The organism is Rhizobium beringeri (assembly GCF_004306515.1).
GTDB classification, from domain to species: domain Bacteria; phylum Pseudomonadota; class Alphaproteobacteria; order Rhizobiales; family Rhizobiaceae; genus Rhizobium; species Rhizobium beringeri.
In genome coordinates this window covers 402,435-460,105 of sequence record NZ_SILG01000004.1, presented here as the reverse complement: position 1 = coordinate 460,105, position 57,671 = coordinate 402,435, and the positions used below count along the sequence as shown (strand labels likewise).

The window sequence follows — 57,671 nt, the reverse complement described above, 5'->3', positions numbered from 1 at the left end:
GGAGCGATGAGACCAAAGGCGAGGTCATCTGCATCGATCCGACAGTCTGGGTCACATCGATGGTTCATCGGTTGCACGACATCGATCCCCTGCCGATTGCGACCTATCGCAACTCCACCTGGTCACGCGATTACGCGCTCCGGTCGCTGGAGCAGATCGGCCGCAACTACCGGATCGCATTCATCGCCGATACGGGCTCGGGGCTGAAGAACGCCGTGATCGCAGGCCTTGCCGTCACCACGCTGTGCCGAAGCAACATCCCGTCCGGCTGCCGGGAACTCACTGCCGAAGACGGTTTCCCGCCGGTCGATTCCTCCAAGGTGGTGCTCCGTCGGAGCACGTACCGTTCCAGCGAGGCTGTGCGCGAACTTGCCGAAATGATACGGGATGCGTTTCAGCCTATGCCCGCATCTCCGATGGTGTGATGCGGCGGCGCAAGCGGCGCCGGGTCTCGGACGGGCTTTCGGAAAAACTCGCGCGGTAGCTTCTCGCAAAGGCAGAGGCCGAGTTGAAGCCGGTCGCCGCCGCAATGTCGGCGAAGGAGGCAGTTGTCTCGATCACCTTGCGGCGGGCAGCATTTAAGCGCAGCGCGAGATAATGCACATGCGGCGGCGCGCCGATACTCTGCTGGAAGAGATCCTGCAGATGCCGGGCGCTGATGCCCACCCTGCGGGCGAGCCGCGTGAGAATCAGAGGCTGCTCGATATGCTCCTCCATCAGTCGCACCGCTTGCGCGACACGGGGATCGTGCATGCGCAATCCAGCCGAGGCTGCGGAAAGCGACTGATCCGCATGGAAGGACGGCTGCTCGTAACGGAACAGCCGGCTGACCTCGAGCGCCAGCGAATAACCCTGCCGCTGCCGGATCACCTCTAGCATCAGGTCGACGGTCGGAAGCGAACCGGAGGTCGTCAGCCGCTTGCCGTCGATGACGAAGCGATCCTTGACGGCCCGCACCTCGGGATAGGCCAGCGCGAAATCCTCGTAATCCTCCCAGTGGACGGTCGCCGGCAGTCCGTCGAGCAGGCTTGCCTCCGCCAGCAGCCATGTGCCGGACTCGATGCCGGCAATCACCGTGCGATAGCGGGCGGCCTGGGAGAGCTGCATCTTGAGCGCCGGCGTCGCACTGCGGCGCCAGTTGTAGCTGGCAAGCACGAACAGCGGCGTATCCTCGGTCGTCGCCTTGAAAGCGCCTTGCGCGGGCACGGCAATATTACTGGTGGTCGGGACCGGTGCTCCGTCCGGCGTGAGCAGCCGCCAGCGATAGAGTTCGCTGCCGGAAATGCGGTTGGCGCCGCGCAGCGGCTCGATCACTGAGGCGATCAGGATCAGGTTCGCGTCCGGCAGGACGAGAAGGTCGATATCGAGCCGTTCCGTCGATCGCTGCAGCAAGGCCACCTCCAAGTTCCGATAATGTATCGATTGCTTCCGAAATTGCAACGCATCACCATCCATCCTGTCGCGTAATGCTGACAAGACGAGGGAGAACAAAAGCATGCCTCTTGCGATGAACCGCGATGTCTTCATCACCTGTGCCGTCACCGGCGCCGGCGATACGGTTTCCAAATCCAGCCACGTGCCGATCACTCCCAAGCAGATCGCCGATTCCGCCATCGACGCGGCAAAGGCCGGTGCGGCGGTCGTTCACTGCCATGTCCGCGATCCGGAAACGGGTGCTGCCAGCCGCCGCAACGACCTCTACAGGGAAGTCACCGACCGCATCCGCTCGGCCGATGTCGACGTCGTCCTCAATCTCACCGCCGGCATGGGCGGGGACCTGATCTTCGGGGACGTCGAAAGCCCCCTTCCCCTCAATCCCAAGGGCACGGATATGGCCGGCGCCACCGAGCGCGTCAGCCACGTCGCCGAATGCCTGCCTGAGATCTGCACGCTCGACTGCGGCACGATGAACTTCAACCTCGGCGACTATGTCATGACCAACACGCCGGCCATGCTGCGGGCCATGGCAAAGAAGATGACCGATCTCGGCGTCCGCCCCGAGATCGAGGCCTTCGACACCGGCCACCTCTGGTTTGCCAGGCAGCTTGCCGAGGAAGGCCTGATCGAAGACCCGGTGCTGATCCAGCTCTGCATGGGCATTCCATGGGGCGCGCCCGACGATCTCAACACCTTCATGGCGATGGTCAACAACGTGCCTGAGAGCTGGACCTTCTCGGCCTTTTCGATCGGCCGTAACGCCATGGCCTATCCGGCGGCAGCCGTTCTGGGTGGTGGCAACGTGCGCGTCGGCCTGGAGGACAATCTCTTTGTCGGCAAGGGCCAGCTCGCCACCAATGCGCAGCTCGTCGAAAAGGCCGTGCAGGTGGTCGAGGGCATGGGTGCCCGGATCATCGGCCCGGAAGACGTTCGCAAGAAACTCAAACTGACGAAGCGCTGAGGACGGCATGACAGGGATCAACAAGGCGGCTTGTATCGGCGGCGGCGTCATTGGCGGGGGATGGATCGCGCGTTTTCTGCTGGCCGGCATCGACGTCGATGTGTTCGATCCGCATCCGGAGGCGGGCCGCATCGTCGGCGAAGTGCTCGCCAATGCCGAAAAAGCCTATGCCATGCTGACAGGTGCGCCCCTGCCGCCGCGCGGCAGGCTGACTTTCTGCAAGACGCTCGAGGAAGCTGTCGCCGGCGCCGACTGGATTCAGGAAAGCGTGCCGGAAAGGCTCGACCTCAAGCGCCGCGTCCTGACTGAGATCGATGCCGTGGCGCGCCCGGACGCTCTGATCGGCTCTTCCACCTCAGGCCTGCTGCCGACCGATCTGCAGCGCGACATGACGCATCCCGAACGCCTCTTCGTCGCCCACCCCTATAATCCCGTCTATCTCTTGCCGCTCGTCGAAATCGTCGGTGGCGAAAAAACCTCGGCGGCGACCATCCGGGCTGCGATGGAAAGACTGGCGCCGATCGGCATGAAGGGCGTCCACATCGCCAAGGAGATCGAGGCCTTTGTCGGCGACCGGCTGCTCGAAGCGCTCTGGCGCGAGGCCTTGTGGCTCATCCACGACGATATTTGCACCGTCGAGACGCTTGATGACGTCATCCGCTACTCCTTCGGCCTGCGCTGGGCGCAGATGGGCCTGTTCCAGACCTACCGCATTGCCGGCGGCGAGGCCGGCATGCGTCACTTCCTTGCCCAGTTCGGTCCATGCCTCGCCTGGCCCTGGACCAAGCTCACCGATGTCGTCGATCTCGACGATGCGCTGATCGAAAAAATCGGCCAGCAATCTGACGAACAGGCGGCCGGCCGGTCGATCCGCGAGCTTGAACGCATCCGCGACGAAAACCTCGTTGGCATCCTGCAGGCCCTCAAGGGCGGCGATGGCGGCAAGGGCTGGGGCGCCGGCAAGCTGCTGAAGGACTTCGAACAATCGCTCTGGGCGCAAGGCGGCAGGGCGGCCACGTCTTTCCATCCGTCGAAGCCGCTGAAGCTCGTCGAGACGAAGGTCGGCCCCGCCTGGGTCGACTATAACGGCCATATGACCGAGCACCGCTACCTGCAGGTTTTCGGCGACACATCAGACGCATTGCTGCGCCTCATCGGCGTCGATCTCGCCTATGTCGAGGCGGGGCAGAGCTATTACACGGTGGAAACTCACATCCGCCATCTCGGCGAGGCGAAGCTCGGCCAGGCAATCCATTCGACCTGCCAGATCCTTGGTGTCGACGAGAAGCGGCTGCATGTCTTCCACACCCTGTACGACACGGCGACGGGCGAAGCTCTCGCAACCGCCGAGCACATGTTGCTGCATGTCGACAGCAAGGCCGGCAAGGCCACACCGGCGCCGGCCGTTATTCTCGACAAGGTCAAGGCGATTGCCGAAGCGCATGCGAATTTGTTCGCGCCTGAAGGCGTCGGCCGTCACGTCGGCCAGAAACGGTAGGAGGATCGGCATGAATTTCGGACTGAGCGAAGAACAGGAAATGATCGTCGAGACGGTCCGCGCCTTCGTCGAAACCGAAATCTATCCGCATGAAAACGAGGTCGAGCGCAGCGGCATCATCCCGCCGGAGCTCGGAGACGAGATTCGGCGCAAATGCATCGACCTCGGCTTCTACGCCTGCAATTTCCCGGAAGAGGTCGGCGGCGCCGGCCTCGACCATGTCACTTTCACGCTGGTCGAGCGGGAGCTCGGGCGTGGCTCCCTGGGGCTGACGGTTTTCTTCGGCCGGCCTTCAGGCATCCTGATGGCCTGCGAGGGCGAGCAGCGTGAGCGCTACCTCCTGCCTGCGGTGCGCGGCGAGAAGATCGATGCGCTCGCCATCACCGAGCCGGATGCCGGTTCTGATATGCGCGGCATGAAATGCGCCGCCCGCCGCGACGGCGGCGATTTCGTCCTCAACGGCACGAAACATTTCATCTCGCATGCCGATGTCGCCGATTTCGTCATCGTCTTTGCAGCAACGGGCGAGGAGGAAACGCCGAAAGGTATCAAGAAGAAGATCACCGCCTTCCTGGTGGATCGTGGCACGCCGGGCTTCGAAATCCTCAAGGGCTATGATTCCGTTTCGCATCGCGGCTACCACAACTGCACGCTCAACTTCACCGATTGCCGGATTCCCGAAGCCCAAGTGCTGGGCGAGGTGCATCGCGGCTTCGATATCGCCAATCAATGGCTCTACGGCACGCGGCTGACGGTGGCCGCCACCTGCGTCGGCCGGGCGCGGCGCGTCTTCGACCTGGCTTTGCCCTACGCCGCCGAGCGCAAACAGTTCGGAAAGCCGATCGGTGCCAATCAGGGCGTGTCGTTCAAGCTCGCCGACATGATCACCGAGATCGACGCGGCCGACTGGCTGACGCTCGCCGCCGCCTGGCGGCTCGACGCCGAGCTCTCCGCAGACCGGCAGATCGCCTCGGCCAAGCTCTATGCCTCCGAAATGCTGGCCCGCGTGACGGACGAGGCGATCCAGATCTTCGGCGGCATGGGACTGATGGACGACCTGCCGCTCGCCCGCTTCTGGCGTGATGCGCGCGTCGAACGCATCTGGGACGGCACTTCCGAAATCCAGCGGCATATCATCAGCCGCGATCTGCTTCGACCTTTGGGAGCGTGAGCCGATGATGCCTCGCCCGCTCGACCGCCTGCTCAGACCGCAAACGATCGCCGTCTTCGGCGGCCGTGAGGCGCGTAGGGTGATCGAGCAGTGCGACCGCATGGGCTTTGCCGGCGAGATCTGGCCCGTCCATCCCAAACTCGACGAGGTGCTCGGGCGGTCCTGCTATCGCTCAGTATCCGACCTGCCATCGGCGCCGGATGCCGCCTTCGTCGGCGTCAACAGGACGCTGACCGTCGAGATCGTCCGCAGCCTTTCTGAGGCCGGTGCCGGCGGGGCGGTCTGTTATGCGTCGGGTTTCAGCGAGGCGACGGCGGAACTCAGCGACGGCGCCGAGCTGCAGCAGGCCTTGCTGGACGCAGCTGGCGAAATGCCGATCCTCGGGCCGAACTGCTACGGGCTGATCAACGGTCTCGATGGCGCGCTGCTCTGGCCCGATCAGCATGGCATGCAGCGTATCGAACGTGGCGTTGCGATCCTTACGCAGTCCTCCAATATCGCTATCAACCTGACCATGCAGACCCGCGGCGTGCCGATCGCCTATGTCGTCACGGCCGGCAACCAGGCGCAGACATCGCTTGCCGATGTCGCCTGCGCACTGATCGATGACCCGCGCGTCACGGCGGTCGGCCTTCATGTCGAAGGCTTCGGCGATCTCTCTGCACTCGAACGCCTGGCCACCATGGCCCGGCGGTCGAGGAAACCGATCGTCGTGCTGAAGGTCGGCAGATCCGAGCAGGCAAAACGCGCTGCGGTTTCGCATACCGCCTCGCTTGCCGGCAGCGATGCCGTCGCGGATGCCGTGCTCGCCCGCCTCGGTCTTGGCCGTGTCCAGACCTTGCCGGCGCTGCTCGAAACCCTGAAGCTGCTACATGTCGCCGGCCCGCTCGCAAGCCATTCGATCTCATCGATGAGCTGTTCCGGGGGCGAAGCTTCGCTGATGGCGGATGCCGCTGTCGGTCGCAACGTAGAATTCGCAGCCCTGCAGCCGCAACAAATGCCCCGTCTGCGGCAGGTCCTGGGCGAGATGGTGACGCTTTCCAATCCGCTCGATTACCACACCTTCGTGTGGGGGGATCTCGCACGCCAGACCGAAGCCTTCAGCGCCATGTTCGAGGGCGGCTATGCCCTCAATCTCGTCGTCCTCGACTTCCCCCGCGGTGACCGCTGCGATGCGTCCGAATGGGCTATGACGGCAGACGCGGTCATGACGGCCGCTGCAGCAACCGGTGCGCTGGCCGGCCTTCTGGCAACCCTTCCGGAAAACATGCCGGAGCCCATCGCCGATCGGCTGATGGCAAATGGCATCATTGCCTTCTGCGGTATCGACGAGACCATCACGGCAGCGGAAGTTGCCGCCGGCATCGGCCAGGCCTGGGATCGTCCGCCTCCCCTGCCGCTGCTCGATGTGTCCTTTATGGATGGCGAGGTCGAGACGTTGACGGAAGCCGATGCGAAGGCAGAGCTTGCCGCCTTCGGCCTTCCGATTCCGCAAGGGCTGTTGGCCTCCTCTCCCGGTCAAGCGGCCGAGCAGGCTGAGCGGCTCGGCTTTCCCGTCGTGCTGAAAGCGCTCGGCATTGCCCACAAGACCGAGGCCGGGGCCGTCGCACTCAACCTAAAGGATACTCAGGCGGTGTCGAATGCGGCGGCGGCAATGCCGCCGAATGCCGGTTATCTCGTCGAGAAAATGGTTGATCCGCCGGTTGCCGAGCTCATTGTCGGCGCCATCCGCGACCCTGTCTTCGGATTGTCGCTCACGCTTGGAGCCGGCGGAATCTTCGTTGAATTGCTTGAAGATTCCATCATCCTGCCCCTTCCGGCGACGAAAACTGACATTCACGCAGCGATTTCGCGTCTCAAACTTGCAAAACTGATCTATGGCTATCGCGGGCGGCCAAAAGGCGACCTCGAAGCCGCTGTCGGCGCTGTCTCAGCAGCGGCAGATTATGTCGTAAGGAACGCGGCATGCCTGGAGGAACTGGACATTAATCCGTTGATGGTTCTTCCCGAAGGGTTTGGCGTTGCCGCAGTCGATGCTCTGATACGGCGGAGGAGGTAGCATAGGTTGAGCGACCACATTCGCACACGACATGACGGCGGAGTACTCGAAGTCGTCATCGACCGGCCGAAGGCGAATGCCATCGACCTTGCGACCAGCCGCGCCCTGGGGTTGATATTCCGAGATTTCCGCGACGATCCGGCATTGCGTGTCGCCATCGTCTCGGGTGCCGGCGAGAAATTTTTCTGTGCCGGCTGGGATCTCAAGGCGGCCGCATCAGGCGATGCGGTCGACGGAGATTACGGTGTGGGCGGCTTCGGCGGGCTGCAGGAACTGCGCGACCTCAACAAACCGGTCATCTCAGCGGTCAACGGCATCTGTTGCGGCGGCGGTCTGGAGATCGCGCTGTCGACCGACCTGATCCTCGCCGCCGAGCACGCGACCTTTGCCCTGCCGGAAATCCGTTCGGGCACGGTTGCCGATGCAGCTTCGATCAAGCTGCCGAAACGCATCCCCTACCACATCGCCATGGACATGCTTTTGACCGGGCGCTGGCTCGACGTTCACGAGGCGCATCGCTGGGGTTTCGTCAACGAGGTCCTGCCGGCCGAGCGGCTGATGGAGAGAGCATGGGAGCTTGCCCGGCTGCTCGAGAGCGGGCCGCCGCTGGTCTATGCGGCCATCAAGGAAATCGTGCGCGAAGCGGAGGGTTCGACGTTCCAGACTGCCATGAACAAGGTCACCAAGCGGCAGTTTGCGACGGTCGACAGGCTCTATTCGAGCGAGGACCAATTGGAAGGCGCACGGGCCTTCGCCGAGAAGCGAAGCCCCATTTGGAAAGGAAAATAACCAGGCGGCAGCAACCGCACTGTTTTCCCGCATGATGCGGGCACCGGAGGTGGAGAGGAAACCGCCTGCGGACCTGCCCGGAAGTTCTGTCAACGCACCATAAAGAAGGAACTGGGGAATGAACGACTATACGAAATATCTCACAAGCCGCGTCACCGCCGGCGGGCTCAGCCGCCGCGAATTCATGGGACGCGCCATGGCGGCGGGCATCACACTTGCCGTCGCCGACAAGCTCTTTACCGAAAGTGCGCAAGCCGCCGAACCGAAGCGCGGCGGCCACCTGAAGCTCGGCCTCGAAGGTGGTGCAGCCACCGATTCCAACGATCCGGCAAAATTCCTGTCGCAGGTGATGTTCTGCATCGGCCGCTGCTGGGGGGACATGCTGGTCGAGTCCGATCCGCTGACGGGTGCTGCCGTGCCGGCGCTCGCCGAATCCTGGGAGCCCTCGAAGGACGCGGCGACCTGGACATTCAAGATCCGCAAGGGCGTCAAGTTCCACAATGGCAAGGAACTGACGATCGACGACGTTGTTGCGACGCTGAAGCGTCATACCGATGCGAAGTCGGAATCCGGCGCGCTCGGTGTTCTCGGCTCGATCAAGGAGATCAAGGCCGACGGCGGCAATCTCGTCTTGACGCTCAGCGAAGGCAATGCCGACATGCCGCTGCTGCTGTCGGACTACCATCTGGTCATCCAGCCGAACGGCGGCGTCGATGATCCGCTGGCGTCGATCGGCACCGGCCCCTACAAGATGACGAGCTTCGAGCCCGGCGTCCGCGCCACCTTTGAAAGGAACAAGGACGACTGGCGCACCGACCGAGGTTATGTCGATTCGATCGAAATCATCGGCATGAATGATGCGACCGCCCGCATCGCCGCACTTTCGTCCGGCCAGGTGCACTACATCAACCGCGTTGACCCGAAGACCGTCAGCCTCTTGAAGCGTGCCCCGAACGTCGAGATTCTCTCGACTGCCGGTCGCGGCCACTATGTCTTCATCATGCACTGCGACAAGGCGCCGTTCGACAATAACGACCTGCGCCTGGCCCTCAAATACGCCATGGACCGCGAGACCATGGTGCAGAAGATCCTGGGCGGTTACGGCAAGGTCGGCAACGATTTCCCGATCAACAACACCTATGCACTGTTCCCCGAAGGCATCGAGCAGCGCACCTACGATCCCGACAAGGCTGCCTTCCACTTCAAGAAATCGGGCCATAGCGGCTCGGTCCTCCTGCGCACTTCCGAAGTCGCCTTCCCCGGCGCCGTCGATGCGGCCGTCCTCTATCAGGAAAGCTGCAAGAAGGCCGGGATCGAGATCGAGGTCAAGCGCGAACCGGGCGACGGCTACTGGACCAACGTCTGGAACGTCCAGCCCTTCTCGACCTCCTACTGGGGTGGTCGCCCGACGCAGGACCAGATGTATTCCACCGCCTATCTCTCGACGGCGGACTGGAACGACACCAAGTTCAAGCGCCCTGACTTCGACAAGCTGCTGCTGCAGGCCCGCTCCGAGCTTGATGAAGCCAAGCGCAAGGACATGTATCGCACCATGGCGATGACGGTGCGCGACGAGGGTGGGGTGATCCTGCCGATGTTCAACGACTTCGTGAACGCCTCCACCAAGCAGGTGAAGGGTTATGTCCACGACATCGGCAACGACATGTCGAACGGCTACGTCGCGACCCGCGTCTGGCTGGACGCCTGATGGCAAGGGGCGTATGCCCCTCCGATCTCTAACGAAGCCGGGACCGTGGGATGAAAACCCGCGGTCCTCCCGACGTTTTAGCGCGAGGTCCTCGCCATGACCAATCCTGCCCCAAGCATCTTGCCCGGCCTCAGGTTCCGGCAGCGTTTTCCGCTGCTTGCCCTCATCCTCGAGCGCTTCGTGCTCAGCCTCGTCCTGCTTTTTGCCGTCTCCATCCTGATCTTCGGCGGTCTGGAAGCTTTGCCCGGCGATTTTGCCACCACCTATCTCGGCCAGTCGGCGACGCCGCAGGCCGTCGCCAATATTCGCCAGGACCTCGGACTGAACCGCCCGATAACCACGCGCTACGTCGAGTGGCTCGGCAACGCCGTCCAGGGTGACTTCGGCACGTCCTGGGCCAGCAAGAATTCGGTGAGCGAACAGATCGGCAAGCGCCTCGGCAATTCGCTGTTCCTGGCGGGTTTCGCAGCGGTGATATCCGTGCCGCTCGCGGTCGGCCTCGGCATGCTGTCGGTGCATTTCCGTAACCGCCTGCCGGATAAGATCATTAACGTGATTTCGCTTGCGGCGATCTCGCTGCCGGAATTCTTCATCGGCTACCTGCTGATCCTCTTCTTCGCCGTGAACCTTGGCATGGCCACCTTTCCGGCGACCGTCTATGACAGTATGAGTTTCGTCGAGCGGTTGAAGGCGATCGCGCTGCCGACGGCGACCCTCGTGCTCGTCGTCCTCGCGCATATGATGCGCATGACGCGGGCCGCAATCCTATCCGTCATGTCGTCGGCCTATATGGAGACCGCAGAGCTGAAGGGCCTCAGCGCCTTCCGCGCGATCGTCAAGCATGCCGCACCCAATGCGCTGGCGCCGATCATCAATGTCATCGCGCTGAACCTTGCCTATCTCGTGGTCGGCGTCGTCGTTGTCGAAGTGGTCTTTGTCTATCCCGGCATGGGGCAATATATGGTCGATGCGGTCACCGTGCGCGACATGCCGGTCGTGCAGGCCTGCGGCCTGATCTTCGCCGCCGTCTACATCTTCCTCAATATGACGGCCGATATCCTCGCGATTATCGCCAATCCCCGGCTGAGGCATCCGCGATGAGATTGAGAGACATCCCCATCACCGCCTGGATCGGCATGGCCGGTATCGCCATCGCCTTCATCTTCGCAATCTTCGCACCCTGGCTCGCCCCCTATGGTGAGACGCAGGTCGTCGGCGACGTCTGGCAGCTGCCGGATAATCAATATATCTTCGGTCTCGACAATCTCGGTCGCGATATCTTCTCGCGCCTGATCTACGGCGCGCGCACGACGCTGACGGTCGCATCCGCGGCCACCATCATCTCCTTCTCGCTCGGCATCATCCTCAGCTTCACCGCCGCTGTCTCGCGCGGCGTTATCGACACGGTCCTCTCACGCTTCAATGATCTGATGATGTCGATCCCGACGCTGATCTTCGCGCTCGTCGTTCTTGCGGTGCTGCCGCAAAACATCGTCGTGCTGATCCTTGTCATGGCGATCCTCGACTCCACTCGCGTCTATCGTCTCGGCCGTGCGGTGGCGCTTGATGTCGCCGTGATGGAATTCGTCGAGGCGGCGACGCTGCGCGGCGAAGGCAAGCTCTGGATCATCTTCCGCGAGATCCTGCCGAACACGCTGTCGCCGCTGCTGGCAGAGTTCGGGCTGCGCTTCGCCTTCTCGATCCTGTTCCTGTCGACGCTCTCCTTCCTCGGCCTCGGCATTCAGCCGCCGGCGGCCGATTGGGGCGGCATGGTCAAGGACAACAAGGACGGCATCATCTTCGGCATCTCGGCAGCGCTGGTGCCGGGCACGGCGATTGCCGTGCTGGCCGTCTGCGTCAACCTCGTCGTCGACTGGCTTTTGAAACGCACATCCAGCCTCAAGGGAGGGCGCGGCGATGCCTGAGCTTCTTTCCGTTCGCAATCTGAAGATCGAAGCAACCAGCTATCCGCCGGGCGAACCGCCCAAGCGGGTCACGATCGTCGACGGCGTTTCCTTCGACCTCAAGAAGGGCAAGGTTCTCGGCCTGATCGGGGAATCGGGCGCCGGCAAATCGACGATCGGTCTCTCCGCACTCGCCTATGGCCGGGGCGGCGCCGAGATCACCGGCGGCGAGGTCTTGCTCGACGGCGACAATATCCTGGCGCTCGGCAAGAACGGCATCCGCCAGATCCGCGGCGCGCGGGTCTGCTATGTCGCGCAATCGGCAGCCGCTGCCTTCAATCCGGCGCATCGGCTCGGCGATCAGGTGATCGAAGCTTCGGTCAAACATGGATTGATGACCAAGGACAAGGCGCGTGAGCGAGCGCTTTATCTGTTCGGGGTTCTCGGCCTGCCCAATCCCGAAACCTTCGGCGAGCGTTTTCCCCACCAGGTCTCCGGTGGCCAGCTGCAGCGGGCGATGACGGCGATGGCGCTCTGCTCCAATCCCGAACTGATCGTCTTCGACGAGCCGACCACAGCACTCGACGTCACCACGCAGATCGACGTGCTGGCGGCGATCAAGCATGCCATCGAGGAAACGCACACCGCCGCCCTTTATATCACCCACGACCTCGCCGTCGTCGCTCAGATCTCGGACGACATCATGGTCCTGCGTTATGGCAAGCAAGTCGAATATGGCAGCGTCCAGCAGATCATCGAGGCGCCGCGGGAGGACTATACGCGCGCCCTCGTCAATGTCAGGCAGGCCTATCGTGAGGAAGCGGCCGACCAGTCCACGGCACTTCTCAAAGTGGAAAATGTCAGTGCCGAATATTCCAACGGCTTCAAGGTGCTGCACGATGTCACGCTGCACGTGCCGAAGGGGCAGACGCTTGCGGTCGTCGGTGAATCCGGTTCGGGCAAATCGACGCTAGCGCGCGTCATTACCGGCCTCTTGCCGCCGAGCAGCGGGCGCGTCGTCTTTGACGGCAAACCGCTGATGCCGGGTCTGAAGAGCCGGCCGAACGACGATCTGAGGCGCATCCAGCTGATCTACCAGATGGCCGATACGGCGATGAACCCGCGGCAGACGGTCCGCGACATCATCGGTCGCCCGCTGACCTTCTATTATGGTCTGAGAGGTGCCGAGAAGACCGCCCGAGTAAAGGAACTGCTCGACCAGATCGAAATGGGCAAGGGCTTTGTCGATCGCTACCCGGCCGAACTCTCCGGTGGCCAGAAGCAGCGGGTGGCGATCGCAAGAGCGCTTGCCGCCAAGCCCGAACTCATCCTCTGCGACGAGCCGACCTCGGCGCTCGATCCGCTGGTGGCGGAGGGTATCCTCAAACTGCTTCTGCGCCTGCAGGAAGAAGAGCAGCTTTCCTATGTCTTCATCACCCACGACATCGCGATCGTCCGGGCGATCGCCGACAGCGTGGCGGTGATGCATCGCGGCAAGCTGGTACGGTTCGGTCCGAAATCGACGGCGCTGTCGCCGCCCTTTGACGACTACACCGATCTGCTGTTGAAATCCGTACCGGAAATGGAAATCGGCTGGCTGGAACGGGTGCTTGCCACGCGTCGCATGGAGAGTGCCGGTAACTGATTTGACGAGGGCAAACCCTCGTCTCACGGAATATGCAATCAAGGAATGAGCATGACCTCGCGCGGCTTCGCCACCATCGAGAATGAATGGATTATGCTGAAGGATGGGACGCGGCTTGCCGCGCGCATCTGGATGCCGGATGGCGCCAGGGAAGATCCCGTTCCCGCCGTCTTCGAATTCCTGCCTTATCGCAAGCGGGATGGGACCAGCCTCAGGGATGAGTCGACCTATCCGGTATTCGCGGCCGCAGGCATTGCCGGCGTGCGCGTTGATATTCGCGGATCCGGAGAATCCGACGGGGTCATCGACGGCGAATATACCGAATGCGAGCTTGCCAATGCCTGCGAGCTGATCGCCTGGATTGCCGCGCAGCCATGGTCGAACGGCTCGGTCGGCATGATGGGCATCTCCTGGGGCGGCTTCAACAGCCTGCAGGTCGCAGCATTGCGCCCGCCGGCACTGAAGGCCGTCATCTCGATCGCCTCGACCGTCGACCGCTACAATGACGACATTCACTACAAGAACGGCTGCCATCTCTCCGCTCAGCTCTCATGGGCTGCAACGATGCTCGGCTACCAGTCGCGGCCGCCCGATCCCGCGCTTGTCGGCGAGCGCTGGAAGGAGATGTGGCTGGAACGTCTGGCGGGCGAACCCTTCTTCATGGAGGAGTGGCTGGTCCATCAGCGGCGCGACGATTTCTGGCGTCACGGCTCGATCTCAGAGGATTTTTCGAGCGTGGAGATCCCCGCGCTGGTGATCGCCGGGTGGGCCGACGGCTACCGCAATACGCCGCTGATGGCGGTCGAAGGCTTGGGCGGCAAAGCGAAGGCGCTGATCGGTCCTTGGGTTCACAAATATCCGCACTTTGCCTGGCCGAAGCCGCGCGCGGATTTCCATGGCGAAGCGATCGCCTGGTGGAACAAATGGCTGCGGGGCGAGGACAATGGAATCGACGGTTTGCCGCAGGCGCGCGCCTATATTCTCGATGCCGTCCGCCCTGCCCCGCGACGTGACAGCGATCCGGGTTTCTGGGTCGCCAAGGAGGTCTGGTCGCCGCCACAGATGCAGTGCTTCTATGTCGAGCAGTTCGGCAAACTGACGGAAGGCATGCCGATTCCGCATGCGCCCGAACATCCCGTCTATCTCCGCTCTCCGCTCGACACAGGGACGACATCGGGTGAATATTTCACGCTGAAACCCGACGCCGAAATGGCGATCGATCAACGCTCGGACGATGCCGGCTCGTTGATCTTCGATACGATGCCGCTTGCTGGCGATTACGACTATCTCGGCCGGCCCGTGCTCACGCTTGCGCTGCGCTCGCGGGCGGCGGGCGGAAATCTCTGCGCCCGGCTCGTCGATGTCCATCCGGATGGCACGGCAACGCGTGTCGCCTTCGGCGTCGTCAATCTCACCCACCGGGACGGCAATGCAGATCCCAAGCCGCTGATGCCAGGCGAGAGGGTGTCGATCCGGCTCGTGCTCGATGCCTGCGGTTATCGCTTCCGTAAGGGGCATCGCATCCGCCTTTCGCTTTCTACCGCCTATTGGCCGATGATCCTGCCGCCGCCTGATGACGAGGGCATCGAGGTCGATATCGCTGCACTCGGCCTGGGGCTGCCGATGCTCGGCGAGCACCAGCGGATCGACATCAAGGAACCGGCCAATCCCGATCCCCTGCCGAAATACATCGAGCATGCGGGCGCCGCGACGAAGCGGCAGGTCGTCCGCGACCTCTCGGCCAACCGAACAGAGTATCACATCCACGAGGATACCGGGCTCACCGAACACCCTGAGACAGGTCTCTCGACCCGGCAATTGCGGGAGGAAGTCTGGTCGATTTCACCCGACAATCCGCTGTCGATGACCGGGACGTCGACCTGGACCTGCGACATGCGCCGCCCCGGCTGGTTCGTGCGAACGGTGGCGACCGCGCGGATTGCCTGCACCAGGAGCGACTGGATCATCAGCGCTGTCGCCACCGCTTTCGAGGACGACGTGCAGATCTTCGAAAAGGTCTTTGCGGAAAAGCGGATCGCGCGCGACCTGATGTGATCGTTAGAGCCTTTCCGGGTTAGATTGAAGCATTCTGCCGGAGCAGGTTTTCGTCAGGGCGAAGGCAAGTGGCGATGGGCATACCTCTTGGTACGTCCGAGCCGATCGCCTCTGATCCTGGCGGAAAGATGCCCGGCCCACTGGCCGCACTGCTTCGCCATGCGAAGCAATAGGTGCGTCTGGCGCTTCTAAGTCTTGCAGATTTGCCAGGCAAATCTGCGGGAAGGTTGGCTGAAACGGGCCGGCTGATCGACCGGCCGGCTTGGCCGTAGAACTGGGCTACGACGCGCGCCGGCCGGTCGACCATCCGACTCCGTTTGAGCCAACAGAATGCTGCAATCTAACCCGGAAAGGCTCTAAGCCACTGCCAAACGCCGAATGGCCTCGCAGACGGCTTGGAAGCCGTCGCGTGCGCCATCGCTCATGTGGCGGGCGCGGAGCCACGCATGCACCATCTGCGGCTCCTCCCGGAACCAGACTTCGACGCCCTCCGCGGTGAGCCGGGCGGCATAGTGCCGGCCGTCGTCCCGGAGCGGATCGAAATGCGCGACCGTGATGAAGGCCGGCGGCAGCCCGGCAAGTGAAGCTGCATGCAGCGGCTCGGCGATCTCATTGCCTGCCGGTGCCTGCAGGATTTCGCGGTAATAGGCGACATCCGCCGTCGTCAGGCCCGGCGCCGCGGCCATTTCGACGTAAGAGCCTGCAGCAAGGTCACCGCCCAGCGCCGGATAGATCAGGACTTGGCCGACGACGCCGGACAGGCCCTCGTCGCGCGCGCGCAACGCAAGGCCCGCCGCAAGATTGCCGCCGGCGCTGTCGCCGATCAGCACGACCTTGCTGTTGGCGGAAAGCAGATGCTTCAACACGGTAAAGCCGTCATCCGTCTGTGCCGGCCAGCGATATTCAGGGGCCAGCCGGTAATCGACCGAAACAAGTTCCGCGCCGGCAAAATCGGCAATCTCGGCGCAGATGGCATGATGGCTCTCGAGCGAACCGACAACGAAGCCGCCGCCATGAAGATAGAGAAGAATGGTGCGCGTGATGATTTTCCGCGGACGGTAGCGCCGGATCGGTATGCGCTGAAGCATGCCGTCCGCAAAGATCATCTCCGGAGGCAGCGGGCGGTCGAAGCGCGCGCAGAGAGCGTCGTACCAATGTCGCTGCTGTTCGATCGATGCTTGAACGGCGTCTTGCGGATAGAAGGCATCGCAAATCGTCAGAAACTGCAGGATGCCCTTTTCGGTGGGGGCAGGTGGTTGAGCGGACATGGAGGTCCTTTCGCGATTTGGGACATGACAGATCATGTCCCTGGCCGACTCTGTCCTCATCATGCGCCTTTGTGACGGAGCCGATCTGTCTGGCCGCGACCCATGAATGTCGCGGCTTTCAAAATTCCCGATAATTTTTTCGCGATCGACCCAAGGAAAGCCATCCGAGAAACGTCTCAATCTCGAAATAGCATCTTGCTTGGTAGCATGGGGTAGGTGCGGAATTGGACGCGGAGCTCATAGAACGAGCGCAGGGCGGCGACCGGGAGGCCTTCGGGCAACTGGTCTCGCGCCATTATGATTTCGTCCATGCGACGGCGTGGCGGTGGTCTGGCAGTTCCACGGATGCCGACGACATCGCCCAGGAGGTCTGCGTCAAGCTCGGCGCGGCCATCCGCAACTTTCGCGGCGCCAGCCGCTTCAGGACATGGCTCTATACGCTGACGCTCAACGCCGCCCGCGACCATAGACGCAAGCTTGCACGAGAGGAGCAGACATTCCGCGCTTACGCCGCCGAACCGCAGCCCGATGCGCCGGCCGGAAGTGACGACGAGCTATCGAGCGAATTATGGGCAGCCGTGCGCGCCTTGCCGGAGAGGCAATGCGACGCCGTGCTGCTCGTTTACGGCGAAGGTCTCAGCCATTCGGCTGCCGCGGATATCATGGGCTGCTCGGAGGCGACCGTGTCCTGGCAGGTCCATGAGGCGCGCAAGAGGCTGAAGGCCGTGCTCGGCAAGGAAGAGGTATGACCGTGGACAAGGAACTCGAAAAGCTCTCCCGCCTGACACCGCCGGCAGCGACGCCGGAGGCGCGTGCGCGTGCGCTTGCTGCGGCGATGCAGGCCTTCGATACCGCAGGAAATAATACGCTGGCGCCCCAAGGAAGTGCAAAAGGCTGGCGTCAAAGCTCCATCATCAACTGGATATGGAGCCCTGCCATGAACAAGAAATTCCTCGCCGGTTCAGCGCTTGCGACGCTGCTGGTCATTCCGGCCGCCGGTTATCTCGCGATCGAGCTGACACGCAACGGATTGCCGATCGTCGACCAGACTGAGATCGCCGGCAATCTTTCGAAAAGTGAGGCGTCGAAACAACCGGCTGCAACCGCCGGTCAGCCGGTTGCGGTCGCGCCGCAAATACCGGCCGGGAACGACAGCCTGGCTGAGCAATCTGTTGCTGTCGCGCAAGCGCTGCAGGACAAGGAGGCACCGGCCCTCGCGAAATCCGATGCGTCGCAGACATCCGAATTCGATGCCGACGCCGCCCTCACGAACAAGCCGGAGGGTTCTGCCGCGGCACTCGGGGCGGCCAAACGCGCTGCGCCGGCCGCCCCCGGCATCGCCCCCCAGCAGCAGTTGGCCGAACCGATGGCCGCCATCGCCCCCTCGCCTGCTCCGCCTGCGGAGGGGCGCGTGCAGATGCAGCTCGATCCCAATCGCGAGCGGTTTGCCAATGCCGCGGCCAATCCGATCAAGAGCGTCGCGACGGATCCGGTTTCGACCTTCTCTGCTGATGTCGACAGCGCGTCCTATTCCTTTGTCCGCCGGTCGTTGACGGGCGGGGCAATGCCCGATCCGCAATCGGTTCGCGTCGAGGAGATGATCAATTATTTCCCCTATGAGTGGCCGGGTCCGGACAATGCCGACCAGCCTTTTAAGGCGACGGTGACTGTCATGCCGACCCCGTGGAACCACGACACGGAATTGATGCATGTGGCGATTAAGGGTTATGACATCGCGCCGGCGACCACGCCGCATGCCAATCTGGTCTTCCTGATCGACGTCTCGGGCTCGATGGACGAGCCGGACAAGCTGCCGCTCCTCAAGAGCGCCTTCCGGCTTCTGGTCAACAGGCTGAAGGCCGACGATACCGTCTCGATCGTCACCTATGCCGGCAATGTCGGCACCGTGTTGTCCCCGACGCGCGTGGCGGAGAAATCGAAGATCCTGTCGGCAATCGACAGGCTGGAGCCCGGCGGCTCGACCGGCGGCGCAGAAGGCATCGAGGCTGCCTACGATCTTGCCAAACAGGGCTTCGTCAAGGACGGCGTCAACCGGGTGATGCTGGCGACGGACGGCGACTTCAATGTCGGCCCGTCGAGCGATGAGGACCTGAAGCGCATCATCGAGGAAAGACGCAAGGACGGCATCTTCCTCACTGTTCTCGGTTTCGGGCGGGGCAATCTCAACGATTCCCTGATGCAGACGCTGGCGCAGAACGGCAACGGCAGCGCCGCCTATATCGACACCTTGGCGGAGGCGCAGAAGACGCTGGTCGAAGAGGCCGGATCGACGCTGTTTCCGATCGCGAGCGACGTCAAGTTCCAGGTCGAGTTCAACCCGGAACGGATCGCCGAGTACCGCTTGATCGGCTACGAGACGCGGGCGCTGAAGCGCGAGGATTTCAACAATGACCGTGTCGATGCCGGCGATATCGGCTCCGGCCACAGCGTCACGGCGATTTACGAGATTACGCCCAAGGGGAGTCCGGCAGTGATGAATGACGACCTGCGCTATGGTGCAGCCGATAAGGCGCCGGCCAAAGCCGCCGACATCGCCCATCACGGCGAACTTGCCTTCGTCAAGGTGCGTTACAAGCGGCCGGGCGAGGACAAGAGCGCCCTCATCACCACGCCTGTCGACGACAACAACGCGGTCGCCACCATCGATGCCGCGCCGCAGGATGTCCGTTTCTCGGTGGCCGTCGCCGCCTTCGGTCAGAAACTGAGCCGCATCTCCGCTCTCGACTCCTATTCCTACCAGGTGATTGCCGATCTCGCCGCGGCATCGCGGGGGACTGACACCTTCGGCTACAGGTCGGATTTCCTCGGCCTCGTTCGTTTGGCCGACGGCCTCAGCCAACGGTGAGGCAAGACGTAAAAACCGCGGCAAACGAGAGGCCGTCCCGGAAGGCGGCCTCTTTCGGCGTTATCCCAGTCTCGATCCGTTGGCCGTGAGATAAACAGCGTAGAGAGACGTGCTCGCGGTGATAAAGAGACGGTTCAATTTGTCTCCACCGAACGTGACGTTGGAGACGCCCTCGGGAATACGGATCTTGCCGAGCAACGTTCCATCCGGATCATAGGCGTGCACACCATCGCCGGCGCTTGTCCATATCCTGCCCTTGCGATCCACCCGAAAACCATCGAACAGACCTGAGGTGCATTCTGCGAAAACGCCGAGATCGGTCAGCCTCCCGTCATTCGAGACTGCGAGCTTTCTGATATGACGCGGACCACTGGGCAGGTGCGTTGCGCCGGTATCGGCGATGTAGAGCACTGTCTCATCCGGGGAAAAAGCCAGCCCGTTCGGCTTGACGAAATCGGACGTCACCTGATCGGTCGTGCCTCTCGCCGGATCGTGCCGGTAGACGTGGCATCCGCCGATTTCCGCTTCGCCGTAGTCGCCCTCATAGTCGTGGAGGATGCCGTAGCTTGGGTCGGTGAACCAGACGGTTCCATCGGACTTGACGGTGACGTCATTTGGAGAATTGAGCCGCTTGCCTGCAATTCGATCGGTCAGAACGGTGATCGTGCCGTCGAATTCCGTCCGTGTGACACGGCGCGTCAGATGCTCGCAGGTGATGAGCCGTCCCTGATTATCGACAGTGTTGCCGTTCGAGTTGTTGCTGGGTGCGCGGAATACCGATGTGTGCCCGCTGGTATCGTCGTAACGCATCATCCGGTTGTTGGGGATATCCGAGAAAACCAGATACCGCCCGGCGGCAAACCAGGCCGGCCCCTCCAGCCAGCGGCCACCCGTCCAAAGCCGCTCGGCGCGAGCGTGACCCACGAAGCAGCTTTCAAAGCGCGGGTCGAGAACCTCAAACCCTGTACCGTCAATTTGCCCGAACATGATGCTCCTCCGTATCATCAATTGTTATCGATATCATATAGTCGTGTTTTGAGGCCGTCGTACAGGCCTTCATACGCCGAGAATCTTGGTTTTTCGACTTCGGAACGGTACATCCCTGCAATAAAATCGATTGTGCGATGATAGCGATAACTTTATCGTGTGTTGAATTGCCCAACTCGGAAGCTTTGTGAAAGCGGAGACCAGTGAAAAACGAGGATGAGCCGAAAGACAAGCGTCTCAAGCCGGGAGACGCTCAAAAGCTGACGATGGCGGAGGTCGCCAAATATGTCGGCGTATCTGCCATGACCGTTTCGCGTGCCTTTCGCCAGGATGCGAGCGTTTCCGAGGAGACCCGGAAGCGTATCATGGAAGCCGTCGATGCGCTCGGCTATGTGCTCGATCTGTCGGCCGGCAGTCTTTCGTCGCGGCGGAGCGGCTTCATCGCCGCCCTGGTGCCCTCGATCAACAATTCGAATTTTTCCGACACCGCGCGGGGCATTACCGATGCGCTGCAGAATACCGGCCTTCAACTCCTTCTCGGCTATACCGACTATTCGGCGGAGAAAGAGGAAGAACTGATCGAGGCGATGCTGCGCCGCCGCCCTGAAGGCATTATCCTGACCGGTGGTTCGCACACGGCGCGCGCGCGGCGCATGCTCGCAAAAGCCGGCATTCCCGTTGTCGAGACCTGGGAACTTCCGGAAGATCCGATCAATCAGGTCGTCGGCTTTTCCAACAGCGAGGCGATGGCCTTGCTGGTGCGGACACTTGCCGGCCAGGGATATCGGAAGTTCGGCTATATCGGCGGAACGACGGCGCGCGATACGCGCGGCAGCCAGCGGCGCAGCGGTTTCCAGAAAACTGTCGAAGAACTCGGCCTCGGACCGGGACGGATGATTTCCTTCGGCGTCCCGCCTATCACGATGGAACAGGGTGGCCAGGCAATCGTCAGTCTGCTGGAGCGCTGGCCGGACACGGAAGTGGTTCTCTGCGTCTCCGACCTTTCCGCCTTTGGCGCCATCATGGAATGCACGCGCCGGGGAATGAAGGTTCCGCGGGACATCGCCATTGCCGGTTTCGGCGATTACGAGATCTCGTCCATCTGTCATCCGCGCATCACCACCATCAATGTCGATTGTTATGGCATCGGTCGCCAGGCGGCCGCCCGTCTGCTGCATGCCCTGCAAAGTGGCGAGGCGACTGGCGATGAGATCACATTGACCGGCTACAAGGTTGTCTTGCGCGAAAGCACGGATCGCAACGGCGCGCCGACCGCCTGAACACCACAGCGCCGCGCGTCTTTTCAGATGCGCGCGCTGTAACGGTTTGAATTAATAGACAATTTTATCCTTACATCGATTCCGATCTAAGGAACTACGCAGTCGGTCAAAAGGCGATCTGGACTTTCATCGACTTGCTGCGGTCGCCTGCCAATTCGAAGGCGGCGACGGCCTCTTCGATCCCGAAAACACCTGTGAGCAGCGGCTTCAGATCGACGCGACGCGCGTTGATCAGTTCGACGGCGAGCGCAAATTCCTCGTGAAAACGGAATGTCCCGCGCATCTCGATTTCCTTCGCCACAATCATGTTCTGCGGAATAGAGACATCGCCGCCAAGGCCGAGTTGTACGAGAACGGCTCGGGGCTTAAGCGTCTCCAGGCCCGCACGCACGGCCCGCTCATTGCCTGACGCCTCGAACATGACATCGAAGTATCCCTTGTCAGCGCTGTAAGCCGCAAGGTCGGAAGCATGCGTGGCAACATTGATCGTTCGATCCGCGCCGCTGGTGCGGGCGATTGCCAGAACGCTGTCGGTCACGTCGGTCGCGACGATCTCACGGGCGCCGAGGACGCGGGCCGCAACGATCGCCAACATCCCAATGGGGCCGCAACCGGTGACCAGCACCCGTTTGCCCAATAGCGACCCGGCGCGGTTTGCCGCATGCAGCGTCACCGCAAAGGGTTCGGCAAAGGCGGCCTCGTGAATGGAAATGCCGTCCGCGACCTTGTGGCACTGCCAACGCTCTGCCACCAGCCGCTGGCGAAAACCGCCCTGAATATGCGGCATCGGCATGGCGCTGCCGTAAAACCGCATGTTGAGGCAGTGGTTTTGCTGTCCTTTCAGGCAATATTGGCAATGGTTGCACGGCCGGCTTGGGGAAACGGCAACACGGTCTCCGACGGCAAGGTCGGTGACGCCGGAGCCCAGCGCCTTGACCGTTCCGGCAATCTCATGGCCGAGGATCATCGGCTCGCGCAGGCGAACGGTGCCGAAACCGCCATGATTGTAATAATGCAGGTCGGAACCGCAGATACCGCCGGCTTCGATGGCAATCTCTACCTGCCCGGCGCCCGCAACCTCCGGCTCGCGCTCTTCGATCCTCAGATCCTTGGCGGCATGAATGACGATGGCTTTCATATCGGGACCCTCACACGACGGGAGTTGGAAGCGGGCTACCTGCAAAATGCGCAGCGAGATTGTCTCTGACCAGTTGGCCCATGGCCTTGCGGGTTTCGAAAGTGCCAGAGCCGTGATGCGGCTGCAACACGACGTTTTGCAACGTCAGGAAACGCGCATCGATCCTCGGTTCGTTCAGGAAGACATCAAGACCAGCAGCCTGAATGGTGCGGTCTTGAAGGGCTGCGATCAGCGCCTCTTCATCGACGGTCGTCCCGCGCGAAACATTGATCAAGATGCCGTTCGGACCGAGCGCTCTAAGCACCTCAGCATTGATGATCTTCATGGTCGCCTCCCCGCCGGGGACGATGACGATCAGAAAGTCGGCCCAACCCGCAAGCGCGATCAGGTCGGGCTCGTAGGCGTAAGCAACATCCTTGTGATCATGGCGGGCGAAATAGGAGATGTCGCAGCCGAAAGCGGCAGCCCTCTTGGCGATCGCCTTGCCGATCCGCCCCATGCCGGCGATCCCCACCTTCTTGCCCGAGACACGCGTCACCAGCGGCATGGCGACATTGCCCCACTGGCCGGAGCGCACGAGAACATCGGCCTGCGGGATCTGCCTTGCCGTGGCAAGCAGCAGTCCGATGGCGATATCGGCGACATCTTCGGTCAGCACATCGGGTGTGTTCGTGACGCGAATGCCGTTGGCGCGGGCATAGGACAGGTCGATTGCGTCGGTGCCGACGCCGTAACAGGAGACGATTTCCAGTTTCGGCAATTGCGCCATCAGCTCTGCGGACGCTCCGAGTTCGCCACGGGTCGCTATGGCGCGGATATCCTTGCCGACCCTGGAAATCAGCTCGTGCCGGTCCGCCGCTTCCCAGAGGCGATGGATGCGATAGTTTGCCTCCAGATCCACCATGTCCCATTCCGGATAAGCTCCGGCCATCAAGATTTCTACCTCAGGCATTCCGTTTCCATCCCGCATTTTGACAGTTGATTATGTTATCGATAACATATAATTCGGAAAAGGGATGTCAAGTGAGTTTCACCGTCAGCGGCAGTTGAAGCCGTCGCCTGCGGCGAGACCGGAGGAGTGATTTACATGAAGAATTTGTTTGATCTTACCGGACGGCGTGCCCTGATCACCGGCTCGAGCCAGGGGATCGGCTATGCCCTGGCCGAAGGCCTGGCGCAGCATGGCGCCGAGGTGATCATCAATGGCCGCACGCCCGAAAGCGTCAAACGCGCGGTCGCGAGCCTCAAGGATCAAGGCCTGTCTGCCCATGCGGCGATCTTCGACGTGACCAGCAAGGACGCTGCCAAAGAAGGCATAGACGCGATCGAAACCGATATCGGGCCGCTCGACATCCTGATCAACAATGCCGGCATGCAGTTTCGCACGCCGCTGGAAGATTTTCCGGCGGACAAATGGGAGCTGCTGCTGACCACCAATATTTCGAGCGTGTTCTACGTCGGCCAGGCAGCGGCCAAACCCATGATCGCCCGCGGACAGGGCAAGATCATCAACATCGCCTCCGTTCAAAGCGAACTGGCGCGCCCCGGCATTGCTCCCTACACCGCGACCAAGGGCGCGGTGCGCAATCTGACCCGCGGCATGTGCGCCGACTGGGCCAAGTACGGTCTGCAGATCAACGCGATTGCGCCGGGCTATTTCAAGACGCCGCTCAATCAGGCACTCGTCGACAATCCCGAGTTCTCGTCCTGGCTCGAGAAGCGGACGCCGGCCGGACGCTGGGGCAATGTCGAGGAGCTGGTGGGTGCCGCCGTTTTCCTGTCAGGCCGCGGCTCGTCCTTCATCAACGGGCACACGCTTTATGTCGACGGCGGCATCACGACCTGCCTCTGATAGAGACGAGACCATGGACTTCGAGAAAAGGGCACCGCCGCTGGCCGTCGTCGTCATGGGCGTCAGCGGCTGCGGCAAATCCTCGGTTGGAGAACGTGTCGCCGCTCAAAACGGCGTGCTGTTTCTGGAGGGCGACCAGCTCCACCCGGCTCAAAATGTCGAGAAGATGGCGCAGGGCATACCGCTGACCGACGACGACCGCCTGCCCTGGCTCGACCGGATCGGCGAGGAAATAAGGACCGCGCAAGAAACGTCGCAAGGATTGGTGATTTCCTGTTCGGCGCTGAAGAGAAGCTATCGGGACAGGTTGAGGCAGTCGGCGGGTGGGCGTCTAGCCTTTGTTTTCCTCGAAGGATCCCGCGACCTGTTGCTGTCGCGGATGCAGGCTCGCCAGGGCCATTTCATGCCGGCATCGCTGCTCGACAGCCAGCTGCAGACGCTGGAGCCGCCGACCGGTGAAGCTGGTGTGGTGACAGTGGCGATCGATAATGCGTTGGATGATATTGTGGCGCTGGCTTGCCAGCGGCTGAGCGGCATGGCCGTCAAGGGAGGAGATTATCATGCAGGATGACTACAGAGCAGATGTCGCCGTCATCGGTGCCGGCATCATGGGAACGGCGATCGTCACCCGATTGATCGAAACCGGGCATAAGGTCTCCGTCTTCGACCTGGATACCGAAAAAGTCGCGGCTTTGCAGGTCAAGGGCGCACGCGCGGCTGGCTCCGTGGAGGAAGCGGTCTCACGGTCGGCGTTTTGTGTGCTGAGCCTCAATCACGCAAATATTGTCCGCGCTGTCGTCTTCGGCGAAAAGGGTGTTGTGGCGGCGGCAAATGCCGACAAGGTGCTGATCGACATGTCCTCCATCGACCCGGCCGACACAGCCGACATGGCGATGCGGCTCCGTCGGGAAACGGGCATGGCATGGGTGGATTGCCCGCTCTCCGGTGGCGTGCCCGGTGCGTTGAGTGGACGCCTGACGATCATGGCGGGCGGCAGCGCTGAGGATTTCGAACGGGCGCGCGTGGTGATGCGGCATCTTGCCGCCAATTACACGCTGATGGGTGCATCGGGCGCCGGGCAGACGACGAAGCTGATCAATCAGCTGTTTTGCGCCGTGCTGTTTCAGGCCGTCGCGGAGGCGGTCAAACTCGCTGAAGCCGGCGGCGTCGATCCGGCCGCCATTCCGGCAGCCCTTGCCGGCGGCAGGGCGGACAACCGGATAATGCAGGAATTCATGGCAAAATTCGCTGCCCGGGATTTCTCGCCGACAGGCCGAATCGACAACATGTTGAAGGACCTGGATTCACTTCAGGCCTTTGCACTGAAGACGAAGACGCCATTGCCGATGACCGGCTCGGTAGTCGAGATTCACCGCCTGTTGTGCGCTGCCGGCCTCGGGCCGAAGGACTCCGCCGAGATGATGCGTCTTCTCGACGGATTTCAAGCCGGCTGACGCCAATTTCCGGGGAAATTCGAGATCGTCATCTTTCCGCTTGACCATCGATAAATGTTATCGATAACATACAATCAATGACAACCGCAGCTTTGGGAGGAGCCACAGTGGAAGCCAAGAGACTGCTGGAGTTCCAGTCGATCACCAAGAGCTTCGGCGGCACGCAGGCGCTGCGGGACGTCTCGATCGATCTGCGCGAGGGCGAAATTCTCGCGCTGCTGGGGGAAAACGGCGCCGGCAAGTCGACGCTCATCAAGACGCTTGCGGGCATTTACAAACCCGATACCGGCGACATCCTTTTTCGCGGCCAGAGCTACCATCATCGTCCCCCGAAGCCGAACGAGCGGCAGCCGGTTGCCTTCATCCACCAGGATCTCGGCTTGATCGAGTGGATGACCGTCGGCGAGAACATGGGCCTGTCGCAGGGGTTCTCGATGCGTCGCGGCCTGATCGATTGGAACAGGACACAGGCACGCGCCAAGGAAGCCTTGAAACTGGTTGGTTGCGATTTTGACCCCACGACGCGGGTCTCGGCGCTGTCGCGCACCGAAAAGTCGCTCGTCGCCATTGCCCGTGCGCTTGCCGTCGAAGCCGACGTGCTGGTGCTCGACGAGCCGACGGCGAGCCTTCCCGCCGATGAAGTCGATCGGCTGTTCAATGCGATCCGCCCCTTAAAGGATCGCGGCGTCGGCATGATCTACGTCTCGCACAGGCTGGACGAGATTTTCCGGATTGCCGATCGGGTCGCCGTTCTGCGCGACGGCTGCATGGTGGGACAGAAGCCCGTCAGCGAGACCACCCCCGACGAGCTGGTGACGATGATCATCGGCCGCAGCGGCGACAGCCTCTTTTCCAAGACGCCGATCACGCCCGGCAAGGCGATCGTCAAGGTTCGCGATCTCGTTTGCGCCGGCACGGGCGCGATATCGTTCGATATCCGCGAGGGCGAGCTTTTGGGCCTGGCTGGATTGCGTGGCGCCGGTCAGGAACGGATCGGTCGCGCTCTGTTCGGTTGCGAGCCCTTCAACGGCTCGGTTCTGCTGCATGACGAGGCCCCCGACCTTTCCAGCCCGCTGCGCGCCATGGCGTCGGGCATCGGCTTGATTGCCCGTGACCGGACGGAGGAATCCGTGGCGCTCTCGCTTTCCATTCGGGAAAATACCTACCTCAATCCCGGAGCCGTCGGACGTGGGCTTTTGTCCTTCCTGTCGCCGCGCGGCGAAGCCGATCTTGCCCATAAGATCGGCCATTCCGTCGGCCTGCGGCCGAACGACCCGGATCTGCCGGTAGAGGCCCTGTCGGGCGGCAATCAGCAAAAAGTGGTCGTCGGCCGCTGGCTGGCGACCGGCCGCAAGCTGCTGGTCGCAGAAGATCCGACCGCCGGCGTCGATATCGGAGCGCGTGCGGAGATCTACCGTCTGATCACCCAGGCGCTCGAGGCCGGCCTCGCTGTTGTCGTCGTGTCGACGGACTTCGAGGAAATCGCCCATATCTGCCACCGCGCGCTGGTTTTCTCGCGCGGGAAAATCGTCAGCGAACTGACTGGAAGCGCTCTGACGACGGAGGCGGTCATCACGGCCGCATCCGCGTCGGAAGCCGCTTGAGCCATCGGGAGAACAGCCATGCAATCCATTGAATCCACGGCTCTGGAGCCGACCAAGAGCGAAATGGCCGGTCTGTCGGCAGGACAGAAGATCGGACGCCTGATCCCGGTTTATGGGCTGGTGATCCTGACCGTCGGGCTGATCGTCATCTTCTCGATCCTTCTGCCCGATACCTTCCCGACCCTGTTGAACGTCCGCTCGATCGTGTCCGACAAGGCAATCATTGCGCTTCTGTCGCTCGCCGCGATGATCCCGATGGCATCGGGTCGCATCGATCTGACCGTCGGCTATGGCATCGTGCTCTGGCACATTCTTGCCATCAGCCTGCAGACGGCCTACGGCCTGCCCTGGCCGGTCGCGGTCGTCATCGTTCTCGCGCTCGGCGTTCTGACCGGCTTCATCAACGGTCTGCTGGTTGAGGTCGCGAAAATCGACAGCTTCATCGCGACGCTCGGCACCGGAACGGTTCTATACGCGCTTGCCCTCTGGCACACCGGCGGGCGGCAGGTGGTCGGCGTCTTGCCGGAGGGATTCTATGCGCTGAACGGCACCATGCTGTTCGGCCTGCCGATCACCGGCTTCTACGTGCTCCTGATCGCAATCTGCATGTGGATCGTGCTCGAATACCTGCCGATCGGCCGGTATCTCTATGCCATCGGCGCCAATCCCAAGGCCGCGGCCCTCAATGGCATTCCGGTCCGCAAATTCGTGATCGGCGCCTTCGTCACCTCGGGGCTGCTGGCGGCCTTGACCGGGGTTCTTCTCGCCTCGAAGCTGCGCATCGGCCAGGCGAGCGTCGGCCTCGAATATCTCTTGCCGGCGCTTGTCGGCGCGTTCCTCGGATCGACAACGATCAAGCCGGGCCGGGTGAATGTCTGGGGCACCTTGATCGGCGTCATCATCCTGGCGGTCGGAATATCAGGAATTCAGCAATTCGGCGGGTCGTTCTTCGTCGAACCGCTGTTCAACGGCGTGACCCTGCTGATTGCCATCGGCATAGCAGGCTACGCCCAGCGCAAGCGCGGAGCTGTGAGGAGGATCACACCCGCATCCAAATGAGGATGCCGGCTCATCCCGGCATTTCACAACAAACAAAATGGAGGAGTGAACATGAAGCGCAGAACGTTATTGCAGGCAACGGTCGCAACCGTCGCCGTTATGCTGAGCATGCCGGCATTGGCCGATTCCATGGCCGACGCCAAGGCCGTGGTCGAAAAGTATGCTTCCAAGGTGAGCGCCTGGGATGGCCCGACGAGCGGCCCCAAGGGCGCTGCGGGAAAGAACATCGTTATTCTCGCCGCCGATATGAAGAATGGTGGCATCCTCGGCGTGGTCAATGGCGTTCAGGAAGCGGCGGGCGCGCTCGGCTGGACGGTGAAGGCGCTTGACGGCGCCGGTTCGATCGGCGGGCGGACCGCGGCGTTCGGCCAGGCCATGGCGCTGAAGCCGGATGGCATCATCATCAACGGCTTTGACGCGGTCGAACAGAAGCCGGCGATGGAAGCAGCCAAGGCTGCCGGCATTCCGATGGTTTCCTGGCACGCCGCCTCGGCCGTCGGTCCGGTCCCCGAGGTCGGTGTCTTCGCAAACGTGACCACCGATGCGATGGAAGTGTCGAAGTCCGCGGCGGATTGGGCCTTTGCCGATGCCGGCGGCAAGCCGGGCGTCATCATCTTCACCGACTCCACCTATGCCATCGCGATTGCCAAGGCCGATCGCATGAAGAAGGAGATCGAGGATCTCGGCGGCACGGTGCTCGAATATGTCGACACGCCGATTGCCGAAACCTCTCAACGCATGCCGCAGCTCACCACGTCGCTTCTGCAGAAGTATGGCGCGAAGTGGACGCATTCTCTGGCGATCAACGACCTCTATTACGACTTCATGGGACCTTCGCTCGCCTCGGCCGGCATTGCAGGCGATGGAAAGCCGGTGAACGTCGCAGCCGGCGACGGTTCGGAGAGCGCCTATCAGCGTATCCGCGCCAAGCAGTTCCAGGCCGTCACGGTCGCCGAGCCGCTCAACCTCCAGGGCTGGCAGCTCGTCGACGAATTGAACCGTGCCTTTGCGGGTGCTCCCTGGTCTGGCTATGTGTCTCCGCTCCATGTGGTGACCAGCCAGAACGTCGAGTTTGACGGTGGACCGAAGAACAGCTTCGATCCCGACAACGGCTATCGCGATCAATACAAGAAAATCTGGGGCAAATAACCCTCCCAATCAGGGCGTATCGACCGATACGCCCTGATCTTACGACGGCCCACCAACATCGATCCAGCTCCGGCGAGTTTTGGAAAAGAGACCCTATGATCATTCGTTATGCTTTGTTTGAAGGCGAAATCCATCCCGGCAGAGAAGTCGAATTCCGCGAATTCGTGCGGCAGCGGCTCGTGCCTCTCTGGACGAAATTTCCGGGTGCCGAGGAAATCCGGGTGCTGGACGGGATGGAGCGCGACGAAGGCGCCCCGGTCTATGCCATGGCCTTGGCCATTCGTTATCCCGATATGGATGCGGTGAACGCAGCACTTCTCTCGGATGTGCGATCTGAGAGCCGCGAGGTCACCGGCGAACTCCTGCAGCTCTTTACGGGCAAGGTGCATCATCACGTATTCGCGGCCAACGAATACGCACCGCATAGCGCCTGACAGCAGGCAAGCCCGACGTCTGCGACGGCCCGGGCGACTGCTCTGGTCCGCTTCCCGGCCCTAAGTTAAGAACTAGGGTTTGAACAAAGACCCGTAAAGCGCCCGCGGACGAGCGTCCCAGGCGCTTTTTTCACGCCTGCTAATCCCGATCATCCTGCGAAGGCACCGGATGCGATCGTTCCGGTTGCTCGACTTTTGGGGACAATTTTCCACCAGCAACGCGTTTATTAAACTAAATAGTCTATCGATTTAGTAGATTATCCGCCATCTTACCGTGCATCGTTCCTGCAAACAACAATCCGAAACGGGAAGATCGACGATGACGTTGGCAAAGATGACATTGGCAAAGACATTCAAAATTGCGTTGTTCAGTCTGCTTGGTCTCGGTGCCATTCATGGTCCGGCGGTAGCCCAGACAGACGCCCCCCTGCTTTCCAAAGTGCCGCCAGGCACGGTGCTGACGATCGGCGATCCGGTCACCCAGAAAGCTCTCGAAGTGTCCGGCCTCGGCAAGGAGCTCAGTTTTGAAGTCAAATGGGCCAATATCAACGGCGGGCCGCAGACGTCGGAAGCTTTCCGCGCCCATGCGCTCGATGTCGGATCGGTGGCCGAGATCCCCTCCATCTTCGCCAACTGGAACAACCTGCCCGTCCGCAACATCGCCTATCGCGAACGCCGAGACCCGATTGCCAATCCCATCTACCGCTTCGGCATCGCACCGGGCGCGACGGTCAAGACGCTGGCGGATTTCCGCGGCAAACGCATCGCTTTCAGCCCGGGCCAGGCCCAGGGCACGCTCGTCCTGCGCGCGCTGCACGCGGCAGGTCTAAAGAGCAGCGACGTCACTCTGGTGGAACTGCCAAGCACCAGCGACGTCTATCCTAAGGCATTGGCGAGCAGGCAGGTCGACATCGCACCGCTCGGCACCGTCTATATCAGGCGCTATATCACCCAATACGGACCGGATGGCGCGACCCTCCTGGAGCATGGCCTGCGGGATGATCCGAGCCATCTTTATGCGCCGCAATGGGTTCTGGATGATCCCGCCAAGGCAGCAGCTCTCGCCGAATATGTCGGGCTGTGGGCGCGCGCTACCGAATGGGTGAACCGCAACCCGGACCTCTGGATCAAGGAATATTACGTTGGTCAGCAGGGCCTCAGCCAGGAGGACGGGGAATATCTGGTCAAGATGACCGGCGAACAGATCGTTCCCGCCAATTGGAGCGAAGTGAAGAAGCGCCACCAGGAGACCATCAACCTGCTGGCGGACGAGCTTGGCTACAAACCCTTCAATGTGGAGCAGATTTTCGACAACCGCTTCGAAAAGCTCGGCGCCGAAGCTTTGGCCAAGAGCCAGTAACGTTCGACATTCCTTCGGAGAGGAGATCTGAAACATGGCAACCACTTGGGATGCAGATGAGGCCAAACTATCCCTGACAACAAGCGGGAGAGTTGCGCATGCAGGCTCACGCCTGGCAAAGCCGGTTGGCCCGGCGAGCTCCGCCGGCCCTCGCGCCCGACGCAGGCTGGGTCCCGGACCCGCGATCCCTTTCGGGTTGCAGATCGGGCCGGTATTGCTTGTCCTGACCTGGGTCGTCGGTTCGGCATTGGGATGGATCGACCCGCGCATCCTGTCGGCGCCGTGGACAGTGGTCGAGGCTTTCGTAAGACTCATAGAGCAGGGTCGCCTGCAGGACAATTTCGTGACGTCGGCGACGCGCGCCCTGCTCGGCCTTAGCATCGGATTGCTGATCGGCACGATCCTGGCGGTTATCGCCGGCCTTTCCCGGATCGGTGAAGCCCTGATCGACGGGCCGGTCCAGATCAAGCGTGCGATACCGACGCTGGCCCTGATCCCCTTGCTGATCCTGTGGTTCGGCATCGGCGAGAGCATGAAGGTCACGACCATCGCGCTGGCCGTGATCGTGCCGATTTACATCCACACCCACAATGCGCTCCGCAGCATCGACAGCCGTTATGTCGAGCTGGCCGAGACCCTGCGCATGAGCCAGAAGGACTTCATCCTTCAGGTGGTGCTGCCCGGCGCCCTGCCGGGTTTCCTTCTGGGCCTGCGGTTCGCCGTCACCCTCTGCTGGGTTTCTCTCGTCGTGGTCGAGCAGATCAACGCCACCAGCGGGCTCGGTTACATGATCGATCTTGCCCGCAATTACGGGCAGACGGACGTCATTCTCGTCGGCCTGGTGGTCTATGTGCTGCTCGGTCTCGTTTCGGACGGTCTCGTCCGCCTGCTTGAACGGAGGGTCCTCTCATGGCGCCGCACCCTGGCAAACTGAAGCCCGTAAGCAAGGCCGTCCACGTGCGAAACCTCGCACGGCGGTTTGCGACGAAGACGATCCTCGACGGCGTCGATCTCGATATCGAGGAAGGCGAGTTTGTTGCCCTGCTCGGCCGCAGTGGCTCCGGCAAAAGCACGTTCCTCAGGGCTCTTGCCGGTCTCGATCATGGTGTCGAGGGAACCGGCACCCTCGGGACGCCGGAGAGCCTTTCGGTGGTTTTTCAGGACGCCCGCCTGCTGCCGTGGCGTACCGTCATCCAGAACGTCACGCTCGGCCTACGTGGACCTTCCGGCCAGGAAGCCGGACGGAAGGCTTTGGCGGAGGTAGGACTTGCGGGCCGGGAAACGGCGTGGCCGAACCAGCTTTCGGGTGGCGAGCAGCAGAGGGTCGCCCTTGCCCGTTCGCTGGTGCGCGAACCGGCCCTGCTTCTCGCCGATGAGCCGTTCGGCGCGCTCGACGCGCTGACCCGGCTGAAAATGCATGATCTGCTGCGGGAGTTGTGTGCAAGACACCGTCCTGCCGTGCTGCTCGTCACCCACGACGTCGACGAGGCGATTTCGCTGGCCGACCGCATACTAGTTCTCGACGAAGGCCGCCTCATCGAGGATCTCAAGATCGATCTGCCGACGCCGCGGGATCACGGCGATCCGCGCTTTGCGCAATTCCGAATCCACCTCCTCAGCCGGCTCGGGGTCGAGCTTCCGGGCCGCAAGGCCGCCTGACATCAGCAACAGTTCAATTTGATCTGGAGATAAGCCAATGAGCACATCGAAAAGGCAAATGCGGCTTGGCGCATTCATCATGGCGACCGGCCATCATATCGCCGCCTGGCGCCATCCGGAGGCGCAGGCCGATGCCGGCCTCAATATCGATCACTACCGCGAGCTCGCCCAGACCGCCGAACGCGGCAAATTCGATCTCGTCTTCGTCGCCGACAGCCCGGCGGGATGGGACCGAGCCAAGGATCCGGAAGCGCTTCGTCGCACCGCCCAGGGCGCGCATTTCGAGCCGCTGACCCTCTGGGCGGCCCTCTCCCAGGTGACCAAACATATCGGCTTCGTCGCCACGGCATCGACGACCTACGAGGACCCTTACCTTCTCGCCCGCAGATTTGCGTCGCTGGACTATATCTCCAAGGGTCGTGCGGCATGGAACGTCGTCACGACGGGTGCGGATGTTTCGAAGAATTTTTCAATCGCAGGCCATCCCGCCCATGCCGATCGTTATGAGCGGGCCGAGGAATTCGTCGACCTGGTGAAGGGCTTGTGGGATTCCTATGAAGACGATGCCTTCATTCGCGACAAGGAAAGCGGGGTCTATCTCGATCCCGACAAGGTGCATCTCGTTGATCACAAGGGCAAATTCTTCTCGGTGGCCGGTCCGCTCAACGTCGGCCGTCCAGTTCAGGGCTATCCTGTCATCGTGCAGGCCGGTGCATCGGAACCGGGGCGCGAACTTGCCGCCCGCACGGCCGAGATGATCTTTACCGCCAACCAGACCTTCGAGGATGCGCAGGAATTCTATTCCGACGTCAAAGGGCGGCTCGCCCGCTACGGACGCCGGCCGGACGAACTGCTGATCAGTCCCGGCATATTCCCCGTTCTCGGCGGGACGGAAGCGGAAGCCCAGGCGAACTACGACCATATCCAGTCGCTGGTTCATCCCTCCATCGCCTGGAATATCCTTGCCCGCCACTACAAGGGCGTCGACCTTTCCGGCTACTCGCTGGATGATCCCGCCCCTCCCCTGCCTGAAAATACCGAACTCAACAAGAGCCGCCTCAAGCTGGTTTCCGACCTGGTATCGCGCAACAATCTGACGCTGCGCCAGTTTTATTTGGCGGTCGCCACCGCTCGCGGCCATCGGACGGTTGTGGGAACGCCCGAGCAAATCGCCGATGCGATGCAGAGCTGGTTCGAAAACGGCGCTGCCGACGCCTTCAACATCATGCCGCCGATCCTGCCCACCGCTCTGACCGATTTCGTCGATCAGGTCGTCCCGATCCTGCGCAAGCGCGGCCTGTTCCGGCACGAATACGAAGGCACGACGCTGCGGGAGAACCTTGGCCTCCAACGCCCGCCGAATGGCTTTGTGGTTCAGGCGGGGCAGCAGCAGGTGCAGGCAGCCGTATGATTTCATGAGGGGGCTTCCCCTCGCTTTGTTCCAATCACACAAAGAACCGCAGCATCGCATGAGCAATAATTCCGAATTTCTCTGGTATATTCCCAACGACGTCAAAGCCGGCCATCGCGGCGATTCCGCCGTCGAGAACCACAACAGCCTGGATACGCTGACCAGCCACGCAAAGGCGCTGGAGGAACATGGCTGGAAGGGCGCGCTCATCGGCACCGGTTGGGGCCGCCCTGACACGTTTACCGTCGCAACTTCGCTCGCCGCCCGGACGACCACCTTCGAACCGCTCATTGCGATCCGTCCAGGCTACTGGCGACCGGCGAATTTCGCTTCCGCGGCAGCGACGCTGGACCATCTGACCGGCGGCCGCGTGCGGATCAACATCGTGTCGGGCAAGGACAACCTGGCTGCCTACGGCGACAGCGAGGGCGATCAGGCGCACCGCTACGGTCGCACCAAGGAGTTCATGCGGCTGGTCCGAAGATTATGGACCGAAGACAATGTCACCTCGGCGGGCGAGAACTTCCGGGTTGCCGACTCCACCGTGGTGCCACGCATCCAGGTCCGCGGCGACCGCCGACACCCCAAATTCTATTTTGGCGGCGCTTCGGAGGCGGCCGAGCGGGTGGCAGCCACCGAGGCCGATGTCCAGCTTTTCTGGGGCGAGCCCCTCGACGGTGTCGGCGAACGGATCGCGCGGCTCAAGGCGTTGAGCCGGGAACTGGACCGCGACCTCCCGCCGCTGGAATTCGGCCTGCGGATAACGACGCTGGTCCGCGACACCACCGAACAGGCCTGGACTGACGCCGAGGCGAAGGTCGCCGAGATGGCGAGAAGCAAGGGTACTGGCTGGCACGATCACCAGCGCGCGCTCGCCGTCGGCCAGCAGCGGCTGCTCGATCTGCATGAGCGCGGCGACGTCCTCGACGACAACCTCTATACTGCCCCGGGCAAGTTCGGCGGCGGCGGCGCCGGCACCACCTGGCTGGTCGGTTCGGCTGAAGACGTCGCCCGCTCGCTGCGCAAATATCAGGATCTCGGCATCACCCACTTCGTGCTGTCCGACACGCCCTATCTCTCCGAAATCAAGCGGCAGGGCGATCAGCTTCTTCCGCTGCTACGCGGCTGAAGCCGGAAGCGCCAACGCTCCGGCACCGCAGCTGCAATTCATGCCGATTGCCGAGACCTTTCAGCAAATCACTACCCGATGCCAGGACGGCGTCGCGTAGTCGCAGGCAAGCCGCAGAACCTTGTTGCGCAGGGGAGGTTGGAGATTTCGCAACTACCGGGAGAGCGCTCGTCAAATGGTCCATCCGAAAAGCGCAAATGCTATCCAAATAGACGCTATAGCCATGCTCTGCCGGCTCCGTTTACACTCTCTAAAATATATTCCTCTAATTTTTTTAGATATCGGGGCGACGTTCTTTGAGGGCCGTCACCTCCGCCATGATGGCGGGTCAGGCACCCGAATTTCGCATCAAAATCGGCTTTTATTGCTTTGACGGATGTCCGTATCTCAAGCGCGATTCCGGCACAGGGGTGCCTGTCGGATGCACTCGGAGACACCGAGGCTCTGCATTTGAATGAGACATGACAAGCAATCCTGGCTGCCGAGACATCCTTCCAACAAACCTCACCGCGAGGGGAGAGTGCATATGAAGAATATCATGAGTTTCGGGGTTGTGGCGCGCCTGGCGCTTGGCTTCAGCGTTCTCCTTTTGCTGATGGTCGGCTTGACCATCTATTCGACGGAAAAAGTTGCGCAGATCAACGATAAGCTTGAAACCATCAACGACGTCAACAGCGTGAAGCAACGGTTTGCCATCAACTATCGCGGCAGCGTGCATGATCGGGCAATCGCCATCCGCGACGTCACTCTGGTGACGTCTGCCGATGAACGGAAGACCGCCGAGGCATTGATCGAGAAGCTGGCCGCCTCCTACGCCGAGAATGAAAAGCGCATGGCGGATATGGTTGCCTCTCCGGCCGGTGCGACGGAACAGGAAAAGACCATTCTCGGTGAGATTGCAGACATCCAGGCGAAGACCAATCCTCTGGTCGCCCAGATTATTGCGCTGCAGGAGAAGGGCGACGGCGAGGCCGCTCGAAAGATCCTGCTCGAACAGGCTCGACCGGCTTTCGTTGCCTGGCTTGGCGCCATCAACAAATTTATCGACTATCAGGAAGCGCTGAACAAATCGATTGGTGGCGAGGTTCGCAGCACGGCAAGCGGCTTCAAGCCATTGGCCCTGACCGCGCTTGGCATTGCGGCTGTTCTTTCACTCGTTGCCGCCGCCGTGACCGCACGCACGATCGTCGGCCCGCTGGCAAAACTTCAGCTTTCGCTGAAGGCGATGGCGGACGGCAATCTTAATGGTGATCGCCGTCTCGAAGCGCGAGGCGATGAGATCGGCAAGCTCGCACGGGCGGTGGCCGGGCTGCGCGACGCAATTTCGGCAAAGGCCGAACGGGAAGCCGACGCCGAGGCGAAGCGGGCCGTGTCGGAGCGGCATCGGCTCGAGCAGGATGCAGATGAACGCCGCACCCTTGCCGAGCAGACGGACCAGGCTGTCGGTCAGCTTGGCGATGCATTGCAGGCGCTGGCTGACGGCGACCTTACACAGCAGATCGGCACTCCGTTCATTCCGTCTCTGGAAAAGCTCCGCGCCGACTTCAATTCTGCGGTCGAAAAGCTCCGTGCCGCCATGCAGAAGGTTGCCCAGAACGCCAGCGCCATCGCCGCCGGTGCACAGGAGATCCGCTCGGCCTCGGACGATCTCGCCAAGCGGACCGAACAGCAGGCAGCCTCGGTGGAGGAAACCGCCGCTGCCCTGGAAGAAATTACGACCACCGTTGCCGACTCGAGCAACAAGGCTCAGGAAGCCGGCCAGCTCGTTCGCAAGACGAAGGATAGCGCGGAGCGTTCGGGAAGCGTCGTTCGGGATGCGGTCGATGCCATGGGCAAGATCGAATCCTCCGCCACCGAAATCGGCAGCATCATCGGCGTCATCGATGAAATCGCGTTCCAGACCAACCTGCTGGCGCTCAATGCCGGCGTCGAAGCCGCCCGTGCCGGTGAGGCAGGCAAGGGCTTTGCCGTTGTCGCTCAGGAAGTGCGCGAGCTGGCGCAACGCTCCGCCAAGGCGGCAAAAGAAATCAAGGAACTTATCAACGCTTCGAACGGCCACGTCAAAAGCGGCGTGGCCCTGGTTGGCGAGACCGGAAGGGCGCTGAAAGAGATTGCGGAGCAGGTACAGCAGGTCGACGGCAATGTAGGGGCCATCGTCGGCGCTTCGCAAGAGCAGGCGACGGGGCTGAAAGAGATCAATACCGCCGTCAACAAGATGGATCAGGGGACGCAGCAGAACGCCGCCATGGTGGAAGAAGCCACAGCGGCCGCCCACAAGCTCGCCAAGGAAGCCGACGCGCTGTTCCAGCTGCTGGGCCAGTTCAACATTGGCGGAGCGGTGGCACCGAAGCGCGTATCGCAGCCCGCTATCGCGGCGCCCCGTGCTCAGCCGACGCCCTCGCCTGCGCGCCAGATGATTGCCAAGCTGGGTAAGTCGTTCCAGACGAATGGGAATGCAGCAGTGGCCGGCGATTGGGAAGAGTTTTAAGTCGCCCTGATCTCTCTCCAGCCTATGCTGGAACGCCAAAGCGGGATAATTTTGCGAAGGGCAGCGTTTGCTGCCCTTGGCATTTTTGGATCAAGGAAGGTGAGCATGATGTTGTCCGAAAACCGCTCACACTTTTCGGCATCATGCTCTAGGCCCGGACCGGAGCCTTGGCCGGAAGCAGGGCGTTGACTACGAGGGCAACGGCGATGTTGGCCGCAAGCGCCAGCAGTCCCGTGTAGACGGTGAAGGGTTCACCGCCGAGGCTGATCAGATGCAGAGGCTTCCAGCCGGCATCCCAGACGAGGAAAGTACCGCCGCAGAAGCCGACGAACCAGCCGGCAAGCAGGCCGGGTGCACGGAACCAGTTGGTATAGAGGCCGAAGACCAGCGCCGGAAGCGTCTGCAGGATCCAGATGCCGCCGAGCAGCTGCAGGTCGAGTGCGAATTGCGTCGGCAGGAAGATGATGACGAGAAGCGCACCGATCTTCACGACGAGCGACGTGATCTTTGCAACCTTCGCCTCGCCCGCATCGCTGACATCAGGATCGACATAGGCTTTCCAGAAATTGCGGGTGAAGAGGTTGGCGGCGCCGATGCTCATCACTGCCGCCGGCACCAGTGCGCCGATAGCGATCGCCGCAAAGGCGAAGCCGGAGAACCAGCCCGAAAACAGCGTCTTGAACAGCGTGGGAACGACGTCATTGGCACTGTCGAGCTTCAGGTTGGCGGCATGCCCCATATAGCCGAGCAGTGCCAGAAGGCCGAGCAGCAGCGTATAAGCGGGCAACATGATCGCATTCTTGCGGATCGTCTTGCCGCTGTTGGAGGCAAAGATGCCCGTCAGCGTATGCGGATACATGAAGGCCGCGAGCGCCGAACCCAAGGCGAGCGTGGCATAGGCGACATACTGATTGCCCCCGAGCAGCAGGTTGCCGGAACCCTTGGCCTGGAAGGCCGCATCGGCCGAGGCAAAGACATTGGCGTAGCCTCCGAGTTTCGACGGGATCAGTGCGACGGCCGCGATCACGACGATATAGATCATGATGTCCTTGACGAAGGCGATCAGGGCCGGCGCGCGCAGGCCCGCGGAGTAGGTGTAGAGCGCCAGCACGATGAAGGCGATCGCCAGCGGCAGTTCACCATGCAGCCCGAGCGCCTTCAGCACCGCCGTCATGCCGACGAGCTGGAGGGCAATATAGGGCATGGTGGCGATGACGCCTGTTGCCGCGACGGCGAGTTCGAGACCGCGCGATCCGTATTGACCGTGGACGACGTCGCCAGCCGTCACATAGCCGAAATCCTTGGCGCGTTTCCACAGAACGGGCATCACCATGAAGACGAAGGGATAAACGACGATGGTGTAGGGCAGCGCAAAGAAGCCGTAGGCTCCCACGGTATAGACCAGCGCCGGGACGGCGATCACGGTGTACGCCGTATAGAAATCGCCGCCGACGAGGAACCAGGTGATCCAGGTGCCGAAGTTGCGTCCGCCCAGACCCCATTCATCGATATGGGCCAGTGTCTCGGGCTTGCGCCAGCGGCTGGCGACGAAGCCCATGACGGTGACCAAAACGAAAAAGAAGATGAAGACGGCAAGTGCCGTGCCGTTGATGTCAGTCGTCATGGCGGGTGCTCCGATAGGCGATCCAGGTCAGCGCTGCGGTGATCGGCACCCAGAGAAGCTGATACCAATAGAAGAAGGGAAAGCCGAAAAGAGATGGCTCGCGGACATTATAAAATGGCGGCCAGAGCAGACCTATGTAGGGAATGACAAGCAGCCAGAGCGCTGCCTTGCTACGTGGTTTTTCCATGTCGGAATACCTTTCAGGCGCCGCGGGCGGCGGTCGCCATGTTCCAGTTGTCGGCGTGGAAGGCAGGTCTGTCAGCCGGCGGCCGCGGCGGCCCGGCGCGGGTCGCTCGAGGTTTTCCGACCGATCGGAAGCTGATGTAACGCATGTGAATTCCTCCCAACGGCTCGCACTTGGCCAGCCGTGGATGGAGTCCTATGGCGCCGGTTTTAAGCTCGCAAGATCGAGTTGGCACTGAAATGCCGGGGCCTACCCAGAAGTGGGTAGACGCGATCTATCCGACTTTCGAGACGATGCCGTGATCGAGCGCATAGCGGATGAGGCCCGCTGTGGTGGCAATACCGAGCTTCTTCTTGAGGTTCTTGCGATGGGTTTCCGCCGTGGCGGAGGTGATCCCGAGCGTTTCGGCGATCTCCTTGTTGCTTCTGCCGGCCACGATCAGCCCGAGAATGTCTCGTTCGCGCGGCGTCAGGGGGTCGCTACCCTCCTCCGCGCGTTCGCCCATCAGCGCGTCGAAGACACCGGACGAGAAATATGTCCCCCCACCCGCCACGGTCTCGATCGCCGAGACGATCTCGTCGGTCGAAACGTCCTTCAGGATGTAACCGGCAGCGCCGTGCATGACCGAGGAGGAAATATACTCGCGGCTGTCATGCATGGAGAGCATCACGACCCGCGCCTGAGGAAGTTCGTTCCTGAACAATTCTATTGCATCGATGCCGCTCAGCTTGGGCATGTTGATGTCCATCAGCACGACCTGCGGCAGAACCTGCCGGCCGATCTCGAGCCCCGTTTGGGCGAGCCCGGCCGTACCGGCAACTTCGATATGGTCGAATGTTTCGAGCACGGCCTTCAATCCGTCCAGCACCAGCGGATGATTGTCGATCAAGAGCACCCTGATTTTCGGGCGTTCGGTCATGCAGCTTCTGCCTGCCGATCGGCGGGACGATTAGCCGATTTCGGCATCATCGCCGTCAGCGTCGTCCCGGTCTCGCTGCTGTTGATCAGCAACAGGCCGCGGAAGTGGGCCATCCGCTCCTGCATGTTGCGCAGGCCGAGACCTGATCTGCCGGAGACCCCGTCCTTGATGCCGTCGAAGCCAGTGCCGTTGTCGGTGATCGTCATGCGGGCCCGGCCGCCGTCGCTCCAGAGCTTGACCGCAAGCCGGGAGGCACCCGAGTGGCGTTCGACGTTGTTGAACGCTTCCTGTGCGACACGATAAAGCGCGGTATTGGCTTCGGGTTTCAGCGTGTCGGTGAAACCCGAAGCGTCGATTTTCGTCTCGATCCCCGTCCGCTCGGCAAAATGATAACACAGCGCCTCGAGAGCAGCCGTCAGGCCGAGGTCGTCGAGCACGCGCGGCCGCAGATCGTGCGACAGCCGCCTGATTTCCTTGATGGCGCCGTTCAGCGCCTCCACACCGCGGTCGATCGTCAGCGCCGCATCGTCGACATTGGTTCTGACCTTGCGGCCGGCAAGATCCATCGCATAGCGCACGCCGACGAGATTTTGAGAAATGCCGTCATGCAACTCGCGTGCAAGCCGTGCGCGCTCTTCTTCCTGCGTATCGATGACCCGCTGTGTCAGCGCCTTGAGCCGGCTGTCGGCCATGCGGCGCTCGTGGAACGTCAGCAGCATGCAGGTCGTGAAAACGACAAGCACGGAAGGTACGGCGATCAACGCGACAATGATGAAGGTCCGTCTTATGTTGGCGCGCATTCCGGCGTTGGCGGCGGCGCTTTGGGCAAAGACGTCATCCAGGTAAACGCCGGTGCCGACGACCCAGTGCCATTTGTCGAGACTGACGACGAAGGAGAGCTTGTCGGCGATCTGTCCGGTCGATGGCTTCTGCCATTTGTACTGATGCAGACCCCCGCCCGCTCTTGCGGTGGCGATCAGTTCGGCGATGACCTTGTCGCCATCCGGGTCGGTAAGGTCGAGCCAATTGTGCCCATGCCGGAAACTCTGGCGCGGATGGACGATGTTGTTTCCGTCGTAATCGTAGACAAAGAAATATCCGTCCTTGCCGTAATCGAGCGAGGTCAGGATCGTCGCCACCTGCTGCTTGGCGGCTTCATCATCGGGACCGGCATTATCATAGATCGTCTGGATGGCGGACAGGGCAAGGTTGGTCAGGTTGAGGATCTCGGCTTCCTTGGTCTTCAGCATGTTCTGCTCGAACGTGTCGATGCTATTCTTGGCGAGGTTTGCCGATTGCCATGTGATGAAGGTGGTGATCGCAAGGATCGAAATGACGAGCGGAACGATCGCCAATGCGATGATCTGGTGTCGTAACGTCAACGATCATTCCTCCCGAGAATTTGCGCCGGGAATTATGCCCTTTGTCAAATGCGAGTCCAGCGGCTTGTCGGAACCAACGCCGGCGGAGCCATCGCGTCTGCGCTATTCCAGCGGGACGAACAGGCCGAGCTTGACATCCCGCAGCACGACATTCGTGTGCATGCGGCGGATCTGCGGATTGTCAGCCATGATCAAGGCAGCGATGTCGTCATAATGCTCGACGTCGCGGGCGGTGACGATTGCGATCAGATCGACCGCGCCTGTGACATAATAGACCTGCTGGATGTGATCCTGCTTCTCAGCCCAGAGGCGGAACTTGGCCAGCGCGTCGTAATTGTCGCGCTCGATCTCCATTCCGACGATAAACACCATCGCTGTGCCCGTCGCCTTGCGGTCGACGACGGCTACCTCCGCCTTGATGATTCCTTCTTCGCGCAGCCGCTTCAACCGCCTCTGCACGGCCGAGACCGACAGTCCGATCCGTTCGGCGATCGTTTCGGCTTTCAGCTGGCAGTCGCGCTGAACGATATCGAGAATGTCACGGTCAAAACGATCGAGTTGTTCCATTGTCCAGTCCTAGTTCTCGCCGCAGCAATTCGCGCATTCTGCCGTACTTGCCGCACGAGGAAGATTATTTTGCATAAAATATGCAGAATAGATGAAAACTGCGCGAAAAAACCGCGTTATTTTATCATTATCCTTCGCAAGCTCAATTCAGCCGGAACCATGCATGCCAGATCAACCCTTTCCTGCTCTTCGCGTCGAAGATCTTCATAAAAGCTTCGGCTCGCAAGAGGTTCTCAAGGGTATTTCGGCTGAGGCCCACAAGTCTGATGTGATTTCGATCATCGGCTCGTCGGGTTCCGGCAAGAGCACCTTTCTCAGATGCATCAATTTCCTGGAAACGCCGGATCGTGGCCGCATCGCCGTGAACGGCGAGGAGGTCGCGCTGAAGATGGGGCGGGACGGCCGGCTGCAGCCGCGCAGCTGGCGGCAGATCGAACGGATACGGACCGGATTGGGGATGGTCTTCCAGAGTTTTAATCTCTGGGCCCATCGTACGGTGCTGGAAAACGTCATTGAGGCCCCGGTGCACGTCATGGGCATTTCGCGGCGCGAGGCCATCGAAAAGGCTGAGGCCCTGCTCCACAAGGTCGGGCTCTTCGACAAACGCCACGCCTATCCGGCTTTCCTCTCCGGCGGCCAGCAGCAGCGTGCGGCGATTGCGAGGGCGCTCTGCGTGGATCCTGATGTCATGCTGTTCGATGAGCCGACATCGGCGCTTGATCCGGAGCTGGTCGGCGAGGTGCTGAAGGTCATTCGCGATCTCGCGGAAGAAGGCCGGACCATGCTGATCGTCACGCATGAAATGCGCTTCGCCCGGGATGTCTCCAGCCGTGTTCTCTTCCTGCATCAGGGGCGGATCGAGGAAGAAGGCCCGCCGGAACAGATATTCGGGGCGCCGGTCAGCGCCCGCTGCCGGGAATTCACCGGCCTCAGCGCCCACTGATGCACTCCGAGCTCTCATCGACAACACAAACCAGGAGAATCCTGCGAATGAAACTGCTTCCCACGCTTTTCGCCGGCGCGGCACTCGTGCTTTCGGCCGTCACCGCACAGGCCGAAGTCCGCTTCGGCGTCATGAACGAATCCTATCCGCCCTTCTTCGCCAAGGACGCCTCCGGCCAATGGCAGGGATGGGAAATCGACTTGATGAATGCCGTATGCGAAGAGATGAAGGAGAAATGCTCGATCGTCGAGATTTCTTGGGATGGTCTCATTCCGGCTCTCCAGAGCAAGAAGTTCGACGTGATCTGGTCGTCGATGTCGAACACCGCGGAACGCTCGAAGGTGATCGACTTCACCGACAAATACTACAACACCCCGAGCACCTTGATCGGTCCCAAGGACCAGAAACCGGGCGCCACTGCCGAGGACGTGAAGGGCAAGACTATCGGCATTCAGGTGTCGACGATCCAGTCGGAATATTACAAGAAGTATTTCGCCGAGGCTGCCGAGGAAAAGACCTACCAGACGCTCGATGAGGCGTTTCAAGACCTCGCCTCCGGCCGTATCGACTATGTCTTCGGCGATTCACTGGCGCTTGACGCTTTCCTCAAAAGCGATGGCGGCAAGGATTGCTGCGCCAAGATGGGCGACGTCGCCGACGACAAGGAGATTCTCGGAGCCGGCGTTTCGGGCGGCCTGCGCAAGGAAGATACGGAGCTGAAAGCCAAGCTGAACACGGCGATATCAGCGGTTCGCGCCAGCGGCCAGTATGACGCCATCACCAAGAAATACTTCGATTTCGACATCTACGGCGCGAAGTAAGCAGTCCTGATAATGGCGACCACGCAACAAGGTATTCTGGACCTGCTGTCTCCCTATCCTCCGGGATGGGGCGGCGTTCTTCTGGCAGGTGCAGTCTCCACGGTCGCCATCTCGGCTTGCGCCTTCGCGATCGGCCTGCTGCTCGGCACGGGCGGCGCACTTGGAAAGCTTTCGGGCAACCGCATACTTCGCGTCGTGCTCGATCTCTATACCACGCTGATCCGCGCCGTTCCCGAGTTGATCCTGATCGTCGGGCTCTATTATGCGGGCACCGATGGCCTCAACCGGCTGCTCGCCGCGTTGGACCTGCCGCCGGTCAATGTGAACGGCTTCGTCGCGGCCGTCGCGGTGCTGGGCTTCGTGCAGGGTGCCTACATGACGGAGGTGTTGCGCGGCGCGATCCTCGCCATTCCCGTCGGCCAGATCGAGGCCGCCAAGGCCTTCGGCATGGGGCCGGTGCTGAGGTTCCGCCGGGTCCTGCTGCCGGCGCTCCTGCCAAACGCGCTGCCGGGTCTTGCCAATCTGTGGATGTCGGTCACCAAGGACAGCGCGCTGGTAGCGGTCGTCGGCTACCAGGAACTGGCGCTCGCCACCCGGCTTGCCGGGGCTAGCACCAAGCATTACTTCGTCTTTTTCCTTGCTTCGGCCCTTCTCTATCTCGCCATCACGCTTGTCTCCAACGTCGTCTTCAAACTGATCGAAGGACGGGTACGGCGGGGACAGCCGCGCCTTGCCTGAAGAAAGCGCCCCATGAGTTTCGCCTGGATCTCTTCCTATTGGCCGCTGCTTCTGACCGGCGCCTGGCAGACTGTTTGCCTGCTGGTGATCTCCGTGGTGTTCGGCTTCGTCATCGCCATAGGCCTCGCCTTCGCGCAGGTCAGCGGCGGCAGACTGACGCGGCTCCTGGCGCGCAGCTACTGCACCTTCTTTCGCGGAACGCCGCTGCTGATACAGCTATGGCTTCTCTACTACGGGGTGGGCTCGCTGCTGCCCATGGTCCCCGGCATCCGCCAGAGCCTGTTCTGGCCGATCCTGCGCGAGGGCTTCTTCTTCGCCGCCGTCAGTTTTACCCTGAACTACGCAGCCTATGAGGCGGAGGTGTTGCGCGGCGCGCTGCTTGCCGTTCCCAAGGGCGAGCTCGAAGCCGGCCGGGCCTTCGGCCTTTCACCCTGGATGCTGACCCGGCGCATCTGGCTGCCGCGCGCCATTCGCATCGCCCTGCCGACGATTGCGGGAGAGATCGTCATGCAGCTCAAGGCGACACCGCTCGCCTTTACGGTGACGGTGATGGATCTCTACGCCGTGGCAAACAAGGTTCGGCAGGACACGCTGCTCGTCTATGAACCGCTGCTGGTCGTCACCCTCTTCTATCTCGCCTTGACGGCAGTCATCGCCCACGTCTTCCGAGGTCTCGAAGCGCAGGTGCCGGTTCGCCGCTAGGCCGACGGAAAGGGACTGGCCCATGAATTCCCTCGCGCACGACCACGCGCACCTCGCCCACTTTGTTATGAAAAGCCCGCCGCCGCTGACGGCGCGACAGCCTGAATGGAGACCTCTTCATGAGCACGACGCGAATTCTCGATGGCGGCATGAGCCGCGAGCTACTGCGGCTGGGTGCCGAACTGAAACAACCGGAATGGTCGGCATTGGCGCTGATCAACTCGCCGGATATCGTCCGTAGAGTACACCAGGAATTCATCGCCGCCGGCTCTGAGGTCATTACGACAAACAGCTATGCGCTCGTGCCCTTTCACATCGGCGAGGACCGGTTCCAGAAGGAAGGGGCGGAGCTGATCCGTCTCGCCGGTCGCTTGGCGCGCGAGGCGGCGGATGCCGCCACGGATCGGAAGGTGCTGGTTGCCGGGTCGCTGCCGCCGATCTTCGGCTCATACGAGCCGCAGAATTTTCAGCCTTCGCGGGTGCAGGATTATCTCGAGGTGCTCGTCGAAAACCTCGGCCCCTTCGTCGATATATGGCTCGGCGAGACGTTGAGCCTGATCGCCGAGGCAGAGGCTGTCCGCGAGGCAGTGGCGGCATCAGGCAAGCCGTTCTGGATTTCCTTCACATTGGCGGATGACGAGGCAGCCATCAGCGGCGGCGAACCGAAGCTTCGCTCCGAAGAAAAGGTCGAGGATGCGGCATCCTGGGCGGCTTCATCGGGCGCTGAAGCTCTCCTGTTTAATTGCAGCAAGCCCGAAGTCATGCAGGCGGCGGTGGAGACGGCAACGCGTGTCTTCCGAAAGATGGATGCCTCCATCGAAATCGGTGTCTATGCCAATGCCTTCGAAGGGGAAACAGGCGACGCAGCCGCCAATGAAGGCCTGCACGATACCCGCAGCGATCTGAATGACGACGCCTATTCGCGCTATGCCTGTTCCTGGGCCGATGCCGGCGCGACCATCATCGGCGGCTGTTGCGGCATTGGCGCCGCCCATATCCATCGGCTCAAGAAGACGCTTTTGGGTTGAGGCGGCAAGTCGGCTACGCCGCCGCAATAGTTATTCAGCTTTTGATGCCGTCTTCTGGAGTTCGAGGAGGAGCTCGATCAATTTCGGGGCCATCTCCCTTATTTCCGAAAGGTGGACAGCGCTCAGTCGCGTCAGAAGCTCGTCCGCCTTATTCGTCAGGAGAATAGTCTGGCGGCGCCTGTCGGCCGGATCGGCATGACGTTCGACTAGTCCGGCATCCGCCAGCCGGCCGACAAGTTCGGTCGCCGTATGCGGCGCGATGATCAGCCGCTCGGCCAGCATGCCGATGGTCATGGCATCGCCCCGCTGTCCCTTGATCGCCAAAAGGGCCTGATGCTGCTGCGCGGGCAGTCCTTCCGATTGTGCGGCAGAGGCACTGAAGTCCATGAATTGGCGAAGCGCAAATCTGAGATCGGCGAGAGCCTCGTAATCCTCCTGTCTCAGCGGCGGCGCAGTCTTCTTCAAAGCTATTCTCCTTTGCCGCAACGGCTGCCCAGGTCGGAAGCCATTCGGCCATCTCGAATAGAGGGGCACCCGACAGCCGGTCAAGTGAAGCAACTTCACGGGACATTTTCGTCTGCATGATTTCATCCATTGATTTATATCGTATCACGATATATTGACGCCCCTGAAGCGTACCCATTTCCGCGTAGCAGAGGCTTCCATGGCGCAGCATCAACCAAGCAACCGGCCGCACGATTTCACCGGCGGCCTTTCCCGGCGCGAGGCCGGAGATTTCACCACCGACCGGCGGGTCCTCCTCCTGGTCGGTATGTCCATCATTGTGGGCACGGCCGGCGCGTTTGCCGCCTGGTGTCTCGTCAGCCTCATCGCGCTGGTGACGAATGTCATCTGGTTCGGAGAGATCGGCATCCAGCCCGCCTCTCTAGCAGCCGTGCCGCGTTCGCTGTGGGTGTTGCTGGTTCCGCCGCTGGGCGGTCTCGTCATCGGACTGATGGCTCGCTTCGGATCGGAGAAGATCCGCGGCCACGGCATTCCCGAGGCGATCGAGGCGATCCTGATCGGCGGCAGCCGGATGTCGCCGAAGGTCGCGGTCCTGAAGCCGCTGTCATCGGCAATCTCCATCGGAACTGGTGGTCCGTTCGGTGCCGAGGGGCCGATCATCATGACGGGCGGTGCGATCGGATCGCTTTTCGCACAATTCTTTCACATGAGTGCGGCCGAGCGGAAGACGCTGCTCGTCGCCGGCGCCGCCGCAGGCATGACGGCCATCTTCGGTTCGCCGATCGCCGCGGTCATGCTGGCGGTCGAACTGCTGTTGTTCGAATGGAAGCCGCGCAGCTTCATTCCAGTCGCCGTTGCCGCCTGCGTGTCGATCTGCTGGCGCCCGCTGTTCGGCACCGGCCCGCTGTTCCCGACCCACTTCCAGGTGGCCTTGCCCTGGTGGGGGATTTTCGCCTGCGCGGCGATCGGCATCATCTCCGGCTTGCAATCGGGATTGCTGACGACGCTGCTCTACCGGATCGAGGACCTGTTCGAAGCCTTGCCGATCCACTGGATGTGGTGGCCGATGCTCGGCGGTCTCGTCATCGGCCTCGGCGGCCTGATCGAGCCGCGGGCAATGGGCGTCGGTTACGACATCATCGATGGCTTGCTCAACAACCGGCTGCTCGCCCCGGCTGTCATCTCGATCCTGCTGGTGAAGACCGTCATCTGGTTGTTTGCCCTGTCGTCCGGCACTTCGGGCGGCGTGCTTGCGCCGCTTCTCATCTTCGGCGGTGCTCTCGGATGGCTGGTCGGCCTTGTCCTGCCGGGCAACGATCCCGGCTTCTGGGCGCTGCTCGGAATGGCGGCGATGATGGGTGGAACCATGCGCGCGCCGCTGACGGGCACTTTCTTTGCCATGGAGATCACCGGCGACGTCAGCACGCTCGTTCCGCTGCTTGCCGCGACGGTTACGGCCTATGCCGTCACCGTCCTTCTGCTGCGTCGCTCGATCCTCACCGAGAAGATCGCGCGTCGCGGTCAGCACATCACCCGCGAATATGGCGTCGACCCGTTCGAACTATCCCGGGCAAGGGAGATCATGATCAGCGATGTCGACACGCTTCCCGTCACCATGACGGTGGGAGAGGCGTGCGATTTCTTCGCCTCTCAGCAGAAAACGCACCGGATTTATCCGGTGGTCGATGCAGCAGGCAGGCTAGCCGGCGTCGTATCGAGAGCCGACGCTCTGCTTTGGCAGGGGAATTCGGACCTCGCCAGACAGACGCTTGCGGAAAACGTGACGGACGATTCCGTCCCTGTGGGGCATCCTGACGATACGGTCGCATTCATCGCCGACCTGATGCTGTCGACCGGCGACGGACGCATTCCGATCGTCGATCCGACCTCAGGGAAATTGTACGGCCTGATCGCCCGTAAGGATCTGCTGCGGCTGCGCAGTTCCTATAGGTCGGCCGAGCTGGATCGGCGGCCGTATCTCACCGCCGGCTCAAAGAGCAAGGTGCGATAGCGCTCCGCGGGCGTCCTCCGCATTGCTACTGATACTGCCGCGCGCCGCATGGATCAGGTCCCATGCGGCGCGCCGACGCCTGTAGACGTCAATGCAGCCCGAACAGATTCAACAGCTCTTCGCGGTGTCGAACGAATTCCGGCGCGCTGCGGTCGCGAGGACGGGGCAGATCGATTTCGATCAGACGCGGCTCACCGCCCTTTTCCCGTGGCAGGATGAGGATCCGGTCGGCCAGGTAGATCGCCTCTTCGAGATCGTGGGTGACGAGGATGGTCGTCACATCCTCATCGCGCCAGATCCGTGCGAGCTCCTGCTGCATGCCGATCTTGGTCATTGCGTCGAGCGCGCCGAGCGGTTCGTCGAGCAGCAGGATCTCGGGCTGGACGGCCAGCGCCCGGGCGATTCCGACGCGCTGGGCCATGCCGCCGGAGAGCTGCCGGGGATAGGCCGCCTCGAACTGCTGCAGGCCGACGAGCTTGACATAATGGCGCGCCCGTCCCCTCGCCTGCTCACGCGACAGGCCTCTTGTTTTCAGCCCGAAGGCCACATTGTCGAGCACGGTCAGCCAGGGCAGAAGGCGCGGTTCCTGGAAGATGACGGCGCGCTCTGCGCCGACGCCTCGCACCGCCTTGCCATCGACGAGAACCTCTCCCGTGTCGGAATCCTCAAGACCGGCCAGAACCCTGAGCAAGGTTGTCTTGCCCGAGCCGCTGGCGCCGACGATGGCGAGGCTCTCGCCGGAGCGGACGTGGAGGTTGACATCCCTGAGAACCTGTAGAGGTGCCCCGTTCAACCTGTAGGATTTGGAGAGGTGACGGATCGTCACCTCTCCGCGGCGCGTGTCCTCAGCGATGCTCATCACCATTCCTCAGTTGCTTGCCGGCTTGGCATCGGCGGTAAAGAGGATGTCCTTGGCCGCCAGCTGGCCTTGCTTCAGCTTGCCTTCGCGAACCAGGACGTCGATCCAGAACTGGATGTCGCGCTCGACCGGCAGACCGCCGGCACGCACGCCATAGCCTCGGAAGTATTGCGCGATATCAGCGTTCTCGCCGCGCTCGCTAAGTGCCTTGGCCAGGATCTTCTTGGTTTCCTCGGGATGTTCGCGGGCATAGTCGAGGGCGCGGGCCGACTGCTCGACGAAAATCTTCGAGGCCTCCGGATGCTGGCGAATGAAATCGCGGCGCAGTACCACGAAGCCCCCGGCAATATCTCCAAGCACGTCGGTATCGTCAAAAATCGCGCGCAGACCGCCATTCTTGAGGGCTGCACCTTCGAAGGTCGTCTGCCAATAGCCGAAGGCGGCAATATCCACCTGCTTGGAGCGCAGCACCTGCTCGAGCTGCGGCCCGGGAACGACGATCTGATTGGCTGCGTCCGTGGGCAGGTCGACTGAATGCAAGGCCTCGCGGATGGTATAGTCGAGATGGGCACCGAGCGTATTAACCGCGATGCTCTTGCCGGCGATGTCCTTGATACCCTTGATCGGGCTGTCTTCCAGCACGTAGAAGGTCGACTGCACCTCGTCATTGATGCCGTTGGAGGGATAGGCGGCGACGAAATCGTTGCCGCCGATGATCGAATTCAGGACGGCGGAGGTTGCCGCGCTGCCGATCTCGACATCACCCGATGCCAGTGCGATCAGGGAGGCTGGGCCGCCCTGGGCGTAGCCGACATTTTCGAGTGTGATGCCCGTTCCGTCGAAATAGCCGAGTTCGGCGGCCAGTTCGTGGGCGGCAAGACCACCCTGGCTAGCGAGATAGCGCAGCTTCACCGTATCGGTGGCTGCGGCCGGCGTGGCAAGACCGAGAGCGATCACTGCCGGCAGGAGGAGATGACGGGGATGGAATGTCATGATGAGACCTTTCGGAAGAGGAAAATCGGTGAAAGCAGGTTAGCGGCTCGGCTGAGACCAGCGGCAGAGACGGCGCTGCAGCAGAACGAGCAGGGCATTGGCGGCAAGCCCGAGGAAGGCGAGCAGAAGGATCGCCGCAAACATCAGCGGGATCTGGAAATTGTACTGGGCGTTCATCACCTGGAAGCCGATGCCCTTGTTGGCGCCGATCATCTCGGCGGCAATCAGCAGGAGAAGCGCAGTCGTCGCCGAAAGACGCAGGCCGACGAAGATTGCCGGCACCGACGCCGGCAGGATGACGCGGTGGAAGATGGTCAGCGGTCCGGCGCCATAGGTCCGCGCCATCTCGATGAGCTTCTTGTCCACCTCCTTGACGCCGCTGATCGTGGCGAGCAGGACCGGAAACAACGTCGCCCAGAAGATCACGAAGATCTTGGATGTCTCGCCGAGGCCGAGCAGCAGGATGAAGACCGGATAGAGCGCGAGTGCCGAGGTCTGGCGGAAGAGCTGCAGGATCGGATCGAGCGCCTGTTCGACCGCACGAACCTGGCCCATGAACAGGCCGAGCGGAATGCCGATCACGACGGCAAAGGCGAAGGCGGTTCCGGATCGCTGCAGACTGATGGCGATATCATCCAGCAGCGCGCCGTTGGCAAGATTGGTCCAAAGAGCCGACAGGATGACGTTCAAGGGCGGGAAGACGGCGGGATTGACCCAGCCTCTGGTGCTCGACACCTGCCAGAGCACCAGGAAGCCGATGAGAAGGCCATAACGCGGAAAAAGCGATGCGAGCACCCCGCGCACATGGGAGGCGAGAGTGGAAATATTGCTTTCGCTGCTCTTCAGGCGGCCGAAGCTTCTCGGAAGAACCTGGTTGATTTCATAGGACATGGACCGCTCCTCACTCTGCTGCCTGGAGAGCTGCACGTCCTGCAGCCCACCGATTGGTCGGGAAAGGCAGGCCGAGGTTTTCGCGAAGCGTCTTGCCCTCATAAGCCGTCCGGAACAGCCCGCGGCGCTGCAGTTCTGGGATGACCAGATCGACGAAGTCGTCGAGCGCCGTCGGCAGCCAGGGAGGCAGAATGTTGAAGCCGTCGGCAGCTTCGTTCTCGAACCACTTCTGCAGCGTATCGGCGATCTGTTCGGGCGTTCCGACGATGGTGTAGTGACCGCGGGCAGACGCGATCCACTGATAGAGCTGGCGAATGGTGAAGTTGTTTTCATCGGCGATCTGGCGGATGAGGGCCTGGCGGCTCTTCATGCCTTCCGTCGGCGGCGCCGGCGGAAGCGGCCCGTCGAGGTCATAACCGTGCAGATCGAGCGTGCCGCCGGTCAGGCCATTGAGGAGGCCGATCCCGTCCTCTTCGACAATGAGCGAGGTCAGTCGGTCGTATTTCTCGCGTGCCTCCGCCTCGGTCCTGCCGACGAAAGCGGATACGCCGGGCATGACGAGGATGTGATCGGGGTTTCGGCCGAGACCACGGGCGCGTGCCTTGATATCCCGATAGAACTCCTGGGCGGTTTCGATATGCTGATGGGCGGTGAAGATGACCTCGGCCGTTGCTGCGGCGAGCCCGCGTCCGTCTTCGGATTGGCCGGCCTGGACGATGACGGGATGCCCCTGCGGCGATCGGGAGACGTTGAGCGGACCACGCACGCTGAAGTGCTCGCCGCGGTGGTCGGTGTCGTGCAGCTTCGACGGGTCGAAGAACACGCCGGAGTCCTTGTCCCGGATGAATACGTCGTCTTCGAAGCTTTCCCAGAGTTTGCGAACAACGTCGACATGCTCGGCAGCGCGGCGATATCGGTCGGCATGCGGAAGCTGGGTATCGCGGTTGAAGTTCTGCGCCGTCAGGTCGCCCGTGGTGGTCACGACATTCCAGCCGGCGCGGCCCTCGGAGATCAGATCCAGCGAGGCGAACTTGCGGGCGGTGGTGTAAGGCTCCTCGTAGGTGGTCGAGGACGTGGCGATAAAGCCGAGATGGGTAGTGAAAGGCGCAAGGGCGGAGAACAATGTCACAGGTTCGAAGCCGGCGACGCGGGCATTGCCGCCTTCGCGTGCTCCACCGAAACCGACAGCCAGTCCGTCGGCCAGGAAATAGGCATCGAAGAGACCGCGCTCAGCCGTCAAAGCGAGACGTTTGTGAAACTCGAAACTGGTCGCGCCGTCGGCCGGCTGGTCGGGATGCCGCCATGAGGCAACATGCTGTCCGCCGCCGGGAAGAAATGCCCCAAGTCTGATTTTCCGTGTCATTTCGTGTCCTCTCCGTTTGTCGTCAACAGCTCGGCCTTCCCCAAAGCCAAGTATAAAATTGGCTGTTGGATTGCTAAAATACGTTCTCTATTAATTTTATAGAGAAACTTAATTTCATAGTTTCGGCGGAAGAGTGAATAGATTTCCCGGATTGGCGTGAAATCGGAAATCAACGATCGGGCGGCTACTTCGGGATATGCGAGCGCAGGCCGGCAGACGGGGTCTACAGGCGTGGCGAAGAGCCCGGCTGAGACGAAATCAGGACTGGTCTTCTTAGTGTCCTGGGCTCGCTGCAACACCGCCGGAGCGAGCATGACCCGATTTGACGAGGATGCAAAGGAACGCCGGCTTACGCACACGCGCCCGTGCCATCGGACATCAATGCCTTGATGTGCTCAGGGCTTCAGCCTCATTTTGGCCGGGTCGGGGCATGGTCGAGGCCGGCGGCGGCCTTCTTCAGGCAGTCGAGGTAGCGGTCGCGGTTGGCGATGCCATCGTCGCGCGGCGTGACGAGGCAGAGCGTGGCGGCGGCATGACCTTCCTCGCCGCGCACCGGTACGGCAAAACAGTGGGTGAAACTGTCGACGATGCTGTTGAAGGTGAAGAGACCTTCACGCTCGGCCTGGCGCACTTCGGCGATGAAGGTTTGCGGCTCGAGCCATTCGCCGTTCGGCAGGCGGAAATCCTGCGCCGGAATGAAATTCAGGATTTCCTGATCCGATAGATGCGCGACGAGCAGGCGGCCCGACGCCGTCCACGGGATCGGCACCGACTGCCCGACATCCGTCGAAATGCGGAATGGGCGTGCGCCTTCGCGCATGCGAACGACCGTGTATCTGTTTCCATCCAGCATGCAGAACTGCGCCGTCTCCCGCGTCTCGTCGGCAAGCTGTTCTAGTGCGGCCTCGCATTCGCGGGTGAAATCGAAATGGTTCTCATAGGCTGCGCCGAGGAAATACAGCTTGCGGCCGAGATAGACACGCCCCTCGCCGCCGGTGAATTCCAGAATGCCATTCTGCAGCAGCAGGTTGACGAGCTCGTAAACCGACGAGCGCGGTGCGCCGATCTGTGCGGCGATTTCGTTCGGCTTCAAGGCCTGCCGCTTCTGGCGCAGGAAATCGAGGATCTCGAAGGCGCGGTCGAGCCCTCGGGCGCGCTTGCCGGCTGCTTCGTCCTGAACTGCATCCATTGCTGTCGATCCCTTTTTTGCCCGGCCAAGCTTTTCAAGCCGTCTGCCGCATCTGTCAATCGATCCCGTCATTCATCGCGAATGAAATTTTTGCACCCCTCTTGCGAGGTAAAAAAATCGGCATAAGATCGCCTCGTCCGGTATATAGATCACATGTACATTATATTGGACATAGATGGCAAGCCGTCAACGCTGCCGCACACAAAAAAGGGGATCGACATGAAGAATCTTGAAAACGGCATTTCCGCTTCGCTTCGCCGCCGCCTTCTCGCGGGTGCCGCCGCCGCCGCGGCACTCCTCGTCTTTTCAGCCGGCACGGCCTCGGCCGCCGCCAATTGCATCAAGGGTGACAGGAAGGCGCCCTATACGATCGGCTGGGCGAACATCTATTCGGTGCCGACCTGGATGAAGCAGACCGAGGGCACCATCACGGCTGAAGTGGAGGAGCTGAAGAAGGCGGGCCTTGTGAAGGACCTGATGATCACGGACGCGCAGGGCAACGCCCAGACGCAGATCCAGCATATCCAGTCGATGATCGACGCCAATGTCGACGCCATCGTCGTGATCGCCGGTTCCTCTAATGCGCTCGACCGCGTCATATCAGATGCCTGCGACAAGGGCATCGCCGTCGTGAATTTCGACAGCCTTGTTAACACCGACAAGGTGACGGCGAAGATCAACACCGATTCCAACGAATGGGGCGCGACCGCTGCTAAGTGGATGGTCAGCCAGCTCGGCGGCAAGGGCAAGATCATCATCATGAACGGCCCGGCCGGCATTTCGGTGAGCGACGACCGCCGCAAGGGCGCCCAGCCGGTCCTCGATGCCAATCCCGGTCTCCAGGTGATCACCGAGACGAACACGGAATATAACGTCGCGCCGGCACAGGAAGCGATGACCAGCCTGCTCTTTGCCAATCCCGAAATCGACGGCGTGCTGTCGCTCGGCGGCGCGCTGTCGGCCGGCTCGGTGCTCGCCTTCGAGCGCCAAGGCCGCGACCAGGTGCCGACAACAGGCGAAAACGCACGGCAGTTCCTGGAACTCTGGAAGGAGAAGGGACTGAAAGGCTGGGCGACCATGCAGCCCAACTGGCTCGGCGCGCTTTCCGTTTACACCGCCGTGCAGGCGCTGGAAGGCAAGGATGTTCCGGCTTTCGTCAAAGTGCCGCTGCCTGTCATCGACGACAGCACGATCGGCAGCTACCTCGCACGGGCCGACAAGTTCCCGGCTGACGGCTATATCTACTCGGACTACGACAAGGCGCTTTTCGACAAGCTGCTTGCCAAGTAATCCCGGGTTGAGGAAAGCCGTCATGACGGAAGAAAGACCCCTGCTGGAAGCCCGGCAGGTGTTCAGAGGATTTTTCGGCAATCCCGTTTTGAAGGGCGTCGATATCGCCCTTCTGCCGGGCAGGGTTCACGCCCTGCTCGGCGAAAACGGCGCCGGCAAGTCCACATTGATCAACCTCCTGTCCGGTGCTCTCCAGCCGGACGGTGGTTCCATCCTCGTCGACGGCAATCCCGTCGGGCGCTTCAGCCCGTCGGCTGCGCGCGCGGCCGGTATTGCCGTCGTTCAGCAGGAGCTGAGCCTCACGGCCAGTCTGTCGATTGCCGAAAATATCGGGCTCGGCGCCTTTCCGCGCCGGTTCGGCCTCATCGATTACAAAGCGCTTCATCGCGGCGTGTCAGATGTCTGCGACATGGTGGGGCTCACCGAACCGCTCGACATGCCGGTCGCCGATCTGGCACTCGGCCGCCGTCAGATGGTGGAGATCGCCAAGGCGCTGTTTCGCAAGCCGCGCGTGCTGATCCTGGACGAGCCGACCTCGTCGCTTTCCGCACATGAAGCCGGCATCCTTGCCCGTCTGATCGAGACGCTCAAGAACCATGGCACGGCACTTCTCTATATTTCCCACCGCCTTAACGAGGTGCAGGCGCTCTGCTCGCATGTCACAGTGCTAAAGGATGGCTTGGTCACCGCCGACCAGTCACTGTCCGGCATCGACGGCGAGGGCCTGGTGCGCCTGATGGTCGGCCGCGAGACTGGCGACCTGTTCCCGCCGCGCTCCGTCACAGCACCCGGCGCGATGCGCATCAGCGTCGAAGGTTTTTCCGCCGGCCTGGTGCGTGACATCGGCTTCTCCGCCCGCGCCGGCGAAATCGTCGGTATCGGCGGGCTGGTGGGACAAGGGCAGGAAGACTTGCTGCTCGGCCTCTACGGCGCGATTCCAGCCTCGGCCGGTCGGGCGGAGGTATCCGGTAAACCCGCCCTGCCCGCTGATGTCGGCGAGGCGAATGCGGCGGGCATCGTCTATGTCCCGGCCGACCGCAAACACGAGGGGCTGGTGCTGCCCCATTCCATCGCATCCAATCTCATCCTGCCCTCGCTCGGACGGCTCGCCGGCAAGGGCTTACGCGACCGGCCGGCGGAAAACGGTCTGGTCGCCGATCTCGCGCGCCGGCTGACGATCAAGGGCAACACGGCCCGCCCGGTGCAGGCGCTTTCCGGCGGCAACCAGCAGAAGGTGGCGCTCGCCAAATGGCTGCCGCTCGATCCCTCCGTTCTGCTCCTCAACGATCCGACCCGCGGCGTCGACATCGAGACCAAGCGGGAAGTCTACCTCATGC

At 61.8% G+C, this 57,671-nt stretch carries 52 protein-coding genes (2 of these 52 cut by a window edge); 35 read left to right on the top strand and 17 right to left on the bottom strand.

What is annotated here, in order from left to right; all coding sequences use genetic code 11:
- Positions 1-425, top strand: the 3' end of a protein-coding gene (locus tag ELH03_RS31755; RefSeq protein WP_128411190.1) for a LysR substrate-binding domain-containing protein. It extends 451 nt beyond the left edge of the window; the window shows 425 of its 876 coding nt (coding positions 452-876); its start codon lies beyond the left edge, outside the window; its stop codon occupies positions 423-425.
- Here the strand turns inward: ELH03_RS31755 and ELH03_RS31750 are convergent.
- Positions 400-1,398 (bottom strand): GlxA family transcriptional regulator, encoded by a 999-nt coding sequence (locus ELH03_RS31750; protein WP_130767348.1) that lies wholly within the window; start codon positions 1,396-1,398, stop codon positions 400-402. The genes ELH03_RS31755 and ELH03_RS31750 overlap by 26 nt on opposite strands.
- A 97-nt stretch (positions 1,399-1,495) precedes the next feature.
- On the opposite strand from ELH03_RS31750, the gene bcoG reads away from it, so the two are divergent.
- From bcoG to ELH03_RS31700, 10 genes are all read left to right on the top strand, one after another.
- Positions 1,496-2,398: a 3-dehydrocarnitine:acetyl-CoA trimethylamine transferase BcoG gene (bcoG, locus tag ELH03_RS31745; protein WP_130767347.1), complete on the top strand. Its 903-nt coding sequence runs from the start codon at positions 1,496-1,498 to the stop codon at positions 2,396-2,398.
- A gap of 7 nt (positions 2,399-2,405) precedes the next feature.
- On the top strand, positions 2,406-3,896 hold the full coding sequence (locus ELH03_RS31740; protein WP_128411192.1) for a carnitine 3-dehydrogenase: 1,491 nt from the start codon (positions 2,406-2,408) through the stop codon (positions 3,894-3,896).
- A 10-nt stretch (positions 3,897-3,906) separates the two neighbouring features.
- A complete protein-coding gene (locus ELH03_RS31735; protein ID WP_128411193.1) occupies positions 3,907-5,067 on the top strand; it encodes an acyl-CoA dehydrogenase family protein in 1,161 nt (386 codons plus the stop codon).
- Positions 5,068-5,071: 4 nt separating this feature from the next.
- Entirely contained in the window at positions 5,072-7,126 is a 2,055-nt protein-coding gene (locus ELH03_RS31730) for an acetate--CoA ligase family protein (protein WP_130767346.1), read from the top strand.
- 6 nt (positions 7,127-7,132) lie between these two features.
- Entirely contained in the window at positions 7,133-7,915 is a 783-nt protein-coding gene (locus ELH03_RS31725; protein ID WP_130767345.1) for a carnitinyl-CoA dehydratase, read from the top strand.
- A 118-nt stretch (positions 7,916-8,033) separates the two neighbouring features.
- Entirely contained in the window at positions 8,034-9,623 is a 1,590-nt protein-coding gene (locus ELH03_RS31720; protein WP_018070711.1) for an ABC transporter substrate-binding protein, read from the top strand.
- 96 nt (positions 9,624-9,719) lie between these two features.
- A complete protein-coding gene (locus ELH03_RS31715; RefSeq protein ID WP_018486105.1) occupies positions 9,720-10,724 on the top strand; it encodes an ABC transporter permease in 1,005 nt (334 codons plus the stop codon).
- Positions 10,721-11,548, top strand: a complete 828-nt coding sequence (locus ELH03_RS31710; RefSeq protein WP_018070709.1) for an ABC transporter permease — start codon at positions 10,721-10,723, stop codon at positions 11,546-11,548. Before ELH03_RS31715 ends, ELH03_RS31710 begins: the two co-directional genes overlap by 4 nt.
- Positions 11,541-13,172, top strand: a complete 1,632-nt coding sequence (locus ELH03_RS31705) for an ABC transporter ATP-binding protein (protein WP_130767344.1) — start codon at positions 11,541-11,543, stop codon at positions 13,170-13,172. The genes ELH03_RS31710 and ELH03_RS31705 overlap by 8 nt, the downstream gene beginning before the upstream one ends.
- 51 nt (positions 13,173-13,223) lie before the next feature.
- Positions 13,224-15,227 (top strand): CocE/NonD family hydrolase, encoded by a 2,004-nt coding sequence (locus ELH03_RS31700; RefSeq protein ID WP_130767343.1) that lies wholly within the window; start codon positions 13,224-13,226, stop codon positions 15,225-15,227.
- Positions 15,228-15,583: 356 nt separating this feature from the next.
- Here ELH03_RS31700 and ELH03_RS31685 read toward each other — a convergent pair whose 3' ends face one another.
- The gene (locus ELH03_RS31685; protein ID WP_130767341.1) at positions 15,584-16,495 is read right to left on the bottom strand and encodes an alpha/beta hydrolase; all 912 of its coding nucleotides are present in this window, start codon (positions 16,493-16,495) and stop codon (positions 15,584-15,586) included.
- Between the two features lie 224 nt (positions 16,496-16,719).
- Between ELH03_RS31685 and ELH03_RS31680 the strand changes: the two genes are divergently transcribed.
- Complete coding sequence (locus ELH03_RS31680) at positions 16,720-17,244, top strand: RNA polymerase sigma factor (RefSeq protein ID WP_130767340.1); 525 nt, start codon at positions 16,720-16,722, stop codon at positions 17,242-17,244.
- On the top strand, positions 17,241-19,361 hold the full coding sequence (locus ELH03_RS31675; RefSeq protein WP_130767339.1) for a vWA domain-containing protein: 2,121 nt from the start codon (positions 17,241-17,243) through the stop codon (positions 19,359-19,361). The genes ELH03_RS31680 and ELH03_RS31675 overlap by 4 nt, the downstream gene beginning before the upstream one ends.
- A gap of 60 nt (positions 19,362-19,421) precedes the next feature.
- On the opposite strand, the gene ELH03_RS31670 is transcribed toward ELH03_RS31675, so the two are convergent.
- Positions 19,422-20,348, bottom strand: a complete 927-nt coding sequence (locus ELH03_RS31670) for an SMP-30/gluconolactonase/LRE family protein (RefSeq protein ID WP_130767338.1) — start codon at positions 20,346-20,348, stop codon at positions 19,422-19,424.
- Positions 20,349-20,551: 203 nt separating this feature from the next.
- Here ELH03_RS31670 and ELH03_RS31665 point away from each other — a divergent pair, with 203 nt between their 5' ends.
- Positions 20,552-21,628 carry a LacI family DNA-binding transcriptional regulator gene (locus ELH03_RS31665; RefSeq protein ID WP_105010430.1) on the top strand — a complete coding sequence of 359 codons (1,077 nt, stop codon included), beginning with the start codon at positions 20,552-20,554 and terminating at the stop codon, positions 21,626-21,628.
- Positions 21,629-21,734: 106 nt separating this feature from the next.
- On the opposite strand, the gene ELH03_RS31660 is transcribed toward ELH03_RS31665, so the two are convergent.
- A complete protein-coding gene (locus ELH03_RS31660) occupies positions 21,735-22,766 on the bottom strand; it encodes an L-idonate 5-dehydrogenase (protein ID WP_128400718.1) in 1,032 nt (343 codons plus the stop codon).
- 10 nt (positions 22,767-22,776) lie between these two features.
- The gene (locus tag ELH03_RS31655) at positions 22,777-23,718 is read right to left on the bottom strand and encodes a 2-hydroxyacid dehydrogenase (RefSeq protein ID WP_130767337.1); all 942 of its coding nucleotides are present in this window, start codon (positions 23,716-23,718) and stop codon (positions 22,777-22,779) included.
- 135 nt (positions 23,719-23,853) lie between these two features.
- Between ELH03_RS31655 and ELH03_RS31650 the strand changes: the two genes are divergently transcribed.
- From ELH03_RS31650 to ELH03_RS31585, 13 genes are all read left to right on the top strand, one after another.
- Positions 23,854-24,618, top strand: coding sequence for an SDR family oxidoreductase (locus ELH03_RS31650; RefSeq protein ID WP_130767336.1), 765 nt, complete (start codon positions 23,854-23,856; stop codon positions 24,616-24,618).
- 13 nt (positions 24,619-24,631) lie between these two features.
- Positions 24,632-25,189, top strand: coding sequence for a gluconokinase (locus tag ELH03_RS31645; protein WP_130767335.1), 558 nt, complete (start codon positions 24,632-24,634; stop codon positions 25,187-25,189).
- Positions 25,179-26,072: an NAD(P)-dependent oxidoreductase gene (locus ELH03_RS31640; RefSeq protein ID WP_130767334.1), complete on the top strand. Its 894-nt coding sequence runs from the start codon at positions 25,179-25,181 to the stop codon at positions 26,070-26,072. Before ELH03_RS31645 ends, ELH03_RS31640 begins: the two co-directional genes overlap by 11 nt.
- Positions 26,073-26,179: 107 nt before the next feature.
- A complete protein-coding gene (locus ELH03_RS31635; protein WP_128411201.1) occupies positions 26,180-27,676 on the top strand; it encodes a sugar ABC transporter ATP-binding protein in 1,497 nt (498 codons plus the stop codon).
- A gap of 18 nt (positions 27,677-27,694) precedes the next feature.
- A complete protein-coding gene (locus tag ELH03_RS31630; protein ID WP_128411202.1) occupies positions 27,695-28,735 on the top strand; it encodes an ABC transporter permease in 1,041 nt (346 codons plus the stop codon).
- 51 nt (positions 28,736-28,786) lie between these two features.
- Complete coding sequence (locus ELH03_RS31625; protein WP_128400712.1) at positions 28,787-29,884, top strand: ABC transporter substrate-binding protein; 1,098 nt, start codon at positions 28,787-28,789, stop codon at positions 29,882-29,884.
- A 95-nt stretch (positions 29,885-29,979) separates the two neighbouring features.
- A complete protein-coding gene (locus ELH03_RS31620) occupies positions 29,980-30,318 on the top strand; it encodes a hypothetical protein (protein WP_128400711.1) in 339 nt (112 codons plus the stop codon).
- A gap of 334 nt (positions 30,319-30,652) precedes the next feature.
- The gene (locus tag ELH03_RS31615) at positions 30,653-31,678 is read left to right on the top strand and encodes an ABC transporter substrate-binding protein (protein ID WP_024320285.1); all 1,026 of its coding nucleotides are present in this window, start codon (positions 30,653-30,655) and stop codon (positions 31,676-31,678) included.
- Between the two features lie 34 nt (positions 31,679-31,712).
- Positions 31,713-32,612 (top strand): ABC transporter permease, encoded by a 900-nt coding sequence (locus ELH03_RS31610; RefSeq protein ID WP_130767333.1) that lies wholly within the window; start codon positions 31,713-31,715, stop codon positions 32,610-32,612.
- Positions 32,588-33,337, top strand: a complete 750-nt coding sequence (locus ELH03_RS31605; protein WP_128400709.1) for an ABC transporter ATP-binding protein — start codon at positions 32,588-32,590, stop codon at positions 33,335-33,337. The genes ELH03_RS31610 and ELH03_RS31605 overlap by 25 nt, the downstream gene beginning before the upstream one ends.
- Before the next feature lie 37 nt (positions 33,338-33,374).
- Positions 33,375-34,748, top strand: a complete 1,374-nt coding sequence (locus ELH03_RS31600) for an LLM class flavin-dependent oxidoreductase (RefSeq protein ID WP_128411204.1) — start codon at positions 33,375-33,377, stop codon at positions 34,746-34,748.
- Positions 34,749-34,806: 58 nt separating this feature from the next.
- On the top strand, positions 34,807-35,877 hold the full coding sequence (locus ELH03_RS31595; protein WP_128400707.1) for an LLM class flavin-dependent oxidoreductase: 1,071 nt from the start codon (positions 34,807-34,809) through the stop codon (positions 35,875-35,877).
- A 526-nt stretch (positions 35,878-36,403) separates the two neighbouring features.
- Complete coding sequence (locus ELH03_RS31585; RefSeq protein WP_130767332.1) at positions 36,404-38,365, top strand: HAMP domain-containing methyl-accepting chemotaxis protein; 1,962 nt, start codon at positions 36,404-36,406, stop codon at positions 38,363-38,365.
- 148 nt (positions 38,366-38,513) lie between these two features.
- Here ELH03_RS31585 and mctP read toward each other — a convergent pair whose 3' ends face one another.
- The 6 genes from mctP to ELH03_RS31560 all read right to left on the bottom strand — a co-directional run bounded on the left by mctP (position 38,514) and on the right by ELH03_RS31560 (position 43,041).
- Complete coding sequence (gene mctP, locus ELH03_RS31580) at positions 38,514-39,989, bottom strand: monocarboxylate uptake permease MctP (protein WP_018070687.1); 1,476 nt, start codon at positions 39,987-39,989, stop codon at positions 38,514-38,516.
- Complete coding sequence (locus tag ELH03_RS31575) at positions 39,979-40,176, bottom strand: DUF3311 domain-containing protein (RefSeq protein WP_018070686.1); 198 nt, start codon at positions 40,174-40,176, stop codon at positions 39,979-39,981. The genes mctP and ELH03_RS31575 overlap by 11 nt, the downstream gene beginning before the upstream one ends.
- 13 nt (positions 40,177-40,189) lie before the next feature.
- Positions 40,190-40,321, bottom strand: a complete 132-nt coding sequence (locus tag ELH03_RS38565) for a hypothetical protein (RefSeq protein ID WP_281035115.1) — start codon at positions 40,319-40,321, stop codon at positions 40,190-40,192.
- A gap of 126 nt (positions 40,322-40,447) precedes the next feature.
- Positions 40,448-41,092, bottom strand: coding sequence for a two-component system response regulator MctR (gene mctR, locus ELH03_RS31570; RefSeq protein ID WP_113544858.1), 645 nt, complete (start codon positions 41,090-41,092; stop codon positions 40,448-40,450).
- A complete protein-coding gene (mctS, locus tag ELH03_RS31565) occupies positions 41,089-42,474 on the bottom strand; it encodes a two-component system sensor histidine kinase MctS (protein WP_128400077.1) in 1,386 nt (461 codons plus the stop codon). The genes mctR and mctS overlap by 4 nt, the downstream gene beginning before the upstream one ends.
- 102 nt (positions 42,475-42,576) lie before the next feature.
- A complete protein-coding gene (locus ELH03_RS31560; protein WP_018246856.1) occupies positions 42,577-43,041 on the bottom strand; it encodes an Lrp/AsnC family transcriptional regulator in 465 nt (154 codons plus the stop codon).
- A 163-nt stretch (positions 43,042-43,204) separates the two neighbouring features.
- Here ELH03_RS31560 and ELH03_RS31555 point away from each other — a divergent pair, with 163 nt between their 5' ends.
- The 5 genes from ELH03_RS31555 to ELH03_RS31535 all read left to right on the top strand — a co-directional run bounded on the left by ELH03_RS31555 (position 43,205) and on the right by ELH03_RS31535 (position 47,273).
- Positions 43,205-43,984, top strand: coding sequence for an ABC transporter ATP-binding protein (locus ELH03_RS31555; protein ID WP_128400078.1), 780 nt, complete (start codon positions 43,205-43,207; stop codon positions 43,982-43,984).
- Positions 43,985-44,031: 47 nt separating this feature from the next.
- On the top strand, positions 44,032-44,805 hold the full coding sequence (locus ELH03_RS31550) for a transporter substrate-binding domain-containing protein (RefSeq protein ID WP_128400079.1): 774 nt from the start codon (positions 44,032-44,034) through the stop codon (positions 44,803-44,805).
- 12 nt (positions 44,806-44,817) lie between these two features.
- On the top strand, positions 44,818-45,543 hold the full coding sequence (locus ELH03_RS31545) for an ABC transporter permease (RefSeq protein ID WP_128400080.1): 726 nt from the start codon (positions 44,818-44,820) through the stop codon (positions 45,541-45,543).
- Positions 45,544-45,555: 12 nt separating this feature from the next.
- Positions 45,556-46,245 carry an ABC transporter permease gene (locus ELH03_RS31540; RefSeq protein ID WP_128400081.1) on the top strand — a complete coding sequence of 230 codons (690 nt, stop codon included), beginning with the start codon at positions 45,556-45,558 and terminating at the stop codon, positions 46,243-46,245.
- Positions 46,246-46,364: 119 nt separating this feature from the next.
- Entirely contained in the window at positions 46,365-47,273 is a 909-nt protein-coding gene (locus ELH03_RS31535) for a homocysteine S-methyltransferase family protein (RefSeq protein WP_130767331.1), read from the top strand.
- 30 nt (positions 47,274-47,303) lie between these two features.
- Here ELH03_RS31535 and ELH03_RS31530 read toward each other — a convergent pair whose 3' ends face one another.
- Positions 47,304-47,738 (bottom strand): MarR family winged helix-turn-helix transcriptional regulator, encoded by a 435-nt coding sequence (locus ELH03_RS31530; protein ID WP_128400083.1) that lies wholly within the window; start codon positions 47,736-47,738, stop codon positions 47,304-47,306.
- 199 nt (positions 47,739-47,937) lie between these two features.
- Between ELH03_RS31530 and ELH03_RS31525 the strand changes: the two genes are divergently transcribed.
- Entirely contained in the window at positions 47,938-49,749 is a 1,812-nt protein-coding gene (locus ELH03_RS31525) for a chloride channel protein (RefSeq protein ID WP_130767330.1), read from the top strand.
- 88 nt (positions 49,750-49,837) lie between these two features.
- Here ELH03_RS31525 and ELH03_RS31520 read toward each other — a convergent pair whose 3' ends face one another.
- The 5 genes from ELH03_RS31520 to ELH03_RS31495 form a co-directional block, all read right to left on the bottom strand.
- Positions 49,838-50,608 (bottom strand): ABC transporter ATP-binding protein, encoded by a 771-nt coding sequence (locus ELH03_RS31520; RefSeq protein WP_028732415.1) that lies wholly within the window; start codon positions 50,606-50,608, stop codon positions 49,838-49,840.
- Positions 50,609-50,617: 9 nt separating this feature from the next.
- Entirely contained in the window at positions 50,618-51,601 is a 984-nt protein-coding gene (locus tag ELH03_RS31515; RefSeq protein WP_128400085.1) for an ABC transporter substrate-binding protein, read from the bottom strand.
- A 39-nt stretch (positions 51,602-51,640) separates the two neighbouring features.
- On the bottom strand, positions 51,641-52,492 hold the full coding sequence (locus tag ELH03_RS31510) for an ABC transporter permease (RefSeq protein ID WP_128400086.1): 852 nt from the start codon (positions 52,490-52,492) through the stop codon (positions 51,641-51,643).
- A 10-nt stretch (positions 52,493-52,502) separates the two neighbouring features.
- Positions 52,503-53,855 carry an LLM class flavin-dependent oxidoreductase gene (locus tag ELH03_RS31505; protein WP_128402952.1) on the bottom strand — a complete coding sequence of 451 codons (1,353 nt, stop codon included), beginning with the start codon at positions 53,853-53,855 and terminating at the stop codon, positions 52,503-52,505.
- 409 nt (positions 53,856-54,264) lie between these two features.
- Complete coding sequence (locus tag ELH03_RS31495; RefSeq protein ID WP_128402950.1) at positions 54,265-55,044, bottom strand: IclR family transcriptional regulator; 780 nt, start codon at positions 55,042-55,044, stop codon at positions 54,265-54,267.
- A gap of 219 nt (positions 55,045-55,263) precedes the next feature.
- Here ELH03_RS31495 and ELH03_RS31490 point away from each other — a divergent pair, with 219 nt between their 5' ends.
- Positions 55,264-56,334: an ABC transporter substrate-binding protein gene (locus tag ELH03_RS31490; protein WP_128402949.1), complete on the top strand. Its 1,071-nt coding sequence runs from the start codon at positions 55,264-55,266 to the stop codon at positions 56,332-56,334.
- Between the two features lie 22 nt (positions 56,335-56,356).
- Positions 56,357-57,671: the 5' portion of a sugar ABC transporter ATP-binding protein gene (locus ELH03_RS31485; protein WP_130767329.1), read on the top strand. The gene runs 200 nt beyond the window's last position; the window shows 1,315 of its 1,515 coding nt (coding positions 1-1,315); the start codon lies at positions 56,357-56,359; its stop codon lies off the right edge, out of view.

What these genes read in the sequence shown, in the direction of transcription:
- ELH03_RS31545 (WP_128400080.1), top strand. Translation starts at nt 44,818, where the DNA reads ATGGCGACCACGCAACAAGGTATTCTGGACCTGCTGTCTCCCTATCCT.
- ELH03_RS31625 (WP_128400712.1), top strand. Translation starts at nt 28,787, where the DNA reads ATGAAGCGCAGAACGTTATTGCAGGCAACGGTCGCAACCGTCGCCGTT.
- ELH03_RS31630 (WP_128411202.1), top strand. Translation starts at nt 27,695, where the DNA reads ATGCAATCCATTGAATCCACGGCTCTGGAGCCGACCAAGAGCGAAATG.
- ELH03_RS31535 (WP_130767331.1), top strand. Translation starts at nt 46,365, where the DNA reads ATGAGCACGACGCGAATTCTCGATGGCGGCATGAGCCGCGAGCTACTG.
- ELH03_RS31670 (WP_130767338.1), bottom strand. Translation starts at nt 20,348, where the DNA reads ATGTTCGGGCAAATTGACGGTACAGGGTTTGAGGTTCTCGACCCGCGC.
- ELH03_RS31610 (WP_130767333.1), top strand. Translation starts at nt 31,713, where the DNA reads ATGGCAACCACTTGGGATGCAGATGAGGCCAAACTATCCCTGACAACA.
- ELH03_RS31740 (WP_128411192.1), top strand. Translation starts at nt 2,406, where the DNA reads ATGACAGGGATCAACAAGGCGGCTTGTATCGGCGGCGGCGTCATTGGC.
- ELH03_RS31575 (WP_018070686.1), bottom strand. Translation starts at nt 40,176, where the DNA reads ATGGAAAAACCACGTAGCAAGGCAGCGCTCTGGCTGCTTGTCATTCCC.
- ELH03_RS31705 (WP_130767344.1), top strand. Translation starts at nt 11,541, where the DNA reads ATGCCTGAGCTTCTTTCCGTTCGCAATCTGAAGATCGAAGCAACCAGC.
- bcoG (WP_130767347.1), top strand. Translation starts at nt 1,496, where the DNA reads ATGCCTCTTGCGATGAACCGCGATGTCTTCATCACCTGTGCCGTCACC.
- ELH03_RS38565 (WP_281035115.1), bottom strand. Translation starts at nt 40,321, where the DNA reads ATGCGTTACATCAGCTTCCGATCGGTCGGAAAACCTCGAGCGACCCGC.
- ELH03_RS31710 (WP_018070709.1), top strand. Translation starts at nt 10,721, where the DNA reads ATGAGATTGAGAGACATCCCCATCACCGCCTGGATCGGCATGGCCGGT.
- ELH03_RS31650 (WP_130767336.1), top strand. Translation starts at nt 23,854, where the DNA reads ATGAAGAATTTGTTTGATCTTACCGGACGGCGTGCCCTGATCACCGGC.
- ELH03_RS31510 (WP_128400086.1), bottom strand. Translation starts at nt 52,492, where the DNA reads ATGTCCTATGAAATCAACCAGGTTCTTCCGAGAAGCTTCGGCCGCCTG.
- ELH03_RS31605 (WP_128400709.1), top strand. Translation starts at nt 32,588, where the DNA reads ATGGCGCCGCACCCTGGCAAACTGAAGCCCGTAAGCAAGGCCGTCCAC.
- ELH03_RS31505 (WP_128402952.1), bottom strand. Translation starts at nt 53,855, where the DNA reads ATGACACGGAAAATCAGACTTGGGGCATTTCTTCCCGGCGGCGGACAG.
- ELH03_RS31660 (WP_128400718.1), bottom strand. Translation starts at nt 22,766, where the DNA reads ATGAAAGCCATCGTCATTCATGCCGCCAAGGATCTGAGGATCGAAGAG.
- ELH03_RS31540 (WP_128400081.1), top strand. Translation starts at nt 45,556, where the DNA reads ATGAGTTTCGCCTGGATCTCTTCCTATTGGCCGCTGCTTCTGACCGGC.
- ELH03_RS31595 (WP_128400707.1), top strand. Translation starts at nt 34,807, where the DNA reads ATGAGCAATAATTCCGAATTTCTCTGGTATATTCCCAACGACGTCAAA.
- ELH03_RS31735 (WP_128411193.1), top strand. Translation starts at nt 3,907, where the DNA reads ATGAATTTCGGACTGAGCGAAGAACAGGAAATGATCGTCGAGACGGTC.
- ELH03_RS31685 (WP_130767341.1), bottom strand. Translation starts at nt 16,495, where the DNA reads ATGTCCGCTCAACCACCTGCCCCCACCGAAAAGGGCATCCTGCAGTTT.
- ELH03_RS31715 (WP_018486105.1), top strand. Translation starts at nt 9,720, where the DNA reads ATGACCAATCCTGCCCCAAGCATCTTGCCCGGCCTCAGGTTCCGGCAG.
- ELH03_RS31495 (WP_128402950.1), bottom strand. Translation starts at nt 55,044, where the DNA reads ATGGATGCAGTTCAGGACGAAGCAGCCGGCAAGCGCGCCCGAGGGCTC.
- ELH03_RS31585 (WP_130767332.1), top strand. Translation starts at nt 36,404, where the DNA reads ATGAAGAATATCATGAGTTTCGGGGTTGTGGCGCGCCTGGCGCTTGGC.
- ELH03_RS31515 (WP_128400085.1), bottom strand. Translation starts at nt 51,601, where the DNA reads ATGACATTCCATCCCCGTCATCTCCTCCTGCCGGCAGTGATCGCTCTC.
- ELH03_RS31550 (WP_128400079.1), top strand. Translation starts at nt 44,032, where the DNA reads ATGAAACTGCTTCCCACGCTTTTCGCCGGCGCGGCACTCGTGCTTTCG.
- ELH03_RS31520 (WP_028732415.1), bottom strand. Translation starts at nt 50,608, where the DNA reads ATGAGCATCGCTGAGGACACGCGCCGCGGAGAGGTGACGATCCGTCAC.
- ELH03_RS31620 (WP_128400711.1), top strand. Translation starts at nt 29,980, where the DNA reads ATGATCATTCGTTATGCTTTGTTTGAAGGCGAAATCCATCCCGGCAGA.
- ELH03_RS31555 (WP_128400078.1), top strand. Translation starts at nt 43,205, where the DNA reads ATGCCAGATCAACCCTTTCCTGCTCTTCGCGTCGAAGATCTTCATAAA.
- ELH03_RS31645 (WP_130767335.1), top strand. Translation starts at nt 24,632, where the DNA reads ATGGACTTCGAGAAAAGGGCACCGCCGCTGGCCGTCGTCGTCATGGGC.
- ELH03_RS31730 (WP_130767346.1), top strand. Translation starts at nt 5,072, where the DNA reads ATGATGCCTCGCCCGCTCGACCGCCTGCTCAGACCGCAAACGATCGCC.
- ELH03_RS31675 (WP_130767339.1), top strand. Translation starts at nt 17,241, where the DNA reads ATGACCGTGGACAAGGAACTCGAAAAGCTCTCCCGCCTGACACCGCCG.
- ELH03_RS31615 (WP_024320285.1), top strand. Translation starts at nt 30,653, where the DNA reads ATGACATTGGCAAAGACATTCAAAATTGCGTTGTTCAGTCTGCTTGGT.
- ELH03_RS31560 (WP_018246856.1), bottom strand. Translation starts at nt 43,041, where the DNA reads ATGGAACAACTCGATCGTTTTGACCGTGACATTCTCGATATCGTTCAG.
- mctP (WP_018070687.1), bottom strand. Translation starts at nt 39,989, where the DNA reads ATGACGACTGACATCAACGGCACGGCACTTGCCGTCTTCATCTTCTTT.
- ELH03_RS31640 (WP_130767334.1), top strand. Translation starts at nt 25,179, where the DNA reads ATGCAGGATGACTACAGAGCAGATGTCGCCGTCATCGGTGCCGGCATC.
- ELH03_RS31700 (WP_130767343.1), top strand. Translation starts at nt 13,224, where the DNA reads ATGACCTCGCGCGGCTTCGCCACCATCGAGAATGAATGGATTATGCTG.
- ELH03_RS31490 (WP_128402949.1), top strand. Translation starts at nt 55,264, where the DNA reads ATGAAGAATCTTGAAAACGGCATTTCCGCTTCGCTTCGCCGCCGCCTT.
- ELH03_RS31655 (WP_130767337.1), bottom strand. Translation starts at nt 23,718, where the DNA reads ATGCCTGAGGTAGAAATCTTGATGGCCGGAGCTTATCCGGAATGGGAC.
- mctR (WP_113544858.1), bottom strand. Translation starts at nt 41,092, where the DNA reads ATGACCGAACGCCCGAAAATCAGGGTGCTCTTGATCGACAATCATCCG.
- ELH03_RS31720 (WP_018070711.1), top strand. Translation starts at nt 8,034, where the DNA reads ATGAACGACTATACGAAATATCTCACAAGCCGCGTCACCGCCGGCGGG.
- ELH03_RS31600 (WP_128411204.1), top strand. Translation starts at nt 33,375, where the DNA reads ATGAGCACATCGAAAAGGCAAATGCGGCTTGGCGCATTCATCATGGCG.
- ELH03_RS31525 (WP_130767330.1), top strand. Translation starts at nt 47,938, where the DNA reads ATGGCGCAGCATCAACCAAGCAACCGGCCGCACGATTTCACCGGCGGC.